General features: G+C 53.1%; 40 protein-coding genes, 1 tRNA gene and 3 pseudogenes (1 of these 44 only partly in view). 13 read left to right on the top strand and 31 right to left on the bottom strand.

Features of this window, described 5'->3' with window-relative positions; translation table 11 throughout:
- The 6 genes from folC to pdxB all read right to left on the bottom strand — a co-directional run.
- Nucleotides 1-284, bottom strand: the 5' portion of a protein-coding gene (folC, locus tag ACLD4K_RS05365; protein WP_000792275.1) for a bifunctional tetrahydrofolate synthase/dihydrofolate synthase. It extends 985 nt beyond the left edge of the window; the window shows 284 of its 1,269 coding nt (coding positions 1-284); the start codon lies at nucleotides 282-284; its stop codon lies off the left edge, out of view.
- 67 nt (nucleotides 285-351) lie between these two features.
- The gene (accD, locus tag ACLD4K_RS05370; protein ID WP_000118383.1) at nucleotides 352-1,266 is read right to left on the bottom strand and encodes an acetyl-CoA carboxylase, carboxyltransferase subunit beta; all 915 of its coding nucleotides are present in this window, start codon (nucleotides 1,264-1,266) and stop codon (nucleotides 352-354) included.
- A gap of 149 nt (nucleotides 1,267-1,415) precedes the next feature.
- Nucleotides 1,416-2,075 carry a DedA family protein gene (locus ACLD4K_RS05375; protein ID WP_000364318.1) on the bottom strand — a complete coding sequence of 220 codons (660 nt, stop codon included), beginning with the start codon at nucleotides 2,073-2,075 and terminating at the stop codon, nucleotides 1,416-1,418.
- Nucleotides 2,076-2,123: 48 nt separating this feature from the next.
- Nucleotides 2,124-2,936 carry a tRNA pseudouridine(38-40) synthase TruA gene (truA, locus tag ACLD4K_RS05380; RefSeq protein WP_411011496.1) on the bottom strand — a complete coding sequence of 271 codons (813 nt, stop codon included), beginning with the start codon at nucleotides 2,934-2,936 and terminating at the stop codon, nucleotides 2,124-2,126.
- Nucleotides 2,936-3,949: an aspartate-semialdehyde dehydrogenase gene (locus tag ACLD4K_RS05385; RefSeq protein WP_001289141.1), complete on the bottom strand. Its 1,014-nt coding sequence runs from the start codon at nucleotides 3,947-3,949 to the stop codon at nucleotides 2,936-2,938. The genes truA and ACLD4K_RS05385 overlap by 1 nt, the downstream gene beginning before the upstream one ends.
- A gap of 67 nt (nucleotides 3,950-4,016) precedes the next feature.
- Nucleotides 4,017-5,153, bottom strand: coding sequence for a 4-phosphoerythronate dehydrogenase PdxB (gene pdxB, locus ACLD4K_RS05390; RefSeq protein WP_000699176.1), 1,137 nt, complete (start codon nucleotides 5,151-5,153; stop codon nucleotides 4,017-4,019).
- Between the two features lie 103 nt (nucleotides 5,154-5,256).
- Between pdxB and flk the strand changes: the two genes are divergently transcribed.
- Entirely contained in the window at nucleotides 5,257-6,258 is a 1,002-nt protein-coding gene (flk, locus tag ACLD4K_RS05395) for a flagella biosynthesis regulator Flk (RefSeq protein WP_411011497.1), read from the top strand.
- On the opposite strand, the gene ACLD4K_RS05400 is transcribed toward flk, so the two are convergent.
- Both ACLD4K_RS05400 and ACLD4K_RS05405 read right to left on the bottom strand, forming a co-directional pair.
- Nucleotides 6,255-7,433, bottom strand: coding sequence for an MFS transporter (locus tag ACLD4K_RS05400; RefSeq protein WP_023201615.1), 1,179 nt, complete (start codon nucleotides 7,431-7,433; stop codon nucleotides 6,255-6,257). The genes flk and ACLD4K_RS05400 overlap by 4 nt on opposite strands.
- A gap of 179 nt (nucleotides 7,434-7,612) precedes the next feature.
- Nucleotides 7,613-7,987 (bottom strand): hypothetical protein, encoded by a 375-nt coding sequence (locus tag ACLD4K_RS05405; protein ID WP_001051266.1) that lies wholly within the window; start codon nucleotides 7,985-7,987, stop codon nucleotides 7,613-7,615.
- A 172-nt stretch (nucleotides 7,988-8,159) separates the two neighbouring features.
- Here ACLD4K_RS05405 and ACLD4K_RS05410 point away from each other — a divergent pair, with 172 nt between their 5' ends.
- From ACLD4K_RS05410 to ACLD4K_RS05420, 3 genes are all read left to right on the top strand, one after another.
- Nucleotides 8,160-8,408 carry a transcriptional regulator gene (locus ACLD4K_RS05410; protein ID WP_076726948.1) on the top strand — a complete coding sequence of 83 codons (249 nt, stop codon included), beginning with the start codon at nucleotides 8,160-8,162 and terminating at the stop codon, nucleotides 8,406-8,408.
- A gap of 168 nt (nucleotides 8,409-8,576) precedes the next feature.
- Nucleotides 8,577-8,945 (top strand): NlpC/P60 family protein, encoded by a 369-nt coding sequence (locus ACLD4K_RS05415; protein WP_000118256.1) that lies wholly within the window; start codon nucleotides 8,577-8,579, stop codon nucleotides 8,943-8,945.
- On the top strand, nucleotides 8,945-9,463 hold the full coding sequence (locus ACLD4K_RS05420; protein WP_023201614.1) for a YbjP/YqhG family protein: 519 nt from the start codon (nucleotides 8,945-8,947) through the stop codon (nucleotides 9,461-9,463). The genes ACLD4K_RS05415 and ACLD4K_RS05420 overlap by 1 nt, the downstream gene beginning before the upstream one ends.
- Nucleotides 9,464-9,529: 66 nt before the next feature.
- Here ACLD4K_RS05420 and ACLD4K_RS05425 read toward each other — a convergent pair whose 3' ends face one another.
- Both ACLD4K_RS05425 and fabB read right to left on the bottom strand, forming a co-directional pair.
- Complete coding sequence (locus ACLD4K_RS05425) at nucleotides 9,530-10,186, bottom strand: CPBP family intramembrane glutamic endopeptidase (RefSeq protein WP_024146092.1); 657 nt, start codon at nucleotides 10,184-10,186, stop codon at nucleotides 9,530-9,532.
- Nucleotides 10,187-10,283: 97 nt separating this feature from the next.
- The gene (gene fabB, locus ACLD4K_RS05430; protein ID WP_000817159.1) at nucleotides 10,284-11,498 is read right to left on the bottom strand and encodes a beta-ketoacyl-ACP synthase I; all 1,215 of its coding nucleotides are present in this window, start codon (nucleotides 11,496-11,498) and stop codon (nucleotides 10,284-10,286) included.
- A 159-nt stretch (nucleotides 11,499-11,657) separates the two neighbouring features.
- On the opposite strand from fabB, the gene mnmC reads away from it, so the two are divergent.
- Nucleotides 11,658-13,658, top strand: coding sequence for a bifunctional tRNA (5-methylaminomethyl-2-thiouridine)(34)-methyltransferase MnmD/FAD-dependent 5-carboxymethylaminomethyl-2-thiouridine(34) oxidoreductase MnmC (gene mnmC / locus ACLD4K_RS05435; protein WP_411011498.1), 2,001 nt, complete (start codon nucleotides 11,658-11,660; stop codon nucleotides 13,656-13,658).
- A 51-nt stretch (nucleotides 13,659-13,709) separates the two neighbouring features.
- Here the strand turns inward: mnmC and ACLD4K_RS05440 are convergent, their stop codons facing one another.
- Genes ACLD4K_RS05440 through prmB form a run of 6 tightly spaced genes read right to left on the bottom strand, consistent with a single transcriptional unit; the run spans nucleotide 13,710 to nucleotide 18,256 of the window.
- Nucleotides 13,710-13,985, bottom strand: coding sequence for a YfcL family protein (locus tag ACLD4K_RS05440; protein ID WP_000559749.1), 276 nt, complete (start codon nucleotides 13,983-13,985; stop codon nucleotides 13,710-13,712).
- 32 nt (nucleotides 13,986-14,017) lie between these two features.
- Complete coding sequence (locus tag ACLD4K_RS05445; protein ID WP_411011499.1) at nucleotides 14,018-14,566, bottom strand: elongation factor P hydroxylase; 549 nt, start codon at nucleotides 14,564-14,566, stop codon at nucleotides 14,018-14,020.
- Nucleotides 14,566-15,375 carry a sulfite exporter TauE/SafE family protein gene (locus ACLD4K_RS05450; RefSeq protein ID WP_000368599.1) on the bottom strand — a complete coding sequence of 270 codons (810 nt, stop codon included), beginning with the start codon at nucleotides 15,373-15,375 and terminating at the stop codon, nucleotides 14,566-14,568. The genes ACLD4K_RS05445 and ACLD4K_RS05450 overlap by 1 nt, the downstream gene beginning before the upstream one ends.
- The gene (gene mepA / locus ACLD4K_RS05455; protein ID WP_000750429.1) at nucleotides 15,375-16,199 is read right to left on the bottom strand and encodes a penicillin-insensitive murein endopeptidase; all 825 of its coding nucleotides are present in this window, start codon (nucleotides 16,197-16,199) and stop codon (nucleotides 15,375-15,377) included. The genes ACLD4K_RS05450 and mepA overlap by 1 nt, the downstream gene beginning before the upstream one ends.
- A gap of 3 nt (nucleotides 16,200-16,202) precedes the next feature.
- Nucleotides 16,203-17,288 (bottom strand): chorismate synthase, encoded by a 1,086-nt coding sequence (gene aroC / locus ACLD4K_RS05460; RefSeq protein WP_411011500.1) that lies wholly within the window; start codon nucleotides 17,286-17,288, stop codon nucleotides 16,203-16,205.
- 35 nt (nucleotides 17,289-17,323) lie between these two features.
- Complete coding sequence (gene prmB / locus ACLD4K_RS05465) at nucleotides 17,324-18,256, bottom strand: 50S ribosomal protein L3 N(5)-glutamine methyltransferase (RefSeq protein WP_001542329.1); 933 nt, start codon at nucleotides 18,254-18,256, stop codon at nucleotides 17,324-17,326.
- A 165-nt stretch (nucleotides 18,257-18,421) separates the two neighbouring features.
- Here prmB and smrB point away from each other — a divergent pair, with 165 nt between their 5' ends.
- Complete coding sequence (smrB, locus tag ACLD4K_RS05470; RefSeq protein WP_000730794.1) at nucleotides 18,422-18,973, top strand: endonuclease SmrB; 552 nt, start codon at nucleotides 18,422-18,424, stop codon at nucleotides 18,971-18,973.
- A 98-nt stretch (nucleotides 18,974-19,071) separates the two neighbouring features.
- Here the strand turns inward: smrB and sixA are convergent, their stop codons facing one another.
- The 4 genes from sixA to ACLD4K_RS05490 all read right to left on the bottom strand — a co-directional run bounded on the left by sixA (nucleotide 19,072) and on the right by ACLD4K_RS05490 (nucleotide 23,684).
- Entirely contained in the window at nucleotides 19,072-19,557 is a 486-nt protein-coding gene (sixA, locus tag ACLD4K_RS05475) for a phosphohistidine phosphatase SixA (RefSeq protein ID WP_001195800.1), read from the bottom strand.
- A 208-nt stretch (nucleotides 19,558-19,765) separates the two neighbouring features.
- Nucleotides 19,766-21,913 carry a fatty acid oxidation complex subunit alpha FadJ gene (fadJ, locus tag ACLD4K_RS05480; RefSeq protein WP_411011501.1) on the bottom strand — a complete coding sequence of 716 codons (2,148 nt, stop codon included), beginning with the start codon at nucleotides 21,911-21,913 and terminating at the stop codon, nucleotides 19,766-19,768.
- Nucleotides 21,913-23,223 (bottom strand): acetyl-CoA C-acyltransferase FadI, encoded by a 1,311-nt coding sequence (fadI, locus tag ACLD4K_RS05485; RefSeq protein WP_411011502.1) that lies wholly within the window; start codon nucleotides 23,221-23,223, stop codon nucleotides 21,913-21,915. Before fadI ends, fadJ begins: the two co-directional genes overlap by 1 nt.
- Before the next feature lie 176 nt (nucleotides 23,224-23,399).
- Nucleotides 23,400-23,684 carry a YfcZ/YiiS family protein gene (locus ACLD4K_RS05490; RefSeq protein WP_000030904.1) on the bottom strand — a complete coding sequence of 95 codons (285 nt, stop codon included), beginning with the start codon at nucleotides 23,682-23,684 and terminating at the stop codon, nucleotides 23,400-23,402.
- Between the two features lie 370 nt (nucleotides 23,685-24,054).
- Here ACLD4K_RS05490 and fadL point away from each other — a divergent pair, with 370 nt between their 5' ends.
- Nucleotides 24,055-25,362, top strand: a complete 1,308-nt coding sequence (fadL, locus tag ACLD4K_RS05495) for a long-chain fatty acid transporter FadL (protein WP_183059511.1) — start codon at nucleotides 24,055-24,057, stop codon at nucleotides 25,360-25,362.
- 60 nt (nucleotides 25,363-25,422) lie between these two features.
- On the opposite strand, the gene mlaA is transcribed toward fadL, so the two are convergent.
- Nucleotides 25,423-26,178: a phospholipid-binding lipoprotein MlaA gene (gene mlaA / locus ACLD4K_RS05500; RefSeq protein ID WP_000776789.1), complete on the bottom strand. Its 756-nt coding sequence runs from the start codon at nucleotides 26,176-26,178 to the stop codon at nucleotides 25,423-25,425.
- 288 nt (nucleotides 26,179-26,466) lie between these two features.
- Here mlaA and ACLD4K_RS05505 point away from each other — a divergent pair, with 288 nt between their 5' ends.
- Together ACLD4K_RS05505 and ACLD4K_RS05510 are read left to right on the top strand one after the other, a co-directional pair.
- A complete protein-coding gene (locus ACLD4K_RS05505; RefSeq protein WP_000377772.1) occupies nucleotides 26,467-27,408 on the top strand; it encodes a formate/nitrite transporter family protein in 942 nt (313 codons plus the stop codon).
- A 75-nt stretch (nucleotides 27,409-27,483) separates the two neighbouring features.
- Nucleotides 27,484-27,558: transfer RNA gene (locus ACLD4K_RS05510), tRNA-Arg, on the top strand.
- 156 nt (nucleotides 27,559-27,714) lie between these two features.
- On the opposite strand, the gene pgtE is transcribed toward ACLD4K_RS05510, so the two are convergent.
- Together pgtE and ACLD4K_RS05520 are read right to left on the bottom strand one after the other, a co-directional pair.
- Entirely contained in the window at nucleotides 27,715-28,653 is a 939-nt protein-coding gene (gene pgtE, locus ACLD4K_RS05515; RefSeq protein WP_411011503.1) for an omptin family outer membrane protease PgtE, read from the bottom strand.
- A gap of 290 nt (nucleotides 28,654-28,943) precedes the next feature.
- Nucleotides 28,944-29,315, bottom strand: a pseudogene (locus tag ACLD4K_RS05520) (IS630 family transposase); the annotation flags it as partial.
- A gap of 56 nt (nucleotides 29,316-29,371) precedes the next feature.
- Here ACLD4K_RS05520 and ACLD4K_RS05525 point away from each other — a divergent pair.
- Nucleotides 29,372-30,028: pseudogene (locus ACLD4K_RS05525) on the top strand (IS630 family transposase); the annotation flags it as partial.
- Between the two features lie 209 nt (nucleotides 30,029-30,237).
- On the opposite strand, the gene ACLD4K_RS05530 reads toward ACLD4K_RS05525, so the two are convergent.
- Nucleotides 30,238-30,480: a YfdY family protein gene (locus tag ACLD4K_RS05530; RefSeq protein WP_183058389.1), complete on the bottom strand. Its 243-nt coding sequence runs from the start codon at nucleotides 30,478-30,480 to the stop codon at nucleotides 30,238-30,240.
- Nucleotides 30,481-31,001: 521 nt separating this feature from the next.
- Between ACLD4K_RS05530 and lpxP the strand changes: the two genes are divergently transcribed.
- Nucleotides 31,002-31,922: a kdo(2)-lipid IV(A) palmitoleoyltransferase gene (lpxP, locus tag ACLD4K_RS05535; protein WP_411011504.1), complete on the top strand. Its 921-nt coding sequence runs from the start codon at nucleotides 31,002-31,004 to the stop codon at nucleotides 31,920-31,922.
- A 401-nt stretch (nucleotides 31,923-32,323) separates the two neighbouring features.
- Nucleotides 32,324-32,395 (top strand): membrane protein YpdK, encoded by a 72-nt coding sequence (gene ypdK, locus ACLD4K_RS05540; protein ID WP_010723117.1) that lies wholly within the window; start codon nucleotides 32,324-32,326, stop codon nucleotides 32,393-32,395.
- A gap of 49 nt (nucleotides 32,396-32,444) precedes the next feature.
- Here ypdK and alaC read toward each other — a convergent pair whose 3' ends face one another.
- Nucleotides 32,445-33,683 carry an alanine transaminase gene (gene alaC, locus ACLD4K_RS05545; protein ID WP_411011505.1) on the bottom strand — a complete coding sequence of 413 codons (1,239 nt, stop codon included), beginning with the start codon at nucleotides 33,681-33,683 and terminating at the stop codon, nucleotides 32,445-32,447.
- A 588-nt stretch (nucleotides 33,684-34,271) separates the two neighbouring features.
- Here alaC and ACLD4K_RS05550 point away from each other — a divergent pair.
- On the top strand, nucleotides 34,272-35,126 hold the full coding sequence (locus ACLD4K_RS05550; RefSeq protein ID WP_411011506.1) for a helix-turn-helix transcriptional regulator: 855 nt from the start codon (nucleotides 34,272-34,274) through the stop codon (nucleotides 35,124-35,126).
- 7 nt (nucleotides 35,127-35,133) lie between these two features.
- Here ACLD4K_RS05550 and ACLD4K_RS05555 read toward each other — a convergent pair.
- The 6 genes and pseudogenes from ACLD4K_RS05555 to ACLD4K_RS05580 all read right to left on the bottom strand — a co-directional run.
- Nucleotides 35,134-35,214, bottom strand: a pseudogene (locus tag ACLD4K_RS05555) (hypothetical protein); the annotation flags it as partial.
- 13 nt (nucleotides 35,215-35,227) lie between these two features.
- Complete coding sequence (gene ptsP / locus ACLD4K_RS05560) at nucleotides 35,228-37,723, bottom strand: phosphoenolpyruvate--protein phosphotransferase (RefSeq protein WP_411011507.1); 2,496 nt, start codon at nucleotides 37,721-37,723, stop codon at nucleotides 35,228-35,230.
- 21 nt (nucleotides 37,724-37,744) lie between these two features.
- Nucleotides 37,745-38,785, bottom strand: coding sequence for an aminopeptidase (gene ypdE / locus ACLD4K_RS05565; protein ID WP_058214727.1), 1,041 nt, complete (start codon nucleotides 38,783-38,785; stop codon nucleotides 37,745-37,747).
- Nucleotides 38,785-39,867 (bottom strand): aminopeptidase, encoded by a 1,083-nt coding sequence (gene ypdF / locus ACLD4K_RS05570; RefSeq protein ID WP_411011508.1) that lies wholly within the window; start codon nucleotides 39,865-39,867, stop codon nucleotides 38,785-38,787. The genes ypdE and ypdF overlap by 1 nt, the downstream gene beginning before the upstream one ends.
- A 16-nt stretch (nucleotides 39,868-39,883) precedes the next feature.
- Nucleotides 39,884-41,131, bottom strand: a complete 1,248-nt coding sequence (locus ACLD4K_RS05575; RefSeq protein WP_411011509.1) for a PTS fructose transporter subunit IIC — start codon at nucleotides 41,129-41,131, stop codon at nucleotides 39,884-39,886.
- 20 nt (nucleotides 41,132-41,151) lie between these two features.
- Nucleotides 41,152-41,404 (bottom strand): PTS fructose transporter subunit IIB (locus ACLD4K_RS05580; protein WP_411011510.1); only part of this gene is annotated, 253 nt, incomplete at its 5' end.

Consider the following 41,404-nt stretch of genomic DNA (forward strand, 5'->3'; position numbering starts at 1 on the left):
ACGCGCACGCGCTCGGTGTAACGTACCAGATGAGGCGAACTATAGACGCCCACACGGTATCCCGCCGCGATTAACACCGACTCCAGCGTTCGACAGGTCGTACCTTTACCGTTGGTTCCCGCAACGGTAAAAACGAACGGCGCAGGCTTGAGGATGTCCAGACGAGCTGCCACCTGGCTTACGCGCTCAAGGCCTAAATCGATACTCTTGCTGTGCAGGTTTTCCAGATAAGAAAGCCACGAGGCCAGGGGCGACGCAGCTTGAGGTATAGATTTGTTTTTCATTGATTCCGCTGCTTCTTTACGGTGAAAAGCAAAAGGGCAGAGCCTGCGGCCCTGCCCTTTTCAGTTATCAGGCCTCAGACTCCTGATCCGGCGCCGGAGGCACCACCACGCCTTCACGCGGGGCGTCCGGGTTCGGCGCGGGCAGATTCATCAGCTTCGCCAGAATGCTCGCCAGCTTCAGGCGCATTTCCGGGCGGCGGACGATCATATCAATAGCGCCTTTTTCGATCAGGAACTCACTGCGCTGGAATCCCGGCGGCAGTTTTTCGCGAACGGTTTGTTCGATAACGCGCGGGCCGGCGAAGCCAATCAGGGCTTTTGGCTCGGCGATGTTGAGATCGCCCAGCATCGCAAAACTGGCGGAAACGCCGCCCATTGTCGGATCGGTCAATACCGAGATGTAGGGCAGACCACGTTCCTGCATTTTAGCCAGCGCCGCCGAGGTTTTCGCCATCTGCATCAGCGACATCAGCGCTTCTTGCATACGCGCGCCGCCGGAAGCAGAGAAACACACTAACGGACAGTTATCTTCCAGCGCCTGTTCAACGGCACGAACGAAGCGTGCGCCAACGACAGACCCCATTGAGCCGCCCATGAACGCGAATTCAAACGCGGCGGCGACAACCGGCATACCGTGAAGCGTCCCTTTCATGACCACCAGCGCGTCTTTCTCGCCGGTTTCTTTCTGCGCGGACGCCAGTCTGTCTTTATATTTTTTGGAGTCGCGGAACTTGAGCACGTCTTTTGGCTCCAGCTCGCTACCCAACTCCACAAGGGAACCTTCATCTAACAGGCTATGCAGGCGATTGCGCGCCGACATGCGCATATGATGGTCACACTTAGGACAGACCTCAAGATTACGTTCCAGCTCAGCGCGGTATAAAACCTGACCGCAGCTATCACACTTGGTCCACACCCCTTCAGGAATGCTTGCCTTGCGGGTGGGAGTAATGTTGCTTTTAATTCGTTCAATCCAGCTCATTGGTGACCTTTCTGCCTGAACCTTAGTCAGCTTTATTATAAGGGGCGCATAATGCCATTTTTGCCCCCAACAGACCATGAATGTTGCACATTAAAACATAACAGCCCGAAACTTTGGATAAAAAAGTGGTCGAACCGCTGAGTTACTTTCTATTTTGCGGCACGCGACGCAGCGCGCTTATGCCGGACAATCTCAATGACGCCAGGTAATATCGAAACCACGATAATCCCCACAATCAGCAGCTTAAGGTTATCCTGAATCAACGGTATCGTACCGAAGAAATAACCGGCGTAGGTAAAGAGCAGCACCCACAGCAGCGCGCCGATGACGTTATAAGCGGCAAAATGCCGATAGGACATGTGCCCCATCCCTGCCACAAACGGCGCAAAGGTTCTGACGATCGGCACGAAGCGAGCGAGAATGATAGTTTTACCGCCGTGTTTTTCATAAAACTGGTGGGTTTTATCCAGATAGCTGCGGCGGAAAATTTTCGAATTCGGATTACTGAACAGTTTTTCGCCGAACAGTCGACCAATCGTGTAATTTACCGCATCGCCGACAATTGCGGCGATCAGCATTAACGCCACCATGACATGCACATTGAGATCGTTGGTTTCCAGCGAAGCCAGCGCCCCGGCGACAAACAGCAGCGAGTCGCCCGGCAGGAACGGCGTGACGACCAGGCCGGTTTCACAAAACAGAATCAAAAACAAAATAGCGTACACCCAGACGCCGTACTCCGCGACCAGCTCCGCCAGATGCACATCGATGTGCAGAATAAAATCAATAATAAAGTAGATCAGGTCCATATTTGTCTTTGCCTTTCTACCCGACACGTTTCGGGTGTGCGATTCGGATTAGTCCGCCAGAAATAGCGGGCCCATTGGCGGTTTTGGAAGGTCAAACCGGTCAGGGTAATCCACCGCAACCAAATATAGCCCTTCCGCCTTCGCCGTTGCCGCCGCCAGCGTTCTGTCCCTGGCCGCTAACAGCTCTGCGATCCAGCTCTCCGGCTGGTTGTGAGCGCCTACTTCCAGCAGGCTGCCGACAATATTCCTGACCATATGATGAACAAAGGCATTCGCTTTGATATCGACTACCACATAAGGGCCGTGGCGGGTAACGTTGATGTGCATCACATTACGCCACGGCGTGCGCGACTGGCACTGCACCGCACGAAACGAGGTAAAATCATTTTCGCCAAGCAAACACTGCGCCGCGCGATGCATCCGCTCCGCATCCAGCGGCTCATAGTAATGCGTCACGCCTTTTGCTAACACCGCAGGACGCAGTCGATGATTGTAGATGATATAGCGATAACGGCGAGCCGTAGCGCTAAATCGCGCGTGAAAATCATCCGGTACAGTTTTCACCCAGCGCACGGCAATGTCTCCAGGTAAATTCGCATTTACCCCCAGCGTCCATGCCGCATCTTTGCGCAATACGGTCGTTTCGAAATGGACAACCTGCCCGGTGCCGTGAACGCCGGCATCGGTACGCCCGGCGCAGAACACGTTAATAGGTTCATTTGCCACCTGCGAGAGCGCTTTTTCCAGCTTTTCCTGCACGCTGCGCACTTCATTCTGACGCTGCCAGCCATAATACTTGCTGCCGTCGTACTCAATACCCAGCGCAATTTTATAGACCGGCGATGATTGCTGTCCGGACATCAGTACAGATACTCCTGCACCAGCTTCTCCGCAATTTTAACGGCCATTAGCGCGCCGCCGAAACGCACGTTGTCCGCCACTGACCAGAACTGAATTTGTTCCGGCATACCGTAATCATTATGCACACAGCCAATAGAGAGCTGTGGATTGCCGGAAGCGTCGCCCACCTGCGTCGGGTAATCCGTCTCTTCTGACAGTACGATATCTTCACCGCGGGAAAACGCCTCGCGCGCCTCTTCCGCCGCCAGCGGACGGAGCGCTTCAAAGCTCACCATCTGCGCATGGCCATAGAACACCGGCGACTGCACGACACTGGCGGAGATCATCACGCCATCGTCCTGCAAAATTTTACGCACTTCATCGACGATACGACGTTCCTGGCGCACGCTGCCTTCACGATCCGGCAGCAGCGGCAGCATATTGAACGCCAACTGGCGGCCAAAGAAATCATCTTCATCAATCGGTATGCCGTTAAGCAGCTTCGCACTCTGTCCGGCCAGCGCATCGACCGCTTTTTTCCCCTGTGCGGACGCTGATAACATACTGGTGACGGCGATACGCGACAGTCCCCCCTGATCGATTAACGGCTTGAGCGCCGCCAGCAGTTGACTGGTCAGACTATCGGCGACCGCAATCACGTTACGGTTACGGTAATCCGCCAGTACATACGGGTTAACTTCCGGCACGACCAGCGGCACATCAGGCTCCAGCGCGAACAGACCGCTGGAATCTATCACCAGGCAGCCTGCATTGGTCGCGTCGTCTATCCAGGCAGCCGATGCCTCTGCGCCGGCAACGAAAAACGCCAACTGCGCCTGCGTCCAGTCAAAGTCCGCGGCATCCTGGACAATGACCGACTTGCCACCAAAACGGAGGTGCTCGCCCGCGCTTTCATGACGCGCCAACGCATAAATTTCACCGACCGGGAACTGGCGTTCAGCCAGTGTTTCAAGCAGGGCTTCGCCTACGGCGCCCGTTGCGCCCAGAATGGCAATGTTCCAGCCTTCAGACATGGTGATTTACTCCAGAAATACATAAGCGTCCCTGTCGCATTATTCGACAGGGAGCATTAAGAAGACATTAATGTGCCGGGTGATGAACAGCGTTAAAACCTAGCTTACACAGCAAGGCGGCTGCCGTTTCGTCGTCACACATCACGTATAAAGACGACCATTCACGGCGCTCAAGATAATTTTTACGCAATTTATCAAATTCACCCGGAATTCCAGCGACTTTACGCAGCGGCGCATCGTCGCGGCGCACATCATACACCAAATGCGCCAGTCTTTTCAGCGTCGGTTGATCCAGCGGGCCATGAAGCGTAATACGACCAAACTCAGGCGCAGGCAGTAATGTCTCCAGCGCGACATGCTGCTCGCGGCCGATAAACGCGCTATAGGCCTCAAAGACCTGGGTGGTGCCGCGCGCTTTGCCTTCCAGCGTATAGCCGGCAATATGCGACGTGCCGATATCCACGGCTTCCAGTAGCGCGACGTTAAGATCCGGTTCGCCCTCCCACACATCAAGCACCACGCTCAGCGGCTGCCCGGCATTAAGTCGCGCCAGCAACGCGGCGTTATCCACCACCGGACCGCGGCAGGCGTTAATGAGAATGGCGCCGGGTTTCAGTCGACGGATCAGCGTCTCATCGGCCAGATGCAGCGTTTTGTACGGTCCGTCTTTATAGAGCGGCGTATGGAAAGTCAGGACATCCGCTTCCTGCACCAGCTCATCCAGCGTACGAAAATCACCCTCGTCCCCGCGTGCGGCGCGTGGCGGATCGCACAGCAACGTGCGGATACCCAACGCTTCAAGCCTGGTCTGTAGCCGGCTTCCGACGTTACCCACGCCGACAATCCCTATAGTGCGATCGCGTAACGAAAAGCCGTCACGTTCGGCCAGCATCAACAGCGCGGAAAACACATACTCCACCACGGCGATAGCATTACAGCCGGGCGCGGCTGAAAAACCGATGCCCGCCTGCTTCAGCCATGCCTCATCCACATGATCGGTGCCTGCCGTAGCAGTACCAACGAAGTTAATCGGCGTGCCGCTCAGCAGCGATTCATTCACTTTCGTGACCGAACGCACCATTAACGCATCGGCATGGTTCAATTCTTCAACGGGGATCGGGCGACCCGGCACTGCCTTTACCTCACCCAGGCGGCTAAATAATTCGCGGGCGTAAGGCATATTTTCATCAACGAGAATTTTCACGACTGTCGTACCTGTTTGAGAACGAGAGTTAACCGGACAAGTGTGCCATAATCTGGCCGCCAGGCATATATTGCTCAGATTTATGGTTAAAGGATAATTAATTATGCATCCCATCTCCGGCGCCCCTGCACAGCCTCCAGGCGAAGGGCGTAATCCTCTTTCCGCTGCGAGCGAGCAGCCGCTTTCCATGCAACAGCGTACGGTACTGGAAAGGCTGATCACGCGCCTGATTTCACTGACCCAGCAGCAAAGCGCGGAAGTATGGGCCGGAATGAAACACGATCTGGGGATAAAAAATGACGCGCCGCTACTGTCGCGCCACTTCCCCGCCGCTGAACAGAATCTTACCCAGCGTCTGGGCGTAGCGCAGCAAAATCACGCCAATCGTCAGGTGCTTTCACAGCTAACAGAGCTGCTTGGCGTCGGGAATAATCGTCAGGCCGTCAGCGATTTTATCCGTCAGCAATACGGTCAAACCGCGCTTAGCCAGCTTACGCCCGATCAACTCAAAAACGTACTGACGCTTCTGCAACAAGGGCAGCTTTCCATTCCGCAGCCGCAACAACGCCCGGCAACGGATCGGCCATTATTGCCTGCTGAACATAATACGTTGAATCAGTTGGTGACGAAGCTGGCGGCCGCGACCGGCGAGTCAAGCAAACTTATCTGGCAATCAATGCTGGAACTCTCCGGCGTGAAAAGCGGCGAGCTCATTCCGGCAAAGCAGTTTACCCATCTGGCGACATGGCTACAGGCGCGGCAGACGCTGTCACTACAACACGCGCCTACGCTACATACGCTGCAGGCTGCGTTAAAACAACCGCTTGAGCCGGACGAGCTCACAGCGATCAAAGAGTATGCCCAACACACTTATCAAATTCAGCCGCATACGGTGCTGACCACCGCCCAGGTGCAGGATTTACTTAACCATATTTTCCTGCGTCGCGTAGAACGGGAGGCGAATGAGCTGGAACCGCTCTCTATTCAACCCATCTACCGCCCGTTCGCGCCGATGATTGAAACCGTGAAAAATCTGTCTGCGCGGCCAGGCCTGTTGTTTATCGCGCTAATAATTGTACTGGCGCTTTTCTGGCTGGTTTCTTAACCACGCCGGAACGATAATATCGTCACCAGGATGCCAACCACCGCGGAGATCGCTCCCGCGAGGAATACGGAAGGATAGCCGCATGACGTGGCCAGCACGCCCGCCAGCGGGCCGGTAACACCGTAGGAGATATCCTGAAACGCGGCGTAGCCGCCGAGTGCCGTACCGCGTACCTGAGAAGGTACGCGTTTCACAACCTCCACGCCCAGCGCCGGGAAAATCAATGAACACCCTGCCCCGGTGAGCGCCGCGCCTACCAGCGCTATCCAGGCCGTCGGCGCCAGCCACAAGAGCAGCAGTCCTGCCGTCTCAACCAGCAATGAGACAACGGCGACCTTCACGCCGCCAAAGCGGTCCGGCATCCAACCGAACACTATGCGCATCAGTACAAACGCGCCGCCAAACGCGGTCAGGGTGAATCCCGCCATCGTCCAGCCATTGCTGACAAAATAAAGTGAAATAAACGTACCGATGACGGCAAAACCCACGCCCTGCAATGCCAGACCCAGGCCCGGTTTCCAGATAAGCCCGACCACGCTCCACAGTGAAGGTCGCTCCCCCTCATGCGCAGGTACTTTACGCACGGTGCCGTTGAATGCCCAGGCCAGCAGCGGTAAAACCATCGTCGTCCCCGCCAGCGCCGCGAAGCCAAAGTGGCTATGGATCAGCAAGCCCAACGGCGCACCGGCCGCCAGCGCGCCGTAAATCGCCATCCCGTTCCACGACATCACCTTACCGGAACGCGTTGGGCCAACCAGCCCCAATCCCCAGGTCAGGGTTCCGGTCAGCAGTTGGCTTTCGCCAAATCCGAGGATCAAACGCCCGACAATAAGCAGCGCGAATTTTACCGGCACGGAAACCGGCAACAGCGCGGCCAGTAGCCAGGCGGCGCCCGCCAGCCCGCAGGCAAACATCCCCTGTAACGCCGATCGTTTAGCGCCATATTGATCCGCCAGCCGTCCGGCATAGCCGCGCGTCAGTACCGTCGCAAAAAACTGAATGCCCACGGCGATCCCAACCATCGTATTGCTATAGCCCAGTTCGTGATGGACAAAAAGCGGGATGACGGGTAACGGCAGGCCGACCGTCATATAGGTTAGAAAAACCGCAAAGGCGATGCGGAACAGCGAAAAATTCGCAGACGGGGTCGTTGTTTTTTGGCTAACTGCTGTCATGCATTACTCCAGAATGCAGAGTAAGGCGGGGAAATGCCACGCCCCCCTCTACCTGAACGTCAGGATTAAGGTGCGTTGGATAACGTTAAACGCTTACGCATTATCGGAAGGATAATGTAGAGAGTGAAGTCTGCCTGTGAGACGCGAAACTTGTCAACCTTGAAATTGCAGCCAGGGTATCAACGCGGCGGCGTGTCATCAAACAGAAAGGGAAAGACCGCTTTCATCCCTCTCACCTTAAACCGTCCGGTCACCTGCTTGCGCTGTTCTGGTGTCAGTAACCTGAACATCATCTCCCAGATATCTTCAGGCTCCGCTTCCTGTAAGGAAATGGGTTCTGGCGTCGGTTCCTCTCCGCTGTCGTCCAGATAACGATGAACATAAAGAGGGAAAACAGATATATGAAACTCCTCGGCCTTTGATTTAACACGCTTACGCCTGACGCCCTCTTTCCCTTCGCTGTACTTATACAAACGTTCGCGAACCGCAGGCTCGCTTCCCGGAAACCCCGGTAAGCCAAGACATTCCTTAACCGTGAACCATTCCTTTGCCATCGGTTTCTTTCCTTTCCTCTGATGAAATAAAAATATTTCTTCTTTTGCGCGAAATTTTGCTTTCTTTCTGGCACTATTCTTAGAGTGAAAAAGAAAGTAACTTTCTTTTTCTCACGCTAATTTTTACCTTAAAAATATCGGCGCCGATAACGCATCTTCTTAGGATTACAGAATGGAACCAAAAAGCCAAGACTGGCATCGTGCAGATATTAAAAGTGCACTGGAAAAAAGAGGTATTACGCTCAGAGATCTTTCTCGTCAGGCCGGTTTATCCCCTGATTCACTACGCAATGTCTTTACCCGCTCCTGGCCGAGAGCCGAACGGATTATTGCGGACGCGCTTAGCATCACGCCGCAGGAGATCTGGCCGTCGCGCTATGGCGATATGCAAATAAAAAATGATGCCAATACCGCAGAATAATAGTTAATGTTGAATAAATTGGCCCTAACTTATCAATCTCAACAATTAATAAATATTTAAACTTATTCTATTGAAAATAGTAATAGCACTATTTGTCATGCTTCCCGAATCAAATACTGTTAAAGCATTACGTCATTGCTATTACGTATTTTATTAACAGGAATCATTATGAGTTGGGATAAAAGAATGGCGGTTAATTATGCCAAAACGCATGCAGGTTCTCATTCTCAAGGCCGGTGTGCGGAATTTACCCGAAAGGCAATTCAGGCGGGCGGTATCACGCTGGGGCATACATATCATGCGAAAGATTATGGTCCAATGTTAAGAAGCGCCGGATTCACCGCTATTGGTACCTATGAAATGCCGCGCGAGGGTGACGTCATCATTATTCAACCTTACGCTGGCGGAAACCCGAGCGGTCACATGGCGATATACGATGGCACAGAGTGGTATTCAGATTTTAAACAACGCGATATGTGGGCCGGCCCGGGCTACCGGGCAGCCAGGCCCTCATATACCATCTACAGGAAGAATTAATGAAAACGTTCTCCCTTGTCGCGCTTATCCTGTTGCTTTGTAGTTGCTCTGCGCCTCATCACGACAGTACGCAGGCCGTGAAGCAGTTCTATACCTCATGGATGACGACGTTCACGAACGATGTGAACACCCCTGACGACACCACCGCCTTAATGCAAAGTTACGTTGCTAAAGAGGTTATTCATCGCCTGGCGCTAATACAGTCCCTTTATGAACAGGAGATTGTGGGGGCTGATTATTTTATGTATGCGCAGGACTATGCGCCAGAGTGGATTCCACAGTTACGGGTTGGGAAGGCACACCCTTTCCTCGGCGGAGAAAAAGTGGATGTTCTGTTGGGTACAGAGTCAACGCCCATCCACCTGGAAGTTTATACCCGTTGGGAAGAGGGACGCTGGAAAATTTACCGCGTTCGGGATGCTGATAAGGGTTATGAACAGCCGATTTATGACGCAGGCGCCATCACCCAGGCTGAGGCCTGGTCAGCGAAAGTCGCGCCGGAATATAAGAAGCATTAAAAAAGGGAACCGCCATCGGTCTCTTGTTCGTACCGAAGAGGTTAAAGCGCCTATTGCATCAGGCGCTTATTCCGTCGCTGAAAACAGTAAGCCGAAAATAACCCAGGCATTATTTAAAATATGAAGTATTATCGGTATCATTAACCCACAACTTCTCATTCGAACAACGCATAATATAGATGAAAAAACAAACAGATAAACAAAAGTCACCGCAAAGAGATATTGTGTATGCATAAATGCAAAAGCGAGTGAGGTAATAATAATACCGGAAACTCTTGAGTACCGACCCCAACCGATACTGCTGTTTAATAAAAATCCTCTGAATATAATTTCCTCCGCCACAGGAGCCAGAAAGCACATCGCCAGCGTGTTAAGAAATTTATGAAGAAAAAATTGCCTTGATAACTCGGCCATCCAGGGTTCCGGGCCACTAAAAGCATTGTAGAGAACGGTAAGGCACACCAGGGCCAGCGCCGGAACAAAACATTCCACAAATGATAAGCGGCCCAATGATAAAAACGGATAATACTTTGAATAAATACTCCAGGCGGCAATCGCATAGACAAAAACAATACTATATATAAAAGGCGCAGCCAGACCTCCCAAATAAAGCCAGGCATAGGAAGGCGAAAATGAGGCAAAAACAAAAATGCCAAGCAAACCAAATAAAACAGCCACGCAACTCAAACTATGCCTAATTTTATCTAATGTATTAGTTGGCATTTATAGAATATCCATATAATTTGTTGTTCCCTGAATGAAAAAACAGGTCGCATTAGCGACCTGTTTCATTATTGATACTACAACGTAATAGTCAGGCTTACAACTTACGCATCACCAGCGTGGCGTTGGTGCCGCCAAAACCGAAGCTGTTAGACATTACGGTAGTCAGTTCACGCTCGGTCGTTTCGGTCACGATGTCCAGGCCCGCAGCCTGCTCATCCAGCTCTTCGATGTTGATACTCGGCGCGATAAAACCGTGCTCCAGCATCAGCAGAGAGTAGATAGCTTCCTGCACGCCTGCGGCACCCAGCGAGTGGCCGGTCATCGCTTTGGTCGCGGAGATAGCCGGGCTGTTATCGCCAAACACTTCACGGATTGCACCCAGTTCTTTCACGTCGCCTACCGGAGTAGAGGTACCGTGAGAGTTCAGGTAGTCGATCGGCGTGTCTACGCCGTGCATCGCCATCTGCATGCAACGTACTGCGCCTTCACCAGACGGAGCAACCATGTCTGCGCCATCGGATGTTGCGCCGTAACCGACGATTTCCGCATAGATATGCGCGCCGCGCGCCAGAGCGTGTTCCAGCTCTTCGACAACAACCATACCGCCACCGCCTGCGATGACAAACCCATCACGATGCGCATCATAGGTACGGGACGCTTTTTCAGGCGTATCGTTATATTTGGTGGACAGTGCCCCCATCGCGTCGAACTCACAGGCCATTTCCCAGCACAGCTCTTCGCCGCCGCCAGCAAAAACGATGTCCTGTTTGCCCAGTTGGATCTGTTCAACCGCATTGCCGATACAGTGTGCGGAGGTCGCGCAAGCGGAGCTAATGGAGTAGTTCACACCATAAATTTTAAACGGCGTAGCGAGGCAGGCGGAAACGCCGGATGCCATTGCTTTCGTCACCACATACGGGCCCACGGCTTTCAGACCACGCGGGCTACGCATGGCGTCTGCGCCAAAGACCTGGAATTTCGGGGAGCCGCCGCCGGAACCTGCAATCAGGCCGACACGCGGGTTATTCTGATAGACTTCCGGCGCCAGACCGGCGTCGGCCACTGCCTGCTCCATAGACAGATAAGCATAGATGGAGGCGTCGCTCATAAAGCGCACGACTTTGCGATCAATGAGGCCAGTGGTATCCAGTTTTACGTTGCCCCATACCTGGCTACGCATGCCGGCGTCCTTCAGCTCCTGAGAGAAAGTGATCCCTGAACGTCCTTCACGCAGAGATGCCAGGACTTCCTGCTGGTTATTACCGATGCTGGAAACGATGCCCAGGCCAGTAATCACTGCACGTTTCATTCAATACCTCTGTAATTCGCACTATTTTTAAGTTTCGATTGGCACAATAGCGTACACTTGTACGCCGAACAAGTCCGATCAGCCATTTAGTACGGAAATTTGCGCCATCAGGCACACATCGTTAAGATCGCGATACCGCCCGTCAGACGAGTAACTTACGTGAAACAATACGCCATACAACCCGCCACACTCGAATTTAACGCTGAGGGTACACCTGTTTCCCGAGATTTTGATGATGTCTATTTTTCTAATGACAATGGACTCGAAGAGACACGCTACGTTTTTCTTGGCGGCAATCGTCTTGCGGAGCGGTTTCCCGTACATTCACATCCATTATTTATAGTCGCGGAAAGCGGTTTTGGCACCGGACTCAACTTCCTGACGCTGTGGCAGGCGTTTGACAGCTTTCGTTCTGCGCACCCACAGGCGACGCTGGAAAGGTTACATTTCATCAGTTTTGAGAAATTCCCGTTAATGCGCGACGATCTGGCGCTGGCGCACCAACACTGGCCGGAGCTCGCGCCCTGGGCAGAGCAGCTGCAGGCGCAATGGCCGCTGCCGCTCCCGGGATGCCACCGCCTATTGCTGGATCGGGGCCGGGTAACGCTGGATTTGTGGTTTGGCGATATTAATGAACTGACCGACCAACTGGACGTCACGCTGAATCAAACAGTCGACGCCTGGTTCCTCGACGGTTTTGCCCCGGCGAAAAATCCGGATATGTGGACGCCAAACCTGTTTAACGCGATGGCGCGGCTGGCGCGGTCCGGCGCAACGCTGGCGACGTTTACCTCGGCGGGTTTCGTTCGTCGGGGATTACAGGAAGCCGGTTTTACCATGCAAAAACGCAAAGGCTTCGGACGTAAACGCGAGATGCTTTGTGGAGTGATGGAACAACACCTCATGCCGACACTTTCCGCGCCCTGGTTTTACCGCAGCGGAAGCGAAAAACGTGAAACGGCGATCGTTGGCGGCGGCATCGCCAGCGCGCTGTTATCGCTGGCGTTACTGCGTCGCGGCTGGCAGGTGACGCTCTATTGCGCGGACGACCAGCCCGCCCTGGGCGCCTCCGGTAATCGACAGGGCGCGCTTTATCCGCTCCTTAGCAAACATGACGCCGCCATTAATCGCTTTTTCCCGACCGCATTCACCTTTGCCCGTCGCCTGTATGATGCCCTGCCCGTCTCTTTTGATCATGACTGGTGCGGCGTGACGCAGCTCGGATGGGATGAGAAAAGCCAGCAGAAAATTGCCCAGATGCTGTCCCTGGCGCTGCCCGCCGGACTGGCCTCGGCGCTCAATGCCGAAGAGGCGGAACAGTCGGTTGGCGTGACGACACGCTGCGGAGGAATTACCTATCCGGCAGGCGGCTGGCTGTGCCCGGAACAATTAACTCGCGCAGTCATCGCACTGGCGACCGAACAGGGTTTACAAACGCGCTTTCGCCATACGCTCACGTCGCTCGTTGCGCAGGAGCCGCGCTGGCAACTGCACTTTACGTCAGGTGAAACCGCCAGCCATGAGACCGTCGTCCTGGCGAACGGCCATCAGATTAACCGTTTTGATCAAACCCGGCCGCTGCCGGTTTATGCCGTCGGGGGGCAGGTCAGTCATATTCCCACCACCCCCGCCCTCTCGGCGTTGCGTCAGGTGTTGTGCTACGACGGCTATCTGACGCCGCAAAATCCGCATAATCAGCAGCACTGTATTGGCGCCAGCTATCACCGGGGCGACGAAAGCACCGTCTGGCGCGAAGAAGATCAGCGTCAGAACCGACAGCGTCTGCTTGACTGTTTTCCGGAGGCGAACTGGGCCACAGAGGTTGACGTTAGCGGCAACAGCGCCCGTTGCGGCGTGCGTTGCGCCACCCGCGACCATCTGCCGATGGTGGGCAATGTCCCGGATTACGACGCCACGCTGACGCATTACGCCGATTTAGCCGATAATAAAACGTCGGCGGCGCCTGCGCCTGTGTATCCGGGTTTATTTATGCTCGGCGCGCTGGGATCGCGTGGTTTGTGCTCAGCGCCATTATGCGCAGAAATTCTGGCGGCGCAGATGAGTAACGAGCCGATTCCACTGGATGCCGGTACGCTGGCGGCGTTAAATCCGAATCGGTTATGGGTGAGAAAGTTATTGAAGGGAAAAGCGGTGAAGTAGTGGGTCAGCCGATAGCGGAAGGCGGCAAGCGTCGCCTTCCGGCCCACGGCGTTATTGTTTTGCCTTGTCGAACAAATTGTCCCACATCGCTTTGACTAACGCCTGATCGCGCGGCGACAGTTCGCCAGCGCCGATCGCTTTTTCCAGACTTTGGCTAACGTTGGCATAGACCGCCTCGACGGAGTGGTCATCACCGCTCTCCAGCTCGGCAATGGCTAACGTCAGGTGGCCACGCAGGTATCCACTGGCAAAAAGCTCATCGTCGCTGGCGTGCTCTACCATATCGTCAATTAATGCCAGAATGCGTGATTCAAACTCCGCGATCATCTTCTTTCCTCATTGTAAACGTGGCGCTGGCTTTAATTAAGCGCTTCCGGCCACGGGAACTGTTCCGCCTTAAGTTCGGGCGTGTGATAGTAATTCTGTAGCGCTTTGATGAAGCGGGCTGGACGTTCAGGAATGCCCTGCTCCAGATACGCCATTACCTGCGCATGAACCCGGCGCTGAAACGCCACGCGATCCGGCTCAATATCGCCTTCCAGATTGTCGCAACTGACGTTAAAGGGATACCCCGCCGCCACGCAAAACAACCAGTCGAAGGCCTGTGGCTTCACCTCCACGTCTTCAAATTGACTTTGGGTCTGCGCGTCGCGTCCGTCCGGGCAGTACCAGTAACCAAAGTCAACCAGTTCGCGGCGCGCCTTACCGGCGATACACCAGTGAGAAATCTCATGCAGCGCGCTGGCGTAAAACCCATGCGCAAAGACGATACGGTGGTACGGTACCTGCGCGTCAGCAGGAAGATAGATCGGTTCGTCGTCGCCTTTAATCAGACGGGTATTAAATTCTTCGGCAAAGCAGCCGTTAAAAATCTCAATTAACTGTTCGTAATTGTGCGTACTGTTCATTAATTCATCCCCAACCAGTGGAGGATCTCCTGTCCGTGGCTATCATAAAGTAACCTGGCGCTCATTACCGCCGAGACAATAACGATCATCGGTCTGATAAGTTTTTGGCCTTTGCTCAACACCAGACGCGACCCCATTCGCGCCCCTAAAAACTGACCAACCAGCATCACGAAGCCCGTCGCCCAGATCACTTTGCCGCCGATGATAAATAACAGCAGGCCGCCAACGTTGGAGGTAGCGTTAAGCACTTTGGCATGTGCCGTGGATTTCGCCAGGTTATAGCCACATAAGGTGACAAACGCCAGAGCGTAAAACGACCCGGCGGCAGGCCCGAAAAAACCGTCGTAAAACCCGACGCATCCCCCGGCTATCAGCGCGAACGGTAATCCATACAGGCGGCGCTGGCGATCTTCCTCGCCCAGCTTCGGCATCAATAAAAAATAGAGGCCGATGAAAATCACCAGGATGGGCAAGATCTGGCGCAAAATATCCGCCTGCACGTGCTGCACCAGCAGCGCGCCGCTCATCGAGCCAATGAACGTCATCAGAATATTGAGCTTTTGCTCGGCCAGGTTTACCACTTTACGGCGAATAAAATAGAGCGAAGACGAGAGGGAGCCGCCGCACGCCTGTAATTTATTGGTCGCCAGCGCGTTTGCCGGCGACATCCCGGCGGCCATCAGCGCAGGGATAGTGAGCAGCCCTCCGCCCCCGGCGATAGAATCGATAAATCCTGCCAGTACGGCGACAAAAAACAGCACCACCAGCAGCAGCGGGGAGACCATAAACAGATCATAAAAATTGTCCATCAGAGTACATGCTCATCCAGTAGCGCCTGGCAGGAAGGCGGCAACGGCGGCGGTGTCTTCTTCTCAGGCTTTGTGGTGCCAGGTTTTGGCGGTTCGAACCAGCTTTGCAGTTCAGCGCCGCATCCATCGCCCGGCGGGGGTAAAGGTTGATCTTCGCACTCCAGGCTGTCGGCAGGGCAGCGTAAACGCACGTGCATATGCGCGCGATGCTGGAACCAGGGGCGTACTTTACGTAGCCAGTCACGATCGCTTCCGGCATCGAGGCAAAGCTGTTGTTTAATAGCCGGATTGACGAAAATACGGGTGACGTCATTGTCTTGTGCCGCCAGTTTGATCAGACTGGCGATATCCGACGACCAGCGCGACGGCACGACATGTTTACCGTCGCGGGACACCAGATCTAACGCCTGCGGGCGCAATAGCTGCGCCTGGCTCCAGCGCGTTTTCGGCAACTGCAAGAAAATATCCACATCAAGCCCGGTCTGATGACTGGCGTGTCCGCCATTAAAGCGGCCTCCGGCAGGCATCCCCATGTCGCCTATCAGGACGGTTCCGAGTCCCCGTTGCTGCGCCTGATGACTCAACCGCTGGATAAACATGACCAGATCCGGGTGGCCGAAATAACGGCGCTGATCGGTGCGCATCACCTGATAATTATCGGACTGTACCGGCAACGTGTCGGCGCCAATGATGCATCCGTTGGCAAAGCTACCGATAGACTGGGCTGCGCCGGGGACAGGATGAGTTATTTTCTGCCACGGCGTCGCCGCCAGGCTGGCGCTACTGACAAACCATGCCAGCAGCGCAATCGCGGTTTTTTTCATTTCTTACCAGCGTGGAATCTCTGTCTTTACATCCGCATTCTGTGCCCGATGGCGCAGCAGGTGATCCATCAGCACGATCGCCAGCATGGCCTCTGCGATCGGCACTGCGCGAATCCCCACACACGGATCGTGGCGCCCTTTGGTGATCATCTCGACTTCTTCACCCACCCGGTTGATCGTACGTCCCGGCACGGTAATGCTGGAGGTAGGTTTCAGCGCCATATGCGCCACAATGTGTTGCCCGCTACTGATGCCACCGAGGATGCCGCCAGCGTGGTTGCTCTGAAAACCCTGCGCCGTGATTTCATCGCGATTCTGGCTGCCGCGCAGCGCCACCACGTTAAATCCTTCGCCGATCTCCACGCCTTTCACCGCATTGATGCTCATCAGCGCATGGGCGATGTCCGCATCCAGTCGGTCAAATACCGGTTCGCCAAGTCCTGCCGGCACGCCGCTCGCCATCACCGTCACTTTCGCGCCGATGGAGTCACCCTCTTTTTTCAGCGCGCGCATCAGTTCGTCCAGCGCGTCAAGTTTGTCCGCATCGGGACAAAAGAACGGATTAAGCTCAACCTGACGCCAGTCTTTAATCTCCAGCGGAATATCGCCCATCTGGGTCAGGCAGCCGCGGATTTCGATGCCGAACTTTTCCGCCAGGTATTTCTTGGCGATCGCCCCTGCCGCTACGCGCATCGCGGTTTCACGCGCGGAAGAACGTCCACCGCCACGGTAATCGCGCAGGCCGTATTTCTGCTCATAGGTATAATCCGCGTGTCCCGGACGAAAAATATCTTTAATCGCGCTGTAGTCCTGCGAGCGCTGATCGGTGTTTTCAATCAGCAGGCCAATGCTGGTGCCGGTCGTCACGCCATCAAACACGCCGGAGAGAATTTTTACCTGGTCCGGTTCGCGGCGCTGGGTAGTATAGCGCGAGGTGCCGGGGCGGCGTCTGTCGAGATCGTGCTGCAGATCGGCCTCCGTCAACGGGATGCCGGGCGGCACGCCATCGACGATACACCCAAGCGCCAGCCCGTGTGATTCGCCGAAAGTGGTTACGCGAAAGAGTTGTCCAATTGTGTTTCCTGCCATCACGGCTCCGTTATCGTTGTTGTCGTTTGCGTGTTTTAATCTTTATAAATGTTGAAATGTTCACGGGCCGCGAGCAACTGCGCTTTGGTCAACATAAAGACGCCATCGCCGCCGTTGTCAAACTCCAGCCAGGTGAACGGCACATCCGGATACTGCTCCATCAGATGTACCATGCTGTTTCCGACTTCACAAATCAGAACGCCGTCATCGGACAGATAATCCGGCGCATTTCCCAGGATACGACGGGTCAATTTGAGGCCGTCAGTGCCGGACGCCAGCCCCAGCTCAGGTTCGTGGCGATATTCGTTCGGCAGATCGGACATATCTTCCGCATCGACATAAGGCGGGTTAGTGACAATCAGATCGTACTGAACTTTCGGCAGATCGCGGAACAGATCGGAACGGATTGGCGTCACGTGATGGATAAGACCGTGTTCTTCAATGTTATGCTCGGCGACAGCCAGCGCATCCGGCGAAATATCGACCGCATCAACCTCTGCGTCCGGGAAAGCATAAGCACAGGCGATGGCGATGCAGCCGCTACCGGTACACATATCCAGAATATATTTCGGCTGTTGGCTAATAAGGCCGGCGAAGTGGTTATTAATCAGCTCGCCAATCGGCGAACGCGGCACCAGCACGCGCTCATCGACATAAAATTCGTGGCCGCAGAACCAGGCTTTATTGGTCAGGTAGGCGACCGGGATACGCTCGTTAATGCGACGAATCACTCGCTCGACAATGCGGTGTTTTTCGCTGGACGTCAGCCGCGCGGTCCGCATATCTTCCGGAATATCCAGCGGCAGATAAAGAGACGGCAACACCAGTTGTACCGCTTCATCCCACGGGTTATCGGTACCGTGTCCATACCAGATATTCGCCGCGCTAAAGCGGCTTACCGCCCAGCGCAACATGTCCTGAATGGTATGCAGTTCACTTACTGCTTCATCGACGAAAATTTTATCCACGTATTCCTCCAGGGCATGCTCGCATTAAATTCGGCGGCTAGTTTGCCACGAAGACAGGGATAAATCAGCATTGACGCGGCGGGAGAATACGAAAAATCCGTTTTGACCGTTCGGATATCCTCCGGGTCGGGTAAACTAAGGCAAAAGATCAGACGAGACCCACGAATGAAAAAGAAAACATCGCTCAGCGAGGAGGACCAGGCGCTGTTCCGTCAGCTGATGGTCGGCACCCGAAAGATTAAACAGGATACTATCGTCCATAGGCCGCTGCGCAAGAAAATCACGGAAGTCCCTACCCGAAGGTTAATTCAGGAACAGGCGGACGCCAGCCACTATTTTTCTGATGAGTTCCAGCCGCTGCTCAATACGGAAGGGCCGGTAAAGTATGTCCGTGAAGATGTCAGCCATTTCGAGCTAAAAAAAATGCGCCGCGGCGACTATTCGCCAGAACTGTTTCTGGATTTACACGGCTTAACGCAGCTTCAGGCCAAGCAGGAACTGGGGGCGCTAATTGCCGCCTGCCGTCGGGAACATATTTTTTGCGCCTGCGTCATGCATGGACACGGTAAACATATTCTGAAACAGCAAACGCCGTTATGGCTGGCGCAGCATCCGCATGTGATGGCCTTTCATCAGGCACCGAAAGAGTACGGCGGCGACGCCGCGCTGCTGGTGTTGATTGAAGTGGAAGAGTGGCAACCGCCCGAATTACCCTGATGCGGAATGCCGGATGGCGGCGCAAGCGCCTTATCCAGCCTACGAACAGCCAGCGCTGTCGTAGGCCTGATAAGCGAAGCGCCATCAGGCAGCAAAGATTAAATCGCTTTCGCCATTTTCAGATTGCAGGGGCTCATTTGCCAGTTGAATGTCCCCTTGCCGCTTTCATCAAGCGTAACGTTGGCAATTGCGGACGTCGTGAACATCGGCGGCGTTTCGCCCGGACAAAGCTCAGATACCAGGTATCCGACCAGAGGTAAGTGAGAGATCACCAGCACCGATCCGATCTCTTCATTGGCCAGCGCCTGGAGGTAGGCGCTGACCAGACCGACATCGCCACAGGGCGTTAGCTCCGGCAGGACATCCACCTGAGCCGGCAGATTCATACAATCGCCGACCACATCTAACGTCTGTTCGGCCCGAAGAAACGGACTCACCAGAACACGTTCGATATCCACTTTTTGACCTTTCAGCCAGTTCGCCATCAGGCGAGACTCGTCACACCCACAAGGGGTCAAGGGACGAACCGAATCACTGGCGGCATCGAGGGCTGCGTCGCCGTGACGCATGATAAAAACTTGCATATTGCACCGCTTTTGTTAACCAGTTTCACCAACACGCTTACCACATGCCCCTATTGGCTGCGGCAAAAATGCGGTGGCCGGCATTGTGCCTTATCCATTCACTGAATGAAACGCTGTTTTTTACCTCAATGGCGTAAGTATAGTCAATCCTTGATTATTATTTCGCCACTAAGGAGGCATTCAGTGCGGATTCATATTCTCTTTGACCTCAATTTCCCTGGTCAGTTTCCCCATTCGTCCAGAAATGCTCCCTGCGCTCCGCCATGCGCACTAATTGTTCACAAGGCGCGTAACGAGGACCGTAAAGTGCGGCCAGGCGCTGTAATGTCGCCACCATTTCACCCGGCCCGAGAGCATCCATATAGCGGAACGGGCCACCGAGAAACGGCGGAAAACCGATACCAAACACGGCGCCGATATCGCCATCGCGCGCGCTGCGAATCACTTTTTCGTCGAAACAGCGCGCCGCTTCGTTAAGCATTAACATGACACAGCGCTCTGCCACCTGCTGCGCAGATAGTCGACTCTGCCCTTGCACGCCAATAAGCTTATAAATAGCAGGGTCAACCTGTTTTTTGCTTTTACGCCCTTTTTCGCCATAAAGATAGAAACCGCGACCATTTTTTCTACCTTTGCGATCGTCATTCAAAATTGAAGCGACAACATTTGCAGGCGCGCTAAAACGTTCTCCATACGCCGCCTCAAGCACAGGAATAATTTTAGTGCCCGTGTCGATTCCTACCTCATCCAAAAGTTGGATTGGCCCCACCGGAAAACCAAATTTTACCAGGGCGGCGTCAATATGTTCGACACGTGCGCCTTCAGTCAGCATCCGAATCGCCTCATTGATATATGGCGCAAGAATTCGGTTAACATAAAACCCGGCTTTATCACTGACGACTATCGGGGTTTTACCCTGTTTTTTCGCCAGCTTAACGGTCGTGGCGATGGTCTGCGCGGAAGTAGACGCGTGAGGAATGACCTCAACCAGCGGCATTTTTTCGACCGGGCTAAAAAAGTGCAATCCAATCACCTGTTCCGGTCTGGCCGCATTCGCCGCAATATCGCCAATCGGCAGGGAAGAAGTATTGGAGGCAAAAATGGTGTGAGCAGCGCAATTTTGCTCCACTTCCGCCACCATCTGTTGTTTTAACGGCAGATCTTCAAACACCGCTTCAATGACCAGATCACGATGACTGAAACCACGATAATCGGTCGAACCTGATATCAACGCCAACTGTTTATCGCGTTCGCTGGCTTTGATATGGCGGCGGCGTACTTTTGTTTCAAGCAGATCCCAGCTGTACTTCAGAGCATGATTGATCCCCTGAGTATTTATATCCTTAATTCGTACTGGCAAGCCGCCTTTACAGGCCGTAACCCAGGCGATACCGCCGCCCATTAACCCGCCGCCTAAGATGCCCACGCTGTTCAGCGGGCCGGGCGGCGCATCGCTACCGGGATCTTTTTTCACCTCGGTACTGGCAAAGAAAACAGCGCGCAGCGCCTGCGATTGAGGCGTCATCGCCAGCTCGCCGAAAGCGCGCGCTTCCGCGTCATAGCCGCTACTGCTGCCCTGCGCCAGTCCGGTTTCAATCACATCAATGATCCGCTCCGTCGCCGGATAATTACCCTGCGTTTTTTGCGCCGTCTTTTTACGCACCAGGCGAAATAACAGCGCGCGCCCCAGCGGCCCCGCCAGGATACGTTCACGGACCGGTAATGTCCGTTGCGCCAGGCGTTCTTTTTTAGCCAGCTCGACAGCCGCTTCCAGTAAAATAGTTTGCGGCACCACATCATCAACCAGCCCGGCTTTAAGCGCCTGTCTGGCGCGAAGCTGTTTACCTGTCAGGATCATATCCAGCGCGGTACTGACCCCCACCAGCCGCGGAAGACGCTGCGTTCCGCCCGATCCCGGTAAAAGCCCTAACTGTACCTCCGGCAGTCCGAGAACGGTTTTAACGTCGTCGGTACAGATACGCCGATGGCAGGCCAGCGCCATTTCAAGACCGCCCCCCAGGCAGGCGCCGTGAATGGCGGCGATAACCGGAACAGGCAACGCCTGGATCTCCGCCATCAGTTGTTGCCCCTGACGCGCCAGCGTTTCCGCTTCCTGCGCGTTTTGGCAGTGGCCTATCATGTTGATATCAGCGCCAGCAATAAAGTTATCTGCTTTGGCTGAGATAAAAACAACGCCCTGCAACGCTTTATTTTCCCGGATCTGCTTCAGGATGGCGCGTACCTGCGCGGCAAACTCCGCTTTCAGGGTGTTCACCTTTTCTCCAGGGACATCAATAGCGACAACCGCGACATTATCCAGACGCACGTTAAGCATAAAAGCTGATGTGGTAGTCATTATTCCGCCTCCAGAACCATCGCCGCGCCAAGACCGCCAGCCGCGCAGGCCGTGACCAGGCCAAAACCTCCGCCCCGACGCCGTAATTCATGCAACGTTTGGGTTATCATCCGTGCGCCCGTTGCGGCAAAAGGATGCCCGTAGGCGATTGAGCCGCCGAGCACGTTGAATTTAGCGTCATCCACCTCCCCTGTCGCCTGCGCACGACCAAGCACCTCACGGGCAAATCGTTCGCTGCCCAGCAGTTGTAAGTTCGCCAGAGTCTGAGCGGCAAACGCTTCATGCATGTCAAAAAGCGTCAGATCGGCCATCGTCAACCCGGCCCGCTCCAGCGCCAGCGGCGTTGACCAGGCCGGCCCCAATAGCATGTCCTGCCAGACATCAATAGCGGTAAAGGCGTAGCTGCGCAGATAACCAAGCGGGTGCAGCCCCAGCTCTTTAGCGCGGGATTCGCTCATCAGAATAACGGCGGCAGCGCCGTCGGTCAGCGGTGTACTATTGGCGGCGGTCACGGAGCCATGTTTTCTGTCAAAAGCGGGACGCAGTTTGGCGTAGTCCGCCAGCGTGGAGGTGCCGCGAATGTTGTTGTCTTCTGCAAAGGGGTTTTTATACGGCGGCACATAGGTCGTCATCACTTCTTCCGCCAGTTTACCCTCCGCCCATGCCTGCGCGGCGCGCTGATGTGAACGATGCGCCAGCGCGTCCTGCTGTTCACGCGTAATACCATACGTTTTCGCCATCTGTTCGGCGGTATCGCCCATGCGCAGACCGGTGGAATACTCAGCAACGGCAGGAGGAACGGGCAGCAGGTCGCGTAAGCGCAGACGAGAAAAAAGCGCCAGCCGTTGGCGGGTCGTCCGGGCTTTATTGACATCAACCAGTACCCGCGCCAGGGCTTTACTCACGCCTATTGGCAGTACCGACGACGAATCTGCGCCGCCAGCGATACCCGCGCGTATCGTGCCGGCCATCAGGCTTTCCGCCACATTCGCTACCGCCTGAAAACTGGTGGCGCAGGCGCGGCTTACGCTATATGCATCGGTATGAACATTCATTCCCGTACCCAGCACAATTTCGCGCGCAATATTGGGCGCTTCCGGCATTTGTACTACCTGACCAAAAACCAGTTGCTCAATGGCATCGGCTGGAATTTCACTGCGCGCCAGCAGCTCGCCTACCACCATCTTGCCGAGATCAACAGCGGGAATACCATGAAATGCAGTGGCCTGACGAGCGAAGGGGGTTCGTAACCCACTGACAATAGCAATGCGATCGCCCTGGCGGGTGACCAACGGTAAAGCCTGACGCATAGTACTCCCCTGTAAAAAATAAATTAGTGGTCTGACCTGATCACAGTCTTAACCAATTTTTTACATTTAGCCAAGCAGAGAGAAAAGAAAGTGGGAGCTAAGACACAGTGAAGGGAAGCGACAAAAAAAGAAAACGCCTCCGCCAGATGATGACGGAGGCGTCGTGAATGAACGGATTAACGCAGGCCGAGCTGGAAGATCAGCGTTTCTGCTTCGCAGGCGAAAACAAAATCAATATCCAGACGAACGCCTTCGGATTCCTCGGTAAAGGTTGGCGTAATTTGGCAAGGTTCAGACTCCACGCTACGCGCTTTTTCGGTTAACGCCGCCAGCGTCTCTTCAGCCTCTGCGCGGGTAGCGAATACGCGGCTGTATGACGCGGTGCAATCGGAGTTGTCCATGATGGTTCCAACGTCCATACAGCAGCAAACCGGGGTTTCATCAGCACTGCATTTACTCATTGTAGATTTCCTCTGTATTTGCACCCAGGGTGCCAGATAAACGATGGGGATATTTTACGCTCCCGGCATTCGCCTCTCCAGTCGTTAATGGTGGGAAACGCGTTAAGTGACCGAAATCACACTTAAAAATGATCTAAAACAAAAATCGCGCGATCGGGTGACCGTTAAGCCCGCCGATTTTGCCAACCAGATCTCGTTTCTAAGATCACAATTGAAAAATCTTAAAAACATACTTGCAACATTCTGGCTGGTCAGACCTATACTCTCGCCACTGGTCTGATTTCTAAGTCGTACCGCAGACCCTACACTTCGCGCTCCTGTTACAGCATGTAACATAGTTTGTATAAAAATAATCAATGAGGTTATGGTCATGAGCCAGAAAACCCTGTTTACAAAGTCTGCTCTCGCAGTCGCAGTGGCAATCATCTCCACCCAGGCCTGGTCTGCAGGCTTTCAGTTAAACGAATTTTCTTCCTCTGGCCTTGGCCGGGCCTATTCGGGTGAAGGCGCAATCGCAGATGATGCGGGTAACGTTAGCCGCAACCCGGCGTTAATTACCATGTTTGACCGCCCGACGTTTTCAGCGGGCGCGGTTTATATAGATCCTGATGTTAATATTAGCGGGACATCGCCATCTCGTCGGACGTTAGATGCGGATAACATCGCGCCGACGGCCTGGGTGCCGAACGTCCATTTTGTCGCCCCGATTAACGATCAGTTTGGCTGGGGGGCTTCTATTACCTCTAACTATGGTCTGGCGACAGAGTTTAACGACACATACGCCGGCGGCTCGGTTGGCGGTACGACCGATCTTGAAACCATGAATCTGAATTTAAGCGGCGCTTATCGCTTAAATGAGGCCTGGAGCTTCGGCCTCGGCTTTGATGCAGTATACGCGCGCGCGAAAATCGAACGTTTTGCAGGCGATTTAGGCCAGTTGGTCGCGGCACAGAATCCGGCGCTGGCGCCGGTCGCGGGTCAGATTCCCAGCGACACCAAGATTGCCCACCTGAACGGTAATCAGTGGGGCTTTGGCTGGAATGCCGGTATCCTTTATGAACTGGATAAAAATAACCGCTACGCGCTGACCTACCGCTCGGAAGTCAAAATTGACTTTAAAGGCAACTACAGTAGCGATCTTCCCATCGGTATAAACCGATTTAACCTGCCTATCCCAACGGCAACCGGCGGCGCGACGCAGTCAGGCTACCTGACGCTGAATCTGCCGGAAATGTGGGAAGTGTCCGGTTATAACCGTGTGGCGCCACAGTGGGCTATCCACTATAGCCTGGCCTATACCAGTTGGAGTCAGTTCCAGGAATTGAAGGCAAAATCGACCGCTGGCGATACGCTCTTTGAGAAGCATGAAGGCTTTAAAGACGCTTACCGCATTGCGTTGGGCACCACCTATTACTACGATGACAACTGGACGTTCCGTACCGGTATCGCCTTCGATGACAGCCCGGTACCAGCGCAAAACCGTTCTATCTCTATTCCGGACCAGGACCGTTTCTGGCTGAGCGCCGGTACGACTTACGCCTTTAATAAAGATGCGTCTGTCGACGTTGGCGTCTCTTATATGCATGGTCAGAGCGTGAAAATTAATGAAGGCCCTTATCAGTTTGAATCTGAAGGGAAAGCCTGGCTGTTCGGTACTAACTTTAACTACGCGTTCTAATCTCTTTCTGAAGCGGATCAAAAAGGTGAGCATTGCGCTCACCTTTTTATTTACTGCCGTTTATTCCGAGTCGATCTCTTTGAGTTCGTCCTGAATCGCCTGCGCGTTCGGGTTTTCCTGCGGCTTGAGTTTTCCGCCATTGGCGATAAAGTCATGACGCTGGAAGTACGCCTCGCGCACCATAATATAAGGATCGGAAGACTGGCGCAGCAAACCATCGGAGTCCAGCAACTGCGCGCGGGTTTCTATCCCTTCGATAGTCCATTTTCCTATGGACATTGGCCAGGTCAACCACGAGAGCACCGGATACAAGGTATCCGCCATATCCCCGCCATCTTCACGCAGCGTGAAGCTGCCGTAGAACGGAAGTTGCACATAAGGCCCATACCCCACGCCATAATGGCCCAGCGTACTGCCAAAACGATGCGGCTCAACGCGCTGCAGCTTAGGATTCGCCATTCCCGCGACGTCAATAAAGCCGCCCATCCCTAATAAGGTGTTCAGGAAGAAACGGGTGAAATGCACCATACCCTGATAAGGATCGCCCTGCAGGAAATAGTTCACCATGATCGCCGGTTCTTCGAGGTTGCCGGTGAAATTACTTAAACCGTTACGCGCAGGCTGTGGAACATAGTCACGCCAGGCAACCGCGACTGGCCGAACAACATACGGGTCCAGCACATTAAAGTTGAAGTTGTACATGGTGCGGTTAAACCCTTCAAATGGGTCTGAACGCCCCTGCTGTTCTGTACCGGAACTCGCACACCCGACCAGCAGTGTGGTTCCCAGCGCCAGCGCCGACAGGCGAAGCTTCATAGATGTCTCCCTGTGAATTATGGCTATCGCTGATTGCCATCCATGACGGAACGCTACCGTATCCGCCTGTTTAGGTGTGAGCGATTTTAACAGCACGTCAAACGATGTCTATATGCGCGATCTCATTGCTCTGAGCATAGCCTGGTAACGCAACAACATGACGGCCCTATTCTAACGAAACAGATAAAAACGAGCGTGATCATTTTTATTTTTTCGGAGAATGCCCCGGCCTGGGTAAATGAAAAACCGCTACGCTTTATTAATATGTGTTAATCAGCAGGGATCATCATGGATAGCCTTAACGACGATAAAATTAACCGGCACAGCAGTGACCTGGAAGTTGAAAGCGAAGAAAAACAAAGCGGTAAAGAGATTGAAGTGGATGAAGATCGTCTTCCTTCCCGCGCCATGGCGATTCATGAACATATTCGCCAGGATGGTGAAAAAGAGATGGAACGCGATGCGATGGCTTTGCTCTGGTCAGCCATTGCCGCAGGACTTTCTATGGGGGCATCACTCCTGGCGAAAGGGATTTTCCACGTGCAGCTTGAAGGCGTTCCCGGCGGCTTTTTACTGGAAAATCTCGGCTATACCTTTGGTTTTATCATTGTCATCATGGCCCGCCAGCAATTATTTACTGAAAATACCGTTACTGCCGTATTGCCGGTAATGCAAAATCCCACTCTGAGTAACGTTGGCCTGCTGATGCGCTTATGGGGCGTAGTCTTATTGGGCAACCTTATTGGCACCGGGGTTGCGGCGTGGGCATTTGAATATATGCCTATATTTGATGAAGAGACCCGCGACGCCTTTGTCAAAATTGGTATGGAGGTCATGAAAAATAGCCCAACGGAGATGTTTGCCAACGCGATTATCTCTGGCTGGATCATCGCCACAATGGTATGGATGTTTCCTGCTGCAGGCGGGGCAAAAATTGTGGTCATTATTTTGATGACCTGGCTTATCGCGCTGGGCGATACCACCCATATTGTCGTCGGCTCCGTTGAAATTTTGTATTTGGTTTTCAACGGCACGCTGCCCTGGAGCGACTTTCTCTGGCCCTTCGCCCTTCCCACACTTGCCGGAAATATCTGCGGCGGCACCTTTATTTTCGCATTGATGAGCCACGCGCAAATCCGCAACGATATGAGCAATAAGCGTAAGGAAGAAGCGAGGCTACGCGGCGAGCGCCTGGAACGGGAGCGGAAAAAAGCGGAAAAACAGCGCTGAGTGGCGACGGTTTAACCAGTCAGGCGGCGCTACACTTACTCCGGCGAATAAAAAACGCTATACTGGCGCCGCGTTGTCCCCTTAGTTAAATGGATATAACGAGCCCCTCCTAAGGGCTAGTTGCAGGTTCGATTCCTGCAGGGGACACCATTGATACCCAGGAAATTCTCTTCTTGCTGCATAACCTTTCGAGCGGTTCCCCTTTCATGTTGCTTTTATTGCCACTATGCAATATCACCGGACATGCCATACGTTCAGCAAAAAGTCGTCATCGGCCAGTTATGACCGATGACATCCCGATGTGGTCTAGAAGCGGTACTGCAACCCCGCGGTAACCGTATAGTTATTATTAGCTATACCTGCGGCATCGCCACCAAAATACGCCGTATCACCGCTGGTTTTATCTATGATTTGCGTACCGCCCTTACCTTCTTCATATTTACTGTAAGCGAACTCAGCAAAGATTTTTGCATTACTGGTAATATAATATCCGGCGTCAATAGAAGCGCCATAATATCGTGAATTTTCCGTTTTTTCACGGAAGGTAAGTTTGCGCATGTAGTGTTCGTCATTATCATGCGCATTTACCCAGTCGCTGTATTTAAACAGTACATTACACTCAAAGTCATTAATACGATAATTACCCACCAGCCCGATATAGGGCATTTCGAAACGCTGGCTATAACCTATGCCGCGCACGCCATGAGGAAAATTACCAATATACCGACCATTATCATAAATATAAGACCCGCCTCTTGCCGTCCAGCTAAAACGGGTTTCCTGATAACCCGCTGTTACGCCCGCCTTGTAGTTATCACCCTGCAATAACCAACCTTTCACGTTCAAATCGTATTCATTAGCATAGTTGACGCTGGTGTCCGGATGAATTGAACGATCGGTCCAGCCTGGCTGCTCACTGCTCATCCAGTCACGGTCAACCATATGACCCGATCCCGACGCCAAAGACGTCCAGCCGCGGGCGTCCAGCGTCATGAACGAATAGGGCTCCCATGATAAATCCCCTTGCAACGTGGCGACATTTTTTATTTTCCAATCCAGTTGACTAATCTTCCGCCCGGTGTCGGTATCATAAACCAGCTCCCTGGATTTACCATTTAACACTCCCACGGAAAGGGATGTCGTGACGCTCTCAGGAGAGACGTCCGGAATAAATAAAGTAGACTCCGCATAAACCGACTCAGAAAATACGGCGATCATCATTACTGCAATAGCATGTTTTTTCATTTCTCTTGTCCTCATATTCAGATGTAATCTGGAGAGGTGATGAAGTTTTCATCTTGTCAAATCGTCGGACAAGAGTACATTTATTACGCCAGAGAACTTGACGTATTTTTACCTTATATTGAAGTTAAGAAATAGAATTTGATGCTCAGGTGAATAATAAGCAAACTATAATCATGATGGAGTGATTTATCACTATGGTGATGCGACGTTATCTGGCTAACGACATCGCTGCTGATGTTGTCAGCCAGATTGAAAGTAACTGTAATATCAGAATTTATACCCAATAAACCTCAAGATGCAGATTTCAGCACCTGAAAGTGATCATTAATTCGGGATGACAGAGAACCTGCTATATCCGGCAGCGTCTGGTTAAAAAACTCAGATATTGCGTCCCTGAATTCCTTCGTACTACTGAAGTAACGATTATTCCGCGCATGTTCGTTCATTAACTTCCACGTTCGCTCTATCGGATTCAGGTTCGGACTGTAAGGTGGAAGATAATGTAGCCTGATATTTACCACCTCCGCCCAGTCTTTCACTAACTGTGAACGGTGATAACCTGCGCCATCCAGAATAACGTGAATTTTCTGGTTGTAATCAGGATAAACCTTTCGTATCTCATTGAAAAAACGGGATACGTTATATTCATTAATCGTTTTATACCCGTGATCATTGAAGATGCTTGATTTTTCGGCAACAGGAGATCATGCTGCTCACCATGAAAATATTCATCACTGACCAACAAAAAGCTGAACTTGAGCGCCTTCACGATTCCAGTCGTGACGGGCGAGTCAGGGATCGTATTAAAGCCATTCTTCTGGCCTCCGAAGGCTGGAGTTCTGCCATGATTGCTCAGGCTTTGCGCCTGCATCAGACGACCGTTGACCACCATATCAGCGAGTTTCTGAACAAAGGGAAGCTGAAGCCCGAAAACGGCGGCTCAGACAGTAAACTCAGTGCTGAACAAACAGCCTTTTTAATCAGTCAGTTAACCGATAATTTGTTTCACCATGCCCGCGATGTTATTGCGTTTGTTGCCCGGACATGGAACATCGTTTTCAGCGTTCCGGGCATGAACAAGTGGCTGCATCGTAACGGCTTCACTTACAAAAAGCCGTCAGGCGTCCCCCATAAGTTCAGTGAAGAGAAACAAAGACAATTTATTGAATATTATGAGGAACTGAAAGAAACCGTGGGTGATGAACCGGTTCTTTTTATTGATGGAGTCCATCCAACTCAGGCCACTAAAATCAGCTACGGCTGGATATGCAAAGGCCAGAAAAAAGCAGTAAAAACAACAGGCAGTCGTACGCGGCTGAATATCATGGGGGCGCTGAATCTGAAGACCCCGGAATACCCGCTAATCTGCGAATATATACCCAAAATAATTCGAGTTGCTTAAAGGCGGCAAGGGAGTGAGTCCCCGGGAGCATAGATAACTATGTGACTGGGGTGAACGACAAATCTGCCGGGAGCAGATTTGAACGTCGCGTGCGACGGCCCGTCAGGGCGAGGCCCATGGATGGGTCGAGTAATCCGTAGCCAACACATAAGCAACTTGAAGTATGAAGGGTATATAACTGACTAACGCTTACCGTATCCCACCATAAAGCGAATAATTAACCCACATGCCGGTGCAAGAAAAAGCAATAATCCGCTAATGATGTCATCGCCATCCTGCAGCCATACATTGAGTAAATAAATCAGCGCGGCAAGGATAACCATTCCCGTAAATGAAGAAACCGCGGAAAAAGCCCCCATCACCTGACCGATATAGCCACTCACGGCAAGTATACTTATTGCAAGAAATGTCCATAAATAGATCATCGATAATACCTCCTGTCTATGGCAAGGCTTCCATATAGCCTTACGGTCCCTCTCACTTCTCCTTTAAGATAAACCTTATCATCAAGTCATTTCCATAACATTTATCTCACATTTTATTTTTTTAATCATTTTTCAATGACCTTCGTCTGAAATAAAATTATTACTGTAAAAACAATGAATTAAAAATAATCATTAGCTTATTTTTGCTACGGGAGAAATATTTACGCTTCTTGATAAAGAATTTCTGGGCGCGAGTAAATAACTGGTGGTACATTAACCTGCCTGGCGTTCATGCCCTCGTGGTTTAGTACTGACTTAGTTTTACACTCCTTACGGGAACCATTGTCGTACATGATGGCCTAACTATACGTAAATCATTCAAGTTACCCTGATGGGCTTACTCAAGTAAGTGCTTCGGATAAGCGAACGCAACTTGAAGGATGATGCGTATTTCAGAGTGTACCGCTGCGGATAATGACTCTTCTGCGATACATTATTTTCGTATCTACAGAAGGTATTTTATGTTTCCTCAAAGCAAATTTTCACGCGCGTTTTTGCACCCGCGCTACTGGCTGACGTGGTTTGGCGTTGGCGTCCTCTGGTTACTGGTGCAGCTTCCCTACCCGGTTTTACGTTTTCTGGGCACCCGCACCGGTAAGCTGGCGCGCCCCTTCCTGAAGCGACGTGAGTCGATCGCCCAAAAAAATATTGAACTCTGTTTTCCGACCCTCTCCCGGGAAGAAAGGGAAAAACTGATCGCCGAGAATTTCCACTCTCTTGGCATGGCGCTGCTTGAAACGGGCATGGCCTGGTTCTGGCCTGATAGCCGGGTTCGCAAATGGTTTGATGTGGACGGGCTGGACAACCTTACCCGTGCGCAGGCGCAAAATCGCGGCGTAATGGTCGTTGGCGTGCATTTTATGTCGCTGGAATTGGGAGGCCGGGTAATGGGTCTCTGCCAGCCGATGATGGCGACCTATCGTCCGCATAACAATCCGCTCATGGAGTGGGTGCAGACACGCGGTCGTATGCGCTCAAATAAAGCGATGATCGGCAGAAACAATCTGCGCGGCATTGTGGGCGCGCTAAAAAAAGGGGAAGCCGTTTGGTTTGCTCCCGACCAGGACTACGGCCCTAAAGGCAGCTCCTTTGCGCCATTTTTCGCGGTTGAAAACGTCGCCACCACCAACGGCACCTATGTACTGTCCAGGCTGTCTGGTGCCGCCATGTTGACCGTTACAATGGTAAGGAAATCCGATAACTCGGGTTATCGTCTGTATATTACTCCTGAAATGGAAGGTTACCCGGCAGATGAAAATCAAGCCGCTGCCTATATGAATAAAATTATTGAAAAAGAGATCATGCGCGCCCCGGAGCAATATCTCTGGATTCATCGCCGTTTCAAGACTCGCCCGTCGGGAGAAGCGTCACTCTACATCTGAAAAAGGCCGCAAGGCCTTTTATTTTGGCATTTCGCATTGCCATAATATTCATACCGTAAATTACTCATTCCTGCTTTTAGCGATAAGCCCCCTGTTTACAGGCAATTTTTACTGTGTCGGCGGCGTCGCTCAATAGCGATTCATCACTGTCAGAAATTAAACTGTCGCCGATCCCCGACACTTGTAAGTTACTAAAAGTAAATAAGAAAATGCCTCTTGTTTCACCTCATTTTTAGGCGTACATTAGCGCCGTCTGGAGCGATGACGCGCAGAATTCTGAGGTGATGCAGGCGGTAGAAACACGAATAATTCTCAATTTCGTATTGTCCGGCATCAACTCTCTATAATCAGGTAAGTGTAAGTTCATTTAGGCGTACGACAGGTACGCGGAGAGATGAAACGTGAAATATTTCTTTATGGGCATTTCATTTATGGTCATCGTTTGGGCCGGTACTTTCGCCCTGATGATTTAAAAGTACAATGCAAAGAAAAACAGGAGCCATGGGGCTCCTGTTTGCTTTTCTACTCCGTGCTCGCCTCAACGGGTTTTGGATGTAACGGCAGCACGCCATCGGCGCGGAACATCGCTTTAATCCCTCTGACGGCCTGGCGAATGCGATCGCGATTCTCTATTAATGCAAAGCGTACATGGGTGTCGCCATAATCACCAAAGCCTATCCCTGGAGAAACGCAAACCTTCGCCTCATTCAGCAGCTTCCTGGCAAACTCAAGCGACCCCATCGCCGCATATTGCTCCGGGATTTTCGCCCAGACGTACATTGAGGCTTTCGGCATTTCAACCATCCAGCCCGCCTCATGCAGCCCCTTCACCAGCACATCGCGACGACGTTTATACTGCTCGGCGATATCGCGCACGCACTGCTGATCGCCTTCCAGAGCGGCGATAGCCGCCACCTGAAGCGGGGTAAAGGTGCCATAATCGTGATAACTTTTAATGCGCGCCAGCGCGCTGACCAGGGTTTTATTACCCACCATAAACCCAATACGCCAGCCCGCCATATTATAGCTTTTCGACAGTGTGAAAAATTCGACCGCCACGTCGCGCGCGCCGGGCACCTGCATAATGGATGGCGCTTTCCAGCCGTCGTACACGATATCGGCATACGCCAGATCGTGCACCACCAGCACATCATAACGTTTAGCCAGAGCGACCACTTTTTCAAAAAACTCCAGTTCGACGCACTGGGCCGTAGGGTTAGACGGAAAACCCAAAATCATCATTTTCGGTTTCGGATAACTTTCGCGAATAGCGCGCTCCAGCTCGTTGAAGAAATCCACCCCCTCTACCAATGGAACCGAACGCACCTGCGCCCCGGCGATAACGGCGCCATAGATATGAATCGGGTAACTGGGGTTCGGCACCAGTACCGTATCGCCATGATCCAGCGTCGCCAGCATTAAATGCGCCAGTCCCTCTTTGGAACCGATGGTCACAATCGCTTCGGTTTCCGGATCGATATCGACATCATAACGTTCCTGATACCAGTGAGAAATCGCGCGGCGTAAACGCGGTATGCCGCGAGACGTGGAATAACCGTGCGTATCCGAACGCTGCGCGACGGTGCAAAGTTTTTCGACAATGTGGGGAGGGGTTGCGCCATCAGGATTACCCATACTGAAATCAATAATATCTTCGCCGCGCCGACGCGCAGCCATTTTGAGTTCAGCGGTGATGTTAAAAACATAGGGCGGAAGGCGATCGATACGCGTAAAGCGACGTTCAGGGCGGAAGTCAGCCATAATATCCTCAGATTAACGTTAGCGCCCGGACCGTCCGAGCGACGCTGCCACGATGGTGGCTCCTTTAGAAAATAGCCTGAAAATTTTCTTCCTGTCGAGAGGCTAATGAAAATATTTTTTAGCGATGAAAAAAGAGGAACAACCGTAAAAATTTACTTTTTTAAGCGTGTCAGTTATAGCATCAAACAAACCATATTGTTAACAACCTGATATCATTGAATTTACGTAACGTGGCGCAGCCGACGATAATTTCCTGTCAATAAACCTTATCTCAAATAATCCCCTTTTGATTTTGTGGTTTTTCCTCTTTAACCAAAACCCTTACTAACGCTAATGGTATTCGATCATGTCATATTGCGGTATTTTTCAGAGACATTTCCCCGAAAATAAGGATCCTTTCCGGCAAGCTGCCGCGATGAAACCGTAAATAAGGCAGCGAACCGGATACGTATAGTAAAATAAATCCCTGTTTTCGCCTGAGTAACCGCCATGACGTGATGACTCAACGCGCTGGTATTTGACCTTTCGCTCAGCAAGAGTAAAGTGAAATAATTCAGACAGTTGAAGCATTCATGCACAGGAAAGGCAATGAAAAAAACAGACTTACCGGCAGACCAACAATTTTTTGCCGATCTGTTTAGCGGTCTGGTGCTGAATCCACACCGATTAGGACGCGTATGGTTTGCCAGCCAGCCCCCCTCCCTGCCCTCCGGCAGCTTATGTATCGACCTCCCCCGGCTGGATATCGTCTTGCGCGGAGAATACGGTAATCAACTGGAAAAAACGCAGCGTCGGCTGACGGAAGGCGAAATATTGTTTATCCCTGCCCGTGCGGCGAACCTGGCGGTTAGCGATAAACCGGTGATGCTGCTTAGTCTGGTATTCGCGCCCTCCTGGCTGGGTTTATTGTTTTACGAAAACCGTACAGCATCGCTTTTACGTCCGACGCGCCGTATCGAATTGCCACATTTGCAACGTGGCGAAGGCGAAGCAATGCTGACCGCGCTTACCCATTTAAGCCGTTCGCCTCAGGAACAAAATATTATCCAGCCGCTGGTGCTCAGCCTCCTGCATTTGTGCCGGAACGTGGTGAATACGCCCCCCGATATCTGCCGTCCACGCACTGAATTTCTCTATCACAGTATCTGTAACTGGGTACAGGATAACTACGCCCAGCCGTTAAACAGAGAAAGCGTTGCACAGTTCTTTAATATCACCGCCAACCACCTGTCCAGACTATTTACTCAGCATGGCACCATGAGTTTTGTGGAGTATGTTCGCTGGGTGCGAATGGCGAAAGCGCGTATTATGTTGCAGAAATACCACTTGCCGATTAACGAAGTCGCGCTGCGTTGCGGGTATCAGGATAGCGATTATTTTTGCCGTCTGTTCCGACGTCAGTTTGGCCTGACGCCAGGGGATTACAGCGCGCGGTTTCAGTAACAAACCGCTCGCCCGATGGCGGCGTAAGCGCCTTATCCGGCCTACCATCACTCACGAACGTAGGCCTGATAAGCGCAGCGCCATCAGGCGGTTATCCCATGCTAAAACGTTAACTCCGCCTTCAGCAACGCCAGAATACTGTCGGCATCATTGGCGGCAAACAGCGACTGACGGAAGTTTTTATTCACCAGCTTACGGGCGAGCTGTGAAAAAACCTTCACATGATTTATCCCTTCATCCGCCCCAAGCGTCAGCATAATCACCAACTCTACGTCACCCATCTCCGACTGCCAGTCTACGGGCTGTGCGAGACGCGCAATACTGATCGACGAGTGGCGAATCCACTGCGATTTGGTATGGGGGATTGCCACGCCAAAACCGACGGCGGTGGTCACAATCTCCTCACGCTGCCAGACGTCCTCTTCCAGTTCAAACGGATGTTCGGTACGCCCGTTAACGCCAAGATTACCGCACAGAAACTGGATAACCTGTTCCTTATTACTGAGCGGCTCGCCGACAAAGATATTTTCCAGCGCCAACAGCGGTCGTACCTCTTTTTCCGGCGCGAACTGATTCAGCAGAGCTTCTATCTCCTGGGCGCTGCGACACTCGCAAGCCTGACTCGCCAGCGCCCGACACGCCTGACTATCCAGATGACGTAGCTGACTTTTTACCGCCGGAATACGTGGACTGCTCATACTTAGCTCATCCAGCCCCAGTCCCAAAAGTAGCGGTAAATAGCGGCTTTCTCCGCCCAGTTCGCCGCAAATGCCGACCCATTTGCCTCGCTCATGGGCAGTGTGGATAATCTGCCGCAACATGCGTAAAAACGATGGCGTAATCGGGTTATACAGCGGCGAGACGCGCGGATTATTGCGATCGACCGCGTACAGATATTGCGTCATATCGTTCGAACCGATGCTAAAGAAATTCACCTCATCGCAGAAATGATCGATGATGTAACAGACCGACGGCACCTCAACCATAATTCCCAACGGAATATCCTGCGCGTGACGCAGCCTTTCCCCATGCAGCTCCGCAACCGCCTTTTTCAGCTCACTTTTTACCCATAAAATCTGATCAAGACTATGCACCATCGGAATCATCAACTGCGCATGACCGAAAACAGCAGCCCGCAAAATTGCGCGAAGCTGGGTGCGAAAAAGCCCGGCAAACTCAGGGTAGATGCGCACCGCACGGTAGCCAAGAAAAGGGTTCTCTTCCTGCGGAATATTGAGATAGCGGATATTTTTATCGCCGCCAATATCCATGGTGCGGAAAATCACCGGCTTTTCGCCCGCCGCCAGCAAAACCTGTTGGTAGGCTTCAAACTGCTCCTGCTCATCCGGCGCGCTGTCGCGATCCATAAACAGCATTTCGGTACGAAACAGGCCAATGCCTTCTGCGCCGTTGGAGAACGCGCCAGGCGCCTCCAGCGCGGTGCCAATATTCGCCGCAATATCGATACGCTGGTTGTCCTGCGTACAGGCAAGCAACGCCGCATCGCACGCCTGCCGTTGTTGTCGTTTATCCGCCAGCTTCTGCGCCACGGCATAATAGCCGCGCACCGAGGTATCCGGACTAATCGCCAGTACGCCGCACTGCGCGTCCAGCACCGCAGGCCGGGTCGCATAACGACCAATGGCCTCGGCAGAGAGCCCGCTAAGCACCGGGATCGCGGAAGCGCGCGCCAGAATCAAAGTATGTGACGTCCGCCCGGTCTTTTCGAGGATCATGCCGGACAGATACTGTAAATCGAGGCTTAAAAACTGGCTGGGCGTTAAGTCTTCCGCCACCAGAAGGGTGGGACGTGTTAGCACCAGCGCATTACGCGGCTGTTTTTCAGGCCAGGTAATGTGCAACAACTGCTCGGTGATATCGCGAATATCGCTCACCCGCTCGCGCAGATAATCGCTTGCCGAGGCCGAAAGCTGGCGACAAACCTGTTCCATATTGGTAATAATCGCCGCTCCCAGCGCCAGATGGCGTTCAACCATTAAGCGACGAATGTTCCCCACAAACTCATCATCCTGAATTAGCGACAGATGAGCGCTTAAAATAGTTTTACTCTCGCCGTCACGCTCGCGAAGCTGTTGATTAAGCTGTTCCGCCAGCGTCGCCAGGCTATTTTCAAGGCGGGTAAGATCTTCAGCGCTCGCGGGAATAGTACGGTAGCCCTCCAGATTATCGCTCTGCCACAGCGTCAGAATCCCCTCGCCCACGCCGCTTGCCAGCACATCGCCGTACAGCAAATCCGGATTCAGGCGAAGCAGCGATCGCGGCAGCGGATGCGCCGCCAGTTCGGCTGGCCCTGGCTGAACGCTATCGCTGTCGATAAAATGGTGCGCAAGCCAGGCCTCCAGCGATCGTTTAGCCTGTTCTTCATCACGCCCGCTGATATTCAGAACGCAGCTATCATTGAACAGCGTACTGGTGCCGATAAGCGCCAGCGAACTTTTCGCGTCCGCCCGCGTATTCTGACGATGATTAATAAAAGTAATATCACTTTGCCACTGGCTGCACTGTTCTTTCAGCTCCCACGCGGGACGCGCATGAATACCGTTAGGCAGCGGGCAGAGAAACTCTATCGTTAACATAACTACTCCTTTAGCGCGAAATCAGCACCTGAAATCCGTCAGGCGAGCCACAGTATCGCGCGTAAAACCGGTCATCAGCGCCGACAGCAACTGCTGTGTCTGCAGAATGTCGCGACAGTCGGCAATCGAGGCGGCACAATGTCCGTGGCGGGTTGCCGGACCAAGCACCACCGTCGGGATGCCCGTTCCGCTCAGATGCACCGCCCCGCCGTCCGTTCCGCCGTTGCTGAACATATCCAACTGTAGCGGTATTTCCGCTTGCGCTGCGATGCTCTCAACCCAGGCGGTTAGTTTTGGCGGCGCAATCAGCGATTTATCGCTCAGCACCAGCATCGGTCCCAGACCGATTTGCCGATGATTCGCCGCGCCATAATCAAAATTTTTCGCCCAGCAGGCGGTATCCAGTACGATGGCTAAATCCGGCGCAACGGCGCGGGCCGCTGTTTGACCGCCGCGTAATCCCACCTCTTCGCTGGAACTGGCCGCCAGCCAGATTTCCGCCGGTAATTCCGCATCGTGCCATTCACGCAGCAACGCTATCAGCAGATAGCAGCCGAGCCGATCATCAAAGGCTTTACCCATCACCCGCTGATGCGGCAACACCTGAAACGCGCTATCAAAAGTCACACGATCGCCGGGACGAATCCCCGCCTGTATCACCTCGTCATAAGAACGCGCGCCAATATCGACCCGCAGTCCGCTCACCTCGTTGCCGCTGCGCTCGCCATCAAGCAGACCGGGAATTTTACATTCCTCCCGCGTGGTGATGCGGACCGGCTGGAGCTGACGCGCCGCCATTCGCACATTGCCCACTGGCAGCACATCAATCGCCCCCTCGCCGGAGATACTGCGCACCATAAATCCCACTTCATCCATGTGCGCGCAGATCATGACTTTCGGGCCATCCGAGGCATTAAGTCGGATCAATACCGATCCTAAGCCATCGAAGCGCACCTCTTTATGCAGGCGATCCGCTTCGTCGAGTAAGATCTGGCGAACCTCCTGTTCTGACGCGGCGATCGCATCCGCCTCGCACAGCGCTTTCAGTAGCGATAAATCCATCATGCGGCTCCTGTCAGTAATACGGTTTTCGGCATGGAATAGAGCACTTCCGCGCCTTCCGGCGTGACCAGTACAACATCTTCAATGCGTACCCCGCCCAGCTCCGGCAGATAAATGCCCGGCTCCACGGTCAGTAGCATTCCCGGTGCAAGTACTGTGTGGTCATCAGGCGAAAAGCGGGGATCTTCATGTACCTCAATGCCGATAGAATGGCCGGTGTTATGAGCGAAAAACTCGCCATATCCCGCCCGGTCGATAACGTCGCGCGCGGCGGCATCCACCGTCAGACAGCGCGCGCCCGGACGAATAGCCGCAATGGCGGCAAGCTGTGCCTCAAGGACAATGTGATAGACGGGAAACAGCGGATGCTCCTGCGGCGCGCCCGCGCCGGGCACCAGAAAAGTTCGGGTCATATCGGAACAATATCCCTGATACAGCGCGCCAAAATCGAGCGTTATCCATTCCCCCGCCGCCACGATTTTATCGCTGGCTTTGCCGTGCGGCAGCGCGCCGCGCCAGCCGCTGGCGACAATGGTATCAAAGGAGGCTTTCTCCGCGCCGCGCTGGCGCATAAACCACTCCAGTTCAGCGGCGATTTCCCGCTCGCTCTGGCCTGGCGCGATAAAGCGGCGAATGTGTTCCGCACCCGCATCAGCAATGCGACATGCTTCACGAATACGGTCGATTTCCACCGCCGTTTTAACCTGCCGCAGCGCGTCAATGGAGACGCTGATCATGGTGGCCTGCAGTTCCGTCTGCCAGCGACGCGCCGTTTCCCAACTGACCTGCGCGCCTTCAAAGCCGACCGTTTGCAGATTTTCCGCAGCGATAATCTGATTCACCAGCGACGCCAGCGTCTGTTGCCCGCCGAGCAGATGTGTGCAATATCCGTTCGCGCGCGCTTTCACATCGGCGTAATAACGGGCATCAACCAAAATATGCGCATGTTGGCGGCTGATCAGGACAAATCCTGAGCTGCTGGAAATGCCCAGATGCGGCTGCTTGTTCGGGCGCGAGGAGATCAGTACCGCATCTAATTGGCGCTCGATGAGCCATTGGCGAAGCGATGTCAGTCGCGTCATGTTATCGGTCCTTATTTCACAGGCTTTCAATCAGCAATTTACCCCGGCGGTACATCATATGGCGCAAGAAGATCACCATCAGCGCCGTTATCACCGCGCCCAGTAAAATACCCGCGATATAGACGCCGAGATGGCTTACCAGCGGCCACGCCCAGATTGCCGACTCCGGGAACCACTGCACCGCGCCCAGCCAGACGGCGAACGTCGACCCCACGATGGCGCCGACCATGTAAGACGGGATGGCGGTGATCGGGCTTTCCAGCGCAAAGGGAATCGCCCCTTCGCTGATCCCCATAAACGCCAGGAACATCGCCGTCTTACCCTGCGGATAAAGCTGCGCGTTGAACAGACGTTTACCGGTCAGACGACGGTCGAGCAGCGTCGCCAGCCCCAGACCAATCGGCGGGATGACAATCGCGATGGAACGCGCCGTCACCGGCAACACATGGTCAGTGGTAAAACTAAAGGCAACAAATCCTGCGGCTTTGTTAATGGGACCGCCGAGGTCGATGGCAGTCGCGGCGGCGATTCCCATCGCGTACATTAATGCCCCCTTTTCACCCGCCGCGGTGAGCAACGTGCGAATTCCGCCATTAATCCAGCCGCCAAAGGGCGTAATCACGTAGTACATCGCCAGCATCACAAAAATGGCGGAGAGAATCGGCAGTAAAAAGGTGGTCTTAAAGGCCAGCAGAAAGTCAGGCAACTGGATTTTTTGGTTCATCCACTTCACCAGATATCCCGCGACGATAGAAATAATCAGCGCGCCGATAAAGGTTGACGGGACTGGCGCGGTGGTCACCCAATGCAGGCTGGCCGGATCAAAATTCAGCACCTGCGTTGGCTGAGTGGACATCAAACCGCCGATAAAACCAGCCGGAAACGCCAGTTTGCCGCCGATAGAGTTCGCCACAAAGGCAGCGAACATCGGGATGGCGAAACCAAACAACACGCCGCCGAAAGATTGCGATAACCAGGCGAACTTCAACAAGGAGAGATTAAAACCAGCGAATTTTCCGCTGTTCAACGCGTCCATGATGCCGATATCGGCGGGAATGTCCAGCCAGCTATAGGCAATCAACTGCGAGAAAGCGAGGATCACCCCGCCCATAATTAACGTTGGCACCATGCGCGAAATTCCGGACATGACGTGCTGCGGTAGCTCGCCCCAGAAGCTATTACCAGAGGCCTGCGGTTTCTTGACTGCCGCTGCCTCGCCGGATACGCCGGGCACAACAGTCGCACTGCGTTTTTTAATGGCCATATCTGTATCCCTGTCGAGAATTACGGTTGTTCGGCGGCAATCATCTCTTCAATTTCTTTGATAATGCCCGCCGCATTTTTAATGGCATCCTGAAGCGTGATCTCGTATACATCGCGTGATTCAAAACGCTCGTTATCCTCCGGCGTTACTGCTACGGAATGGATAATTAACGTCGCTTCGGCAATGTCCTGCGCCGTGAGACGGTTTTGAATACCATCAGCACCCTGGGTTTCGATTTTGACTTCGTATCCCGCTTCTACCGCCGCCTCTTCC

This window comes from Salmonella sp. 741265055_HSA (assembly GCF_046569525.1).
Classification (GTDB): Bacteria; Pseudomonadota; Gammaproteobacteria; order Enterobacterales; family Enterobacteriaceae; genus Salmonella; species Salmonella enterica.

Excerpts from the sequence above, each read along its gene's own strand:
- accD (WP_000118383.1), bottom strand. The coding sequence starts at position 1,266 with ATGAGCTGGATTGAACGAATTAAAAGCAACATTACTCCCACCCGCAAG.
- ACLD4K_RS05375 (WP_000364318.1), bottom strand. The coding sequence starts at position 2,075 with ATGGACCTGATCTACTTTATTATTGATTTTATTCTGCACATCGATGTG.
- truA (WP_411011496.1), bottom strand. The coding sequence starts at position 2,936 with ATGTCCGGACAGCAATCATCGCCGGTCTATAAAATTGCGCTGGGTATT.
- ACLD4K_RS05385 (WP_001289141.1), bottom strand. The coding sequence starts at position 3,949 with ATGTCTGAAGGCTGGAACATTGCCATTCTGGGCGCAACGGGCGCCGTA.
- flk (WP_411011497.1), top strand. The coding sequence starts at position 5,257 with ATGCATCCCATCTCCGGCGCCCCTGCACAGCCTCCAGGCGAAGGGCGT.
- ACLD4K_RS05400 (WP_023201615.1), bottom strand. The coding sequence starts at position 7,433 with ATGACAGCAGTTAGCCAAAAAACAACGACCCCGTCTGCGAATTTTTCG.
- ACLD4K_RS05405 (WP_001051266.1), bottom strand. The coding sequence starts at position 7,987 with ATGGCAAAGGAATGGTTCACGGTTAAGGAATGTCTTGGCTTACCGGGG.
- ACLD4K_RS05410 (WP_076726948.1), top strand. The coding sequence starts at position 8,160 with ATGGAACCAAAAAGCCAAGACTGGCATCGTGCAGATATTAAAAGTGCA.
- ACLD4K_RS05415 (WP_000118256.1), top strand. The coding sequence starts at position 8,577 with ATGAGTTGGGATAAAAGAATGGCGGTTAATTATGCCAAAACGCATGCA.
- ACLD4K_RS05420 (WP_023201614.1), top strand. The coding sequence starts at position 8,945 with ATGAAAACGTTCTCCCTTGTCGCGCTTATCCTGTTGCTTTGTAGTTGC.
- ACLD4K_RS05425 (WP_024146092.1), bottom strand. The coding sequence starts at position 10,186 with ATGCCAACTAATACATTAGATAAAATTAGGCATAGTTTGAGTTGCGTG.
- fabB (WP_000817159.1), bottom strand. The coding sequence starts at position 11,498 with ATGAAACGTGCAGTGATTACTGGCCTGGGCATCGTTTCCAGCATCGGT.
- ACLD4K_RS05440 (WP_000559749.1), bottom strand. The coding sequence starts at position 13,985 with ATGATCGCGGAGTTTGAATCACGCATTCTGGCATTAATTGACGATATG.
- ACLD4K_RS05445 (WP_411011499.1), bottom strand. The coding sequence starts at position 14,566 with ATGAACAGTACGCACAATTACGAACAGTTAATTGAGATTTTTAACGGC.
- ACLD4K_RS05450 (WP_000368599.1), bottom strand. The coding sequence starts at position 15,375 with ATGGACAATTTTTATGATCTGTTTATGGTCTCCCCGCTGCTGCTGGTG.
- mepA (WP_000750429.1), bottom strand. The coding sequence starts at position 16,199 with ATGAAAAAAACCGCGATTGCGCTGCTGGCATGGTTTGTCAGTAGCGCC.
- aroC (WP_411011500.1), bottom strand. The coding sequence starts at position 17,288 with ATGGCAGGAAACACAATTGGACAACTCTTTCGCGTAACCACTTTCGGC.
- smrB (WP_000730794.1), top strand. The coding sequence starts at position 18,422 with ATGAAAAAGAAAACATCGCTCAGCGAGGAGGACCAGGCGCTGTTCCGT.
- sixA (WP_001195800.1), bottom strand. The coding sequence starts at position 19,557 with ATGCAAGTTTTTATCATGCGTCACGGCGACGCAGCCCTCGATGCCGCC.
- fadJ (WP_411011501.1), bottom strand. The coding sequence starts at position 21,913 with ATGACTACCACATCAGCTTTTATGCTTAACGTGCGTCTGGATAATGTC.
- fadI (WP_411011502.1), bottom strand. The coding sequence starts at position 23,223 with ATGCGTCAGGCTTTACCGTTGGTCACCCGCCAGGGCGATCGCATTGCT.
- ACLD4K_RS05490 (WP_000030904.1), bottom strand. The coding sequence starts at position 23,684 with ATGAGTAAATGCAGTGCTGATGAAACCCCGGTTTGCTGCTGTATGGAC.
- fadL (WP_183059511.1), top strand. The coding sequence starts at position 24,055 with ATGAGCCAGAAAACCCTGTTTACAAAGTCTGCTCTCGCAGTCGCAGTG.
- mlaA (WP_000776789.1), bottom strand. The coding sequence starts at position 26,178 with ATGAAGCTTCGCCTGTCGGCGCTGGCGCTGGGAACCACACTGCTGGTC.
- ACLD4K_RS05505 (WP_000377772.1), top strand. The coding sequence starts at position 26,467 with ATGGATAGCCTTAACGACGATAAAATTAACCGGCACAGCAGTGACCTG.
- pgtE (WP_411011503.1), bottom strand. The coding sequence starts at position 28,653 with ATGAAAAAACATGCTATTGCAGTAATGATGATCGCCGTATTTTCTGAG.
- ACLD4K_RS05530 (WP_183058389.1), bottom strand. The coding sequence starts at position 30,480 with ATGATCTATTTATGGACATTTCTTGCAATAAGTATACTTGCCGTGAGT.
- lpxP (WP_411011504.1), top strand. The coding sequence starts at position 31,002 with ATGTTTCCTCAAAGCAAATTTTCACGCGCGTTTTTGCACCCGCGCTAC.
- alaC (WP_411011505.1), bottom strand. The coding sequence starts at position 33,683 with ATGGCTGACTTCCGCCCTGAACGTCGCTTTACGCGTATCGATCGCCTT.
- ACLD4K_RS05550 (WP_411011506.1), top strand. The coding sequence starts at position 34,272 with ATGAAAAAAACAGACTTACCGGCAGACCAACAATTTTTTGCCGATCTG.
- ptsP (WP_411011507.1), bottom strand. The coding sequence starts at position 37,723 with ATGTTAACGATAGAGTTTCTCTGCCCGCTGCCTAACGGTATTCATGCG.
- ypdE (WP_058214727.1), bottom strand. The coding sequence starts at position 38,785 with ATGGATTTATCGCTACTGAAAGCGCTGTGCGAGGCGGATGCGATCGCC.
- ypdF (WP_411011508.1), bottom strand. The coding sequence starts at position 39,867 with ATGACGCGACTGACATCGCTTCGCCAATGGCTCATCGAGCGCCAATTA.
- ACLD4K_RS05575 (WP_411011509.1), bottom strand. The coding sequence starts at position 41,131 with ATGGCCATTAAAAAACGCAGTGCGACTGTTGTGCCCGGCGTATCCGGC.